Genomic DNA, 57,671 nt, shown 5'->3' on the forward strand with positions numbered 1-57,671 from the left:
TTCGTCGCACCGTAGGGGAATCGGTCGGATGCGGGCATAGCTCGCTAATCCGGCCGATGAGTTCACTGTGAAGAAGTTTAGCTGTTTTCAGCCAGCGATCCCAGCCATCAAGCGTTTTGGACGTTTGCTGTGCGTAACGGATTCCAAGAGGATGCAACGACAGAGTAAAGTTTCATTGATAACTGGGAACCTGCTCGGAAATGGCATAAATACCGTTAATTTTCCGAGTGATGAATATTCCATGCTGGCGTATCGTTGTCTTACTGGATGTGCCACACTTAGCGGATATGACAAGCCTGACGGCTGTTAGACAGGCTCATCGGTGCTGGGAGCATGGGCGCCTGCGGGCAGATAAACGATAACGAATGAGGTCAGCGTAGTATGTTCAAAGTGGTGTATTGGCGCTATGCCCTGGTGGCAGTTTCTCTGGCTGGAGTTTCGATTGCCGCGCAGGCTGATTCCCTTACCAGTCAACGTGAACGCTATCAGCAGGTGAAGGCTGCCTGGGATGCGAACCAGATGGATACCGTGGCGCAGTTAATGCCTACCCTGCGGGATTACCCGCTTTATCCTTATTTGGAATATCGTGCTCTGACGCAGGATTTGACGCAACTGACGAGCATTCAGGTGAAGCAGTTTATCGCGTCGCATCCCNCACTTCCCGTCACTCATAATTTGCAGACCAGCTTTATTAACGAGCTGGCACGGCGTGAGGACTGGCGGGGATTGNTGGCGTTCAGCCCGTCAATGCCCAAACCGATGGCCGCCCGCTGCAATTATCTTTATGCCAAATGGGTCACAGGGCAGCGTCAGGGCTTATGGGAGCAGAACCGAGATATCTGGTTGAATGGTCATTCGCTGCCGGCGAGCTGCGACAATTTGTTGACGTCCTGGCAGCAGTCGGGAATTTTGACGCCCTCGGTGGTTCTTGAACGTATCCTCCTGGCGATGGATTCGGGTAGTAGTAGTTTAGTGGCGCATCTGGTGCGGCAATTGCCGCCGGACTATCAAACCATCGCCGATGCGTTGAGCGCGCTGCAACGCGATCCGATGACGCTGGAACATTTCGCCCGTACCGTCGGGCCGACGGATTTCAGCCGTAAAGTCACGCTGACGGCGTTTAAACGCGTTGTCCGTCAGGATCCTGATGAGGCGCGTTCCATGTTGCCCATTATCGTGCGTTTACAGGGGTTGAGTAGTAGTGAGCGCAGCAAGATGGAAGAAGACGTGGTATGGCGTCTGATGGGGAAAGAGATCTCTGGCGAGCAGGCGGAATGGCGTGATGCGGTGATACAACGTAGTCAGTCAACCGCCTTGCTGGAACGTCGCGTGCGAATGGCGTTGGGAGAAGGCGACCGACGTGGACTGGCGGTGTGGTTGGCGCGCCTGCCCGCCGAGACATTGCAAAAGGACGAGTGGCGATACTGGCGAGCTCGGCTGGCAATCGAAAATGGGCAACGTGCAGAAGGCGAAGCGCAGCTGCGTGAATTGATGAAAGCCCGCGGTTTCTATCCCATGATCGCAGCGCAGCAGCTGAAAACCCAATATCCCTTAACGATCAAGGTGGCGGCCAAACCCGATCGAACGGTGGAGCAACTTGCTGAAGTCGCGCGTATTCGTGAGCTGATGTACTGGCATATGGATAATCTGGCGCGCACCGAGTGGTCAGGGCTGGTGGCGAGTCGTGAGCGGTTACAACAGGAGGCGCTGGCTCGTTTTTCATTCGATCAAGGCTGGTACGATCTTAGCGTTCAGGCCACGATTATCGCCAAGATGTGGGACAACCTGGAAGAACGTTTCCCGCTCGCCTGGAACGATGAATTCCGTCGTGCGACTCAGGGCAAAGACATATCTCAAAGCTATGCGATGGCGATAGCGCGACAGGAAAGCGCGTGGAATTCTCAGGCGAAGTCCGCCGTGGGCGCGTCAGGTCTGATGCAATTGATGCCGGCGACAGCGTTGCACACTGCCAAAAAATTTGATGTCGCGAGCTATTCCAATAGTGCACAGCTCATGGATCCGCAGACCAACATCGAGTTGGGTACGCTCTATTTGGAGTATGTTTACCAGTCGTTTGGTCAAAACCGCATTCTGGCGTCTGCCGCGTATAACGCTGGGCCGTCTCGGGTCAATACCTGGCTGGGAAACAGTAACGGGCGTATCGACGCCGTCGCGTTTGTGGAAAGTATCCCGTTTTCGGAAACACGGAATTACGTCAAAAATGTGCTGGCTTATGACGCGTATTATCGCTACTTCTTGAAACATAACTCGCCGGTGTTAACGGACAGCGAATGGCAGCACCGCTATTAGACTGGCTGCAGGTCAAGGTCGTCGGAAGTGGCTACTTTGGCCAGATAACGCATGCAAAGGTGTTTTACGATGTAAATTCGTTTCTTAAAACATGTTATGCTTGCGTACTAGTTTCTTGATATGGCAAAAGGCTATGACGACACCATCTCCTTACGATCCCGCACTGTCGGAAGAAGACAATGAAAACTGGTCTTATTTTCTGGATCTTTTAAGGCAATCAGTGAAGGACGACCTGGCGCTACCGCTGTTGCAGTTGCTGTTGACGGCGGATGAACGTACAGCGCTCGGAACTCGGGTGCGTATTATTCAGGAGTTGATGCGCGGTGACTTGAGTCAGCGCGAGCTGAAAAACGAATTAGGGGCCGGCATTGCAACCATCACGCGAGGGTCGAATAGTTTGAAAGCTGCACCGCCCGACTTGAAGAATTGGCTTGAAGCGCAGCTTCTGGAAAAAAAATAGGGGAGTTCGACGGGATACGGTTTACGCCTTGGAAACCGCCTGTTGAAACAACGTGTTGTGAAACGGCACCAAGGCCAGTAGTAAGGCCTGATGATAAACGCTGGCCCGTGTCAGCTTACCATTGGTGAACACGCCAATCGCGCCGCCTTTTTGATTCACGTTTTCAATACCGCTCAGGCGCGCCATTTCTTCGCCTAGCTCTCGGCCTTCGCGAACCCCCAGCAGGACCGCTTCTGGGAGCATCAAACTGGCGGAACGGGACTCTCCCCGAATCGTCGCGTTCTCGACAACCATCCAGGCGAAAGTCATGTTGTCTTCGATGCCGGCCTCGACCCCGACCCAGAAATCAGCCTCGGGACGAACCTGACGGGCCATCATGACGCGGTTTCTTGCCCCCGTACGTGTTTCCGAGGAACCCAAAGGCTGATGTGGAACGCCGCTGTCTACGTCGACTCCCTCAATGCGGCAATTTTCCGCACCAAAAACATCAGCAAATGCTAAAGTTACGGCGTTGATTTTTGCCGGGTTAGTCGTAGACGCTACAACGTAATACATAATGTTCTCTACTCTAGTCGTTAATTTGACGCAGTATAACGGAAAACAATCATGTTACAGGTATATCTTGTTCGCCACGGAGAAACCGAATGGAACGTGGCGCGGCGCATCCAGGGGCAATCAGATAGCAAACTGACGTCGGTGGGCGAGCAGCAGGCTCATCGCGTGGCGGAACGGGTAAAAAATCTGGGAATTACCCACATCATTGCCAGTGATCTGGGCCGAACGCGCCGTACGGCCGAAATCATTTCAGAGGGCTGCGGCGGTTGCCCCATTCTGCTCGAACCCAACCTGCGTGAGCTGAACATGGGGGTTCTGGAAGAGCGTCTGATCGACTCGCTTAATAGCGAGGAAGAAGGATGGCGCAAGCAAATTGTGGATGGCACACGAGATGGTCGTATTCCTAAAGGGGAGTCACTCTCCGAATTGGCCGAGCGGACGCACAAGGTGCTTGAGTTTTGCCTGACTCTGCCTCCCGGTAGCCGTCCTCTGCTGGTGAGCCACGGTATTGCACTGGGTTGTTTGCTCGGAACGCTACTGGGTTTACCTGCCTGGGCAGAGCGGCGACTTCGTTTGCGTAATTGTTCGCTGTCCCGTATTGACCACCAGCAGAGTCCGTGGCTGGCTTCTGGTTGGGTCGTTGAGACGGCCGGCGACGTTTCCCATCTGGATGCCCCGGCACTGGACGAACTACAGCGCTAGCGCCGCACCGGGATGAAGTATTCGCAGCAGATCACCGCAGGTGCTTCATCCGGTCTCACTCCGCCGGACAGCTTGAAACGCTCGATGTCGGACCCTTTGCGCCGGGTCAGCTTGAGGGTCGGCAGGCAGGTGTCATACAGGCTGACAATAAAGTTCTGAAGATCATCTTTCGGGCCTTCATAGTTGAACTTCACGTACTCGCCGCCCGGCAGGGTGATGGATTCGCCTGGGGCAGTGCCTTCCGGAACGTTATCTGGCTCCATCGCCGTGGTATAGAGCACTTCATGCTCGTCATCTTTGTCTTTGCTCGGACGAGAGTGAGCCAATCCATACAATCGGTCTGGAATTTGCTTGGCGTCACCGAGATACTGGCGCCAGTAATGAACCCTAAGCTCCATTCGGAAATGGCACAGCTGTTCCAACGTGCCGCTATAAATTTGCGTCAGGCCTACCAGTTTTATTTCTGGCAGTGTGATGAACTCAGGCTGAGGCATGGTAAAAGCGCCCAGTCGAATTGGAGCCTGAATGCCATGAGTATTCCAGTCATCCGAGCGTCGGTATGATGCCGGCGTTTGGGAAAATTGTTTCTTAAACGCGCGTGTGAAGGTTTGCTGAGAATCAAAACGATATTGCAGAGCGATATCCAGAATGGGCCGGCTCGTCAGGCATAGTGCCACGGCGGCTTTGGTCAGACGTCGGGCACGGATGTAAGAGCCGATGGCATGGCCCGTGACGTCCTTGAACATTCTCTGCAGATGCCATTTCGAATAACCCGCTTTTGCCGCGACTTTGTCCAGCGACAAAGGCTGGTCCAGGTGACCTTCCAGCCAGTTAAGCAGGTCATGTATGATACTGGCTTGATCCATAGCTCGTCCTCATAGAACACTCAGAGCGATAAAGGTTATAAGACGCTGCATGATAGCAACTTTTTTCATCTACGACTGCCAGGAATTTCAGGTAAAGGCTCAAGGGCGCACGTCGGCAGAGTGACTATTCGCAGCCGGTGAAGCAAAATAAGCTTTCTTAAAATACCTCTACACGCCATGAGTGATGGCTACATATCAGGAAAATTGCAAAATGTTCAAAAAGTCATTGTTGAGTCTTGGACTCTTTCTAAGCGTTGCGGTTTCAGCGAGTGCTGAAGAGGTGGGCTCTGTAGATACGGTATTCAAGCTGTTTGGTCCCGACCATAAAATTGTGGTGGAGGCTTTTGACGACCCGGATGTCACCAACGTTACCTGCTATCTGAGCCGGGCTAAAACGGGAGGGATCAAGGGGGGATTAGGGTTGGCCGAAGATACGGCTGACGCGGCAATCTCGTGTCAACAGGTGGGGCCGATCACGTTGAGCGAGAAAATCACGAAGAGTAAAGGGAAGGGCAACGTGGTTTTCCAACAGCGCACTTCGTTAATTTTCAAAAAATTACAGGTAGTGAGATTTTACGATGAGAAACGCAATGCGTTGATCTATCTAACTTACTCTGACCGTGTCATCGACGGTTCGCCCAAAAATGCGCTCAGCGCGGTGCCTATAATGGCGTGGGGAAAAACGCAGTAATGCCGTAGAGAGGGGCAAACCGGAGGCTTTCGTTCCGGTCTGCCCAACCCGTTACTCTTCCAGATCACCACAGAAACGGTAACCTTCGCCATGAATAGTGGCGATGATTTCCGGCGTATCGGCGGTGGATTCAAAGTGTTTACGGATGCGGCGGATAGTGACGTCGACCGTGCGGTCATGCGGCTTTAGCTCGCGGCCGGTCATTTTCTTCAACAGTTCCGCTCGGGACTGGATTTTTCCCGGGTTTTCGCAGAAGTGCAACATGGCGCGGAACTCGCTGCGCGGCAGTTTGTATTGTTCGCCATTCGGGCTGATCAGCGAGCGGCTGTTGATATCCAGCTCCCAGCCGTTAAAACGATAGCTTTCCACCAGACGGCGCTCTTCTGTGCCGCCGCCCAGATTCATGGTGCGAGACAGCAGGTTGCGTGCTCGGATGGTCAGTTCACGCGGGTTAAACGGCTTGGTGATGTAATCGTCAGCGCCAATTTCCAGGCCCAGAATCTTGTCGACTTCGTTATCACGGCCCGTGAGAAACATCAGCGCCACGCTGGCTTNTTCACGCAGTTCGCGCGCCAGCAGCAGGCCGTTTTTACCCGGCAGATTAATATCCATAATCACGAGGTTGATATCGTTCTCTGACAGGAGCTGATGCATTTCAGCACCATCGGTGGCTTCGTGAACGATGTATCCCTCGGCCTCGAAAATGCTTTTGAGGGTATTGCGAGTGACTAACTCGTCTTCGACAATAAGAATGTGGGGGGTCTGCATGTTTGCTACCTAAATTGCCAACTGATAATTTGAGAAGTACAAAAGTCTGGATTCTTCAGGCGCTCTAGAAATAATGTTCACCGTCTCACGCGCCAACTGACTCAAGTACGTAAATGCGTTTCGATGCACTTTTCCTCACCCGCAAAGTGTTTTAATGGCTGGTGAGTGGAGGCGCTAAACTCGGCCTCAAATTTTAAAAGTGGCGCACAGTTTAACCTTATTAACAGCAACATAACAGTAAGCACTGATTTCGCCAGCCAGCAAATTTACGGTTCTGTTGACATATATCAAATTTGATTGTAGCACGTTAAAATTTTTGTGAAAAACAGATATGAAAATGTCAATCGAAGTCACATTTTGGCGGCATGTTGAATCGTTTTGCCCAAAAAGTTGTGGAGTTTTTCACCCGAGCGAAGACAGAAAGTGTCCGTAATAGGGTGATACCCATGGTTTTTTATTTTGGATGCGCCATTTCAGTTAATTCATTACGTTGACTATGCAGTGGAAATAAACAAGCAAACTATTGTTGTTTTTGTGTTGCGGTAATGTTTAATTCCTAATTCCATCCCCCTCTTTATTCCTTCGCTTATTACGGCTTTCTTGTTGAAAGCACGAATTCTCCCACTTTTTACAGTGTTTGGCTGACGCCTTTCAGCGGCGCGCAAGTCATGCCTTTGTCATCTCCATTCTGCTATCCGTGATAAATTGTCTCTCACCCCCCGCGTTGCACGGTTTAGCGCGCAAGGGGAAGGTGTTTTGGCGATGCGGTATCTAAAGGGGCAGTCATGCAGTTTCATATTATTTTAGTAGCTCCGGCACGGGCTGAGAATGTGGGCGCAGCGGCGAGGGCAATGAAAACCATGGGGTTCACTCGGCTGCGCATTGTCGATAGCCGCGCGCATCTAGAGCCAGCCGCCCGTTGGGTCGCTCATGGCTCGGGAGATATTCTGGATGGTGTTGAGTCCTTCCCCTCGCTTTCGGCGGCATTGGCTGACGTTGATTTTACCGTCGCCACTACGGCGCGCAGCCGTGCGCGTTATCACTATTACTGCACGCCAGCTGAATTGCAGGGCGTGATGGAAGAAAAACGAAGCTGGGTTTCTTCCGCCGCGCTGGTGTTTGGGCGTGAAGACTCCGGGCTGACCAACGAGGAGCTGGCGCTGGCCGATGTCCTGACCGGCGTGCCGATGCAGGCGGACTATCCTTCATTGAACCTGGGCCAGGCGGTCATGGTGTACTGTCATCAGTTGTCGTCGCTGATGAATGTGCGGTCGGAGAAGGCGCCGATCGCGCAGGCGGGGCAGTTGAACGCGCTGCGTCAGCGTATGGATCGCTTGCTGGTGGATATCGGGGCGGAACAGGATGCCAAACTCAAAGATTGGTTGCATCAGCGCTTAGGCATGCTGGAACAGCGGGATACCGCGATGTTACACATGCTCCTTCACGACATCGAAAAAGCTCTCCCGAAAGAAAATCAGGGGAAATAAGTTTTTTGAAGTCAAATATAAGACTGAGTTATTTTTCATAAACCAATCTGTGGTGGTTGATTAATTTACTGGTTTATCTGTCTGTTTGGCGGTGCGCTGAATGTCGGCTAAAAAACAGAAATCCATTGACTTAGCGGTATGATTGCCCTAACTAATAGGGCCAGTAAAAGTTGATTACGAACGAGATACGACTATTCCATGCGCCCATTTAGCCTGATTACCACGATGATTATTACTATCACCGATACGATGTATTGCGGTGCGGGCTGACGCGTAAAGAAGAATCCAAAAAGGCCCGCACTTCACAGNGCGGGTTTTTTTTTATGGCAGGCGAAATCCTGCCTGCCACAAGCGGCAATCAAGAATGCAGTGGGCGTTTTTGTTGACGGAAATTCAGGAGAACAGAAAAAAATGCGAGTGTTGAAATTTGGCGGGACTTCGGTGGCTAATGCGGAACGATTTATTCGCGTTGCCGACATTATTGAAAGTAATGCTCGGCAGGGACAGGTTGCCACCGTCTTGTCCGCCCCGGCAAAAATTACCAACCATCTGGTTGCGATGATCGAAAAAACCGTTGCCGGACACGACACTGAGACGCATTTTACCGAAGTACAGACGATTTTCTCTTCGCTGTTGTCCGGGTTGGAAAAAACGCAGCCGGGTTTCCCTTACGCACGTCTCAACACGTTGCTCGATCAGGAATTGGCGCTGATCAAGCAGGTACTTCACGGAATCTCTCTGCTGGGCCAGTGTCCGGATAGCGTCAATGCCACCATGATTTGTCGCGGCGAAAAATTGTCCATCGCTATCATGGAAGGCATGTTCCAGGCGCGCGGCTACCAGGTTTCGGTCATTAATCCGGTCGAGAAACTGCTGGCGCAGGGGAATTATCTGGAGTCTACCGTCGATATCGCCGAGTCGACCCGTCGCATCAATGAACAGGCGATCCCCAAGAACGACGTGATCCTGATGGCGGGTTTTACCGCCGGTAACGAGAAAGTCGAACTGGTGGTGCTGGGCCGCAACGGTTCCGATTATTCAGCTGCGGTCCTCGCCGCCTGTTTGCGCGCAGAGTGTTGCGAAATCTGGACCGATGTCGACGGCGTCTATACCTGTGACCCTCGCCAGGTACCGGACGCGAGGTTACTGAAGTCCATGTCGTATCAGGAAGCCATGGAACTCTCCTACTTCGGCGCCAAAGTTCTCCACCCTCGCACCATCGCTCCCATCGCCCAGTTCCAGATACCTTGCCTCATCAAAAACACTGAAAATCCCAAGGCTCCCGGCACGTTGATCGGGCTAGACAGTTCCGACAAACAATATCCGGTGAAGGGCATCACCAACCTCAGCAATATGGCGATGATCAACGTCTCCGGCCCGGGGATGAAAGGCATGGTCGGCATGGCGGCGCGTGTATTCGCCGCCATGTCCCGTTCAGGGATTTCCGTCGTGCTGATTACGCAATCTTCTTCTGAGTACAGCATTAGCTTCTGCGTTTCGCAGAATGAACTGCGCCACGCATGCAAAACGCTGGAAAATGAATTCTATCTGGAGCTGAAAGAGGGCGTGCTCGACCCGCTCGACGTGATCCAGCGTCTGGCTATCATCTCCGTGGTCGGCGATGGCATGCGCACGCTGCGCGGCCTGTCGGCGCGTCTGTTCACCGCGCTGGCCAGCGCGAACATCAACATCGTTGCGATTGCCCAGGGGTCTTCCGAGCGCTCCATCTCCGCCGTAGTCAACAATGACGTCGCCACCATCGGCGTGCGCGTTGCCCATCAGATGTTGTTCAACACCGAGCAGGTGATTGATGTCTTCGTGATTGGCGTCGGCGGCGTCGGCGGGGCTCTTTTAGAACAGATTCATCGCCAACAGCCTTGGCTCAAACAGAAACACATCGACCTGCGCGTATGCGGCATCGCCAACTCGAAAGCACTGTTGACGAATATCAACGGCATCTCGATGGACCATTGGCGCGACGATCTGGCGAAAGCCCGCGAGCCGTTCAATCTGGAAACGCTGAGCCGCCTGGTGAAAGAGTATCACCTGCTGAATCCTGTCATTGTGGACTGCACCTCCAATCAGGCCGTGGCCGATCAGTATGTGGACTTCCTCAAAGACGGTTTCCACGTCGTCACGCCTAACAAGAAAGCCAACACCGGCAGCTTGAGCTATTACCATCAGCTGCGCGATGCGGCGGCTGCGTCTCGCCGCAAGTTCCTGTACGACACCAACGTGGGCGCCGGTCTTCCCGTCATTGAAAACATGCAGAACTTGCTCAACGCGGGCGACGAACTGGTCCAGTTCAACGGGATCCTTTCGGGGTCGCTATCCTTCATCTTCGGCAAGTTGGATGAAGGTATGACGCTGTCGCAGGCCACGCTGCTGGCGAAAGAAAAAGGGTATACCGAGCCGGACCCGCGTGACGATCTTTCCGGTATGGACGTTGCGCGCAAGTTATTGATTCTAGCGCGCGAAGCGGGGTACGAACTGGAGCTGGACGATATTCTGGTCGAATCCGTATTGCCGGACAGTTTTGATGCGTCTGGCGATGTCGCGACCTTTATGGCTCGCTTGCCGGAACTGGACGGCGAGTTCGAACGCCGAGTACTGAAGGCGCGCGATGAAGGGAAAGTGCTACGTTATATCGGTATGATTGAAGACGGGAAATGCAAAGTCGCCATCAGCGCGGTGGGCGGTAATGACCCGCTGTTCAAGGTGAAGGACGGTGAAAACGCCCTGGCCTTCTACAGCCGCTACTATCAACCTCTGCCGCTGGTGCTGCGCGGCTACGGAGCAGGAAATGACGTGACGGCGGCGGGCGTATTCGCCGACCTGTTACGTACCTTGTCATGGAAGGTGGGAGTCTAATCATGGTCAAAATTTATGCGCCGGCCTCCATCGGGAATGTGAGCGTTGGGTTTGATGTGTTGGGCGCCGCTGTTTCGCCGCTAGACGGCTCTTTGCTGGGAGACTGCGTCTCCGTCAGCGCGGCTGATGCGTTCAGCCTGAAGAATGAAGGGCGCTTCGTCAGCAAACTGCCGACAGAGGCTCGCGAAAACATCGTTTATCAGTGCTGGGAGCGTTTCTGTCAGGAAATTGGCGAAACGGTGCCGGTCGCGATGACGTTGGAAAAAAATATGCCGATCGGCTCCGGTCTGGGTTCAAGCGCCTGTTCCGTGGTCGCCGGGCTGATGGCGATGAATGAGTTTTGCGGTAAACCGCTGGATGACCATTGCCTGCTGACGCTGATGGGCGAGCTGGAAGGCCGCATTTCGGGCAGCGTCCATTACGACAACGTCGCGCCGTGTTTTCTGGGCGGCATTCAACTGATGGTGGAAGAGTGCGGGATTGTCAGTCAACCGGTACCGGGATTTGACGACTGGTTGTGGGTGATGGCTTACCCTGGCATTAAAGTATCGACCGCCGAAGCGCGGGCAATTCTGCCGGATAGCTACAGCCGTCAGGACTGTATTCGCCATGGTCGCTATCTGGCGGGCTTTATTCACGCGTGTCACACCGGCCAGGCTGAACTGGCGGCAACGCTGATACACGATGTGATTGCGGAACCTTACCGCACCCAGCTGCTGCCCGGTTTCGCCGCGGCACGGCAGGCGGCGCAGGACATCGGCGCGCTCGCGACCGGGATTTCCGGTTCCGGTCCGACGCTCTTTTCCATCTGCAACGACAGGGCGGTAGCGCAGCGTCTGGCGGACTGGCTGCGGGTAAACTATCTGCAAAATGACGAAGGTTTTGTTCATATTTGCCGTCTGGATACGTCCGGCGCGCGACAATTGGGATAACGCATGAAACTGTACAATCTGAAAGATCATAACGAACAGGTCAATTTTGCTCAGGCGATACGACAAGGCTTAGGAAGCCAGCAAGGTCTGTTTTTCCCGCTGGATCTGCCGGAGTTTGATCTGACGGCGATCGATGAGCTGCTGGAGCAGGACTTCGTGACCCGCAGCAGCCGTATTTTGTCGGCCTTCATCGGCGACGAGCTGCCGCCTGAAACGGTTTACCAGCGGGTCAAGGCGGCGTTCGCTTTTCCTGCGCCGGTGGTGCCGGTCAGCGAAGATATCGCGGCGCTGGAATTGTTCCACGGTCCGACGCTGGCCTTTAAGGACTTCGGCGGCCGCTTCATGGCGCAGATGCTGGCGGAAGTCGCCGGCGATCAGCAGATCACCATTCTGACCGCGACTTCCGGGGATACCGGCGCCGCGGTGGCGCATGCCTTCTACGGTTTGGAAAACGTGCGCGTCGTTATCTTGTATCCGCGCGGTAAGATCAGCCCGCTGCAGGAAAAACTGTTCTGTACGCTGGGCGGCAACATCCATACCGTTGCCATCGACAGTGACTTCGACGCCTGTCAGGCGTTGGTGAAACAGGCGTTCGACGATCAGGAACTGAAGGACACGATCGGTCTGAACTCGGCTAACTCCATCAACATCAGCCGCCTGTTGGCGCAGATTTGCTACTACTTCGAAGCCGTCGCGCAGCTGCCTCAGGAAGCGCGCAATCAGCTGGTGGTCTCTGTCCCGAGTGGAAACTTCGGCGATCTGACCGCCGGCCTGCTCGCCAAGTCTCTGGGCCTGCCGGTAAAACGTTTCATCGCCGCGACCAATGCGAACGACACCGTGCCCCGTTTCCTGCAGAACGGAACATGGCAGCCTAAACAGACGGTTGCCACGTTGTCGAATGCGATGGACGTCAGCCAGCCGAACAACTGGCCGCGCGTGGAAGAGCTATATCGCCGTAAAAACTGGCAGTTGAATACGCTGGGTTTCGGTGCGGTCAGCGACGACACCACCAAGGAGACGATGCACGAGCTGGAAGCGCTGGGCTACACCTCTGAGCCTCATGCGGCCATTGCCTATCGTTTGCTGCGCGATCAACTACAGCCTGGAGAGTTCGGTTTGTTCCTGGGAACGGCGCATCCGGCGAAGTTCAAAGAGAGCGTGGAAGAGATTCTGGGCAAAACTCTGGAACTGCCCGCCGCGCTGGCTGAGCGCGCCGATCTGGAACTGCTGTCCCACAACTTTGGTCCTGACTTTGCTCCGTTGCGTAAGTTCCTGATGGAACTGCCGCGTTAAAGCACATCGCAACCCATCGTGAGGCGATCCTTCTCCTTACGAGGGTTGCGAAAGTCCGGCGGCATTGCAGGCATCAGGCCAGCAGGCCCGCGCCGCCGGATGGCTGACTGATATACAGCGTGGGTTGCAGGCCGGTCAGGCGCGGGTACTCCCGCTCAATCACTAAGCTGATATCGCGCGTCATTTCTGAAGGCACCAGCGCGACGACACAACCCCCGAAGCCTCCTCCCGTCATCCTTGCGCCGCCCGTATCGCCGACCTCGTCCTGAATCAGTTTCGCCAACGTATCCACGGGCGGGACCGTGATGTCAAAATCATCGCGCATGGAAAGATGCGATTGTCTCATCAGCGTAGACAGTCTCGGCATGTCGCCTGCGGTCAGCGCCTCGGCGGCGGACAGCGTGCGGGCGTTTTCCGTGATGACGTGACGAGCGCGGCGCATGGCAAGATCGTCCAGCCCCGTTTTTTCCTGCTCGAACCGATCGAGAGAAACATCCCGCAGCGCGGCGACGCCGAAGTGACGCGCGGCCGCTTCGCACTGCTGCCTGCGCAGGTTGTACTCGCTGTCCACCAGACCACGATGGACGTTGGAGTGCACAATCATGACGGCGATCCCGGCGGGCATTTTCACCAGCGAGTGATCCAGCGAACGACAGTCGATCAGCAGGGCATGACCGGCGCGTCCCTGAGCCGAAATATACTGGTCCATAATGCCGCAGCTACAGCCGACGAACGCGTTCTCCGCCTGTTGCCCATTAAGCGCAAGCTCAAGCTGGCTGAGCGACAGTCCGTTCAACGCCTTAAAGGTCTGACCGATGGCGACTTCCAGCGACGCCGAGGAGCTTAATCCTGCGCCGGTGGGGACGTTGCCGACGATCGCCATATCCAACCCGGTCAGGTTGACGCCGCGCATCAACAGATATTTCACCGTCCCACGGACGTAGTTAGCCCAACCAAAGGTAGGATGCGGCACGATATCCTGAGCCAGTTCGAACTCATCCTGTTGTTGATCGTAATTGATGGCGACGACCCGGATACGGCTATCATAGCGTGGGCGGGCGGCGATCACGGTTTGATAATCAATCGCGCAGGGCAGGACAAAGCCCTCGTTATAGTCGGTGTGTTCGCCGATTAAATTGACGCGCCCCGGCGCCTGGACGAAGGCGGCCGGCGCAAACCCGAAGGTCTGCTGGAAAACCGCGTCTGCGGTCGTTTTCAAGTGGGTGATGTGGGTTGTCATCAGTCGGCCTCAGACGTGTTCGCGAAAGTGAATGTCGCTGACCGCGCGCAGGCGTTCCGCCGCCTGCTCTGCCGTCAGATCGCGCTGGGCTTCCGCCAGCATTTCATAGCCCACCATAAATTTTCGGATGCTGGCGGAACGCAGTAGCGGCGGATAGAAGTGCGCATGTAACTGCCAGTGGTCGTGGCTTTCCGCGGTGAAGGGGGCGCCGTGCCAGCCCATAGAATAGGGAAATGAGCACTGAAACAGATTGTCGTAGCGGCTGGTCAGTTTTTTCAGGGCGAGCGCCAGATCGTCGCGCTGTCGCTCGTTCAACTGCGGCAACCGCCGAACGGCGAACTTCGGCAGCAGCAGCGTCTCAAACGGCCACGACGCCCAGTATGGGACTACCGCCAGCCAGTACTCGGTTTCCACCACCGTGCGTGCGCCCGCCTGCTGTTCGCGTTGCATGTAGTCGAGCAACATCGGGGTGCCGTACCGCGTCAGATAGTCGCGTTGCTGCTGGTCTTCAATTAATGCCTCGTTAGGCAGAAAATCATTGGCCCAGACCTGCCCATGCGGATGCGGGTTGGAACAGCCCATCATCGCGCCTTTATTTTCGAACACCTGCACCCACGGATACCGCTCTCCCAGTTCCGCGGTCTGATCGCTCCAGGTATCAATCACGGCCCGCAACGCGGGAAGGGGGNGCAGGGGAAGTGTCTTGCTGTGGTCAGGGGAGAAGCAGATCACGCGGCTCAGTCCTCGGGCGTCACTCATCTGAAACAGGGGATCGTTGCCTGACGGGACATCCGGGGTATCCGCAAGCAGCGCCGAAAAATCATTGGCGAAGACAAACGTGCCGGTGTAGTTGGGGTTGGTTTCCCCTGAAATACGGGGGTTTCCGGCGCACAAATAGCAGCTCGGATCGTGGACGGGTGGCGTCGTCAGATCGGGACTATCCTGCTGTCCTTGCCAGGGCCGTTTGGCGCGATGCGGCGAGATCAGCACCCAGTCGCCTCTAAGAGGGTTGAAGCGTCTGTGTGGGTGTTCTGTAGGTTCAAACAACATCATGGACGACTCCTGTGTCATCACCGGGACCGACGTGCCGTAGCACCGTGCGTTGGTCCGCTTTTGGACTGGATAAACCCCTAAACTATGTAATCAGTTACACTTCATTTTAAATAGGAAGAATCGAGTAATTTCGGGATTTGTAGGAATGTATTTTTGTTGTCTTTTTACCTTTGGTGTAACCGGTTACCCTATTTAAGCAGCGACGGGGCATTTTGTGAAGTGCTGTGAGAGAGAAGGACCGTGACGGCGATCGCGTAAACGTAGCGCTGTTGGTTGAGGNTCCCTGGAAGGTCGCAGGCTTAGGGCGAAAGCGGTATATTGAGCGGCATGGCGAGCGCTGTGTGCCGCCCCGTAATAGGCAATGACGTCAATGAGTGTGCCGCAGCACGCCGTTACGTATACAGGAATGTGATATGGCTACCATAAAGGATGTTGCCCGTTTGGCGGGTGTCTCAGTTGCGACAGTTTCCCGTGTGATTAATGACTCCCCCAAGGCCAGCGTGGCGTCGCGTGAGGCCGTGACTCAGGCGATGGTGGCGCTGCGGTATCATCCTAACGCCAACGCGCGCGCGCTGGCGCAGCAGAGCGCCGAGACGATGGGACTGGTGGTGGCGGATGTCTCCGATCCCTTTTTCGGCACGATGGTAAAAGCGGTTGAACAGGTGGCTCAAAGCGCCAGAAAGTTTCTGCTCATCGGCAATGGTTATCACAATGCTGAGCAAGAAAAACAGGCGATCGAACAGCTCATTCGCCACCGTTGTAGCGGTTTGGTGGTCCATGCGAAAATGATCGCTGACGATGAGCTGGCGATATTGATGGACCATATTCCGCATATGGTGCTGATCAATCGGGTGCTTGAAGGTTATGAACATCGTTGCATCGCGTTGGACGATCGTCAGGGCGCCTTTTTATCCACGCAGCATTTGATTCAGTCAGGCCATCGGCGCATCGGTTTTCTGTGCTCGAACCATCCTATTTCCGATTCCATCGACCGTTTGAAAGGGTATAAAGAGGCGTTGGCTAAACATCAAATTACCTACGATGAACGGCTGGTGGCGCGTTCCACGCCGGACGAAGCGGGCGGCGAAATGGCGATGACGATCCTGCTGAGTCGCGGCGGCAATATGAGCGCGGTGGCCTGCTACAACGATTCGATGGCGGCTGGGGCGCTTTCGGTGCTGGACGATAACGGCATCGCGGTGCCGCAGGCGATGTCGCTGGTAGGATTCGACGACGTACTGATCGCCCGTTATTTGCGTCCGCGTCTGACGACGATCCACTACCCTGTATCGGCCATGGCGGTGCAGGCCGCGGAGCTGGCATTAGCGCTGTTTGAAGACAGAGAACCGGCGGAGTCAACGCATCTGTTTCACCCAACGCTGGTGAGGCGTCAGTCGGTCGCGGCGCCGTCCGAGCCATGTTGATGCCGTGGTCTAACGTGCTCGATAGGGGAGATAGTCCTCTATCCCCGGTTTGAGTATCGCGCCATGGCCACCGCTGCAACGCCTCTTTATCTTGATACGTCGCTCTGAACGCCTTATTGGAGGTGTGATCCAGAACCCCCTGGATGGCGGTAATACTCGCTAGTCCGGCGTTTCCAACGCAAAGTGGCGGTATGATAAAACCGGATGTCGGCATCCGGAATGGCGTCGGCGAGGCGTTTCAGGATTGCCTGACCGACGATGCCAGCGTCGTCTCCTGGTTCAAGGCTGTCAGACAACTCCCTGGCGATTTTTCGAATTTCCCTGCCAGCCTTGCTGCAAGGACTGGAGCGTTAAGAGCGACGACGGGTCGGATGACTGTGTTGGACGGGGGCGGAGGTGTACATCCCAAATGCTTCCACTCACGGCGGCAGAGGGCGGCGAACCGTGGTCCGCCGGCGGCTTCATCTTTGCCTATGCACGCTCTGCGCGTTTGAAGACCAGCTCGTCCGCTGACGACGCCTCGGCGGCAAAGCCGTATCCCTCAAGATCGAATTCTTTCAACTGTTCCGGTTTCGTGAGCTGGTTCTGGATGATGAAACGGCTCATCAACCCGCGAGCTTTTTTGGCATAGAAACTGATCACTTTATATTTGCCGTTTTTCTCATCCAGAAAGACCGGTTTGATAATGCGTGCATTGAGTTTCTTTGGCTTCACGGACTTGAAGTATTCGTCGGAGGCGAGGTTGATCAAAATGTCGTCGCCTTGCGCTTCCAGCGCCTGATTCAGCGTGCCGGTAATGGTATCGCCCCAGAACTGATACAGATTATCACCCGCCTGATTTTTGAGTTTGATGCCCATCTCCAGCCGGTAAGGCTGCATTAAATCCAGCGGCCGCAGTACGCCGTACAGTCCGGAAAGAATACGCATGTGTTGTTGAGCGAATGAAAAATCACGATCGCTGAAGTCTTCAGCCGCCAGGCCGGTATAAACGTCGCCTTTGAACGCGAGCAGCGCCTGGCGTGCATTATCCGGCGTAAAATGGGGCTGCCAGTCGTTGAAGCGCGCCGCGTTGAGTCCGGCCAGTTTGTCGCTGATGCCCATCAGAGAGGATATCTCCGCAGGAGTCAACGTCTTGCAGCGTTCGATGAGCTGGGACGAACGCTCCAGCAGTTCTGGCTGAGAATGACGCGTTGTCGGGAGGGGGCTGGTGTAGTCCAGCGTTTTAGCCGGAGAAATCGTGATAAGCATGAGCAGGTTCCCTGTGATTTCATTGCGCAATTTTAATAGCACTAATGTAGCAAAAAACGGGCTGACGCCGGGGAAGGAAAGGGCGATGGTTGCGACAGGGGAGGTTAATTAACGCGTCTAACTGGAGATTTTTCTCGTTTTTATATCCACAGAGACGAAAATGTTATTCGCGATTATTTTCATTTTTCTTATTGATTTACAAGGTTAAAATAATAAGAAAACCTAGAGGTAAGCCCATTGTCGGGCCGTCTTGCGTGGGGTTTCGCGCATGTTATCATCAATTTCTGGCGACGGCACCCTGCCACCAGTTCATGTACTAACAATGAGAAAGGCCAACATGACGGATAAACTGACTTCCCTACGCCAATACACTACGGTGGTGGCTGATACCGGTGATATCGCGGCAATGAAACTGTACAAGCCGCAGGATGCCACCACGAACCCTTCTTTGATTTTGAATGCGGCCCAGATCCCGGAATATCGCAAACTGATTGATGACGCCGTGAACTGGGCGCGTCAGCAGAGCAACGACCCGGCTCAGCAGGTAACCGACGCCTCCGACAAACTGGCTGTGAACATCGGGCTGGAAATTTTGAAGCTGGTTCCCGGCCGTGTTTCCACCGAAGTGGATGCTCGACTGTCCTATGACACCGAAGCCAGCGTGGCGAAAGCGAAACGTTTGATCAAACTCTACAACGATGCCGGGATCGACAACGAACGTATCCTGATCAAACTGGCTTCTACCTGGCAGGGCATCCGAGCGGCGGCGCAGTTGGAAAAGGAGGGCATCAACTGCAACCTAACGTTACTGTTCTCCTTCGCTCAGGCCCGCGCCTGTGCGGAAGCGGGCGTGTTCCTGATCTCACCGTTCGTGGGCCGTATTCTCGACTGGCACAAAGCCAACGGCGAACAGCAGACGTTTGAACCGCAGGAAGATCCGGGCGTTATCTCGGTGAGTGAAATTTATGATTACTACAAATCTCACGGCTACGAAACGGTGGTTATGGGGGCAAGCTTCCGTAACAGCGGTGAAATTCTGGCGTTGGCGGGCTGTGACCGTCTGACCATTGCGCCTGCTCTGCTGAAAGAGCTGGCGGAAGCGGAAGGTAGCGTCGAACGCAAACTGTCTTATAGCGGAGAGATTCAGGCGCGTCCGGCTCCGCTAACGGAATCCGAGTTCTATTGGGAGCATAACCAGGACCCGATGGCCGTGGATAAATTGGCGGAGGGGATCCGCAAGTTTGCCGTCGACCAGGGCAAGCTGGAAAAAATGATTGCCGATCTGCTGTAAGACGGCAAAGGCAGTAAACATTTCCTACGGCCAGCTATCGCTGGCCGTTTATTTTTCAACACGGTTACGGCTTTTCTTCGCAGCGTATAACTTGATGTCGGCCCGATTAATGACTTGTTCCAACGTTTCTTCGCCAGCCGCGTATTCCACTAAACCAATACTGACGGAGAGATGACGTTTGGATAATTTGTCGTATGTCATTTCGTGGATCGCAAGGCGAATCCGTTCCGAGACTCTGTAGGCGTTATCCAACGTCGTATTCGGTAATATCACCGCGAATTCGTCGCCGCCCAAACGCCCCAAAATATCGCCTCTGCGAAAATAGTTTCGGGTAACGTCAGCGACATCTTTCAAGGTTTCATCACCCGCGGCATGGCCTAGCGTATCATTAATTTTCTTGAAGTGATCCAGGTCGATCAGCAGGACGCACAGCGGTTGTCGTTGCTGGGTGGCATTGCGCATGACTTTATTAGCGGCATGGTAAAAGGCATCTCTGCGCAGGCAGCCGGTTAGATCGTCGTAACGCGCGATGGCCGGTAGTTCAATCAGGTACTTTTTTATCAACAGCGCCAGCATCGTCCCGAGAAAAGCGCCAAATAGGCTGATGCTAAGCAGCGCCACCAACGAACTGAGAGAGGAAAATACGGATCTGAATACAGGCGGTCCACTCAATGTGGCAAACCGGATACGGATACCCACCAGATCATCTGTGGACGACAGTAGAGGAAGTACGGACGTTAACTGATCTTCCTTGTTCAACTCCCCTACGGTAGGCAGTTTGCTCTGGCAGACGCGAGCGATCGACTTTTCACTCAACGTGATATCAAATGACGAGAGTCGGTGAATACACTCTTTGACGACATCGTTACTTCGGAAAGAAAGAATAATCACTCTGGAGAAGAGCGATTCACCATTTTTATAGCTATGGTCGCTTTCTACAAGTCCATTACCATTATTAAATGATTCATAGATCTGAATGATATTATCGAAATAGCGTTTTTCTTCCTGCCAATTCTTTCGCTGCGTGTTCAGCAGAATGCAGGCAGTAATGAGAAATGAGACTATACCAAACAGGATGAACGCGATCGGTGTATGGGATAGGGTTTTTAAAACATTGCGTTGGAATTTATTCATTCAGACATCTTATTCGAATTAAATCATTCACCTGGAATAGTTATGCAGGACAATCATAAGTAATATTGAAGAGAAACATTGTTCGCGATACCGCTCGCCAGCGCAGTATCGCGAGACCGCTATTTTGGCGGTTTTATTCTCAAGTGTCAGTAGTTGGCGATAATATATTATCGCATTCTCGAATTCATTTTTTGTCGCATGGAGTTGACCCAAACGCGCCCTCATTCGTCGACAGAAAAATGAAAAAGCAATGAAGTCGTGGTGGGTATTTCCTGATAGCCCACCAGGGCTATTTTAGAGGGTGCTATTGACGTTGGGCTGATAAAATGAGCTTTTCCGAGACAATAAAGGTAGGCACGAGGTCATTATGAACAGTTTGCGCATTGGGTTAGTGTCGATTTCTGACAGGGCATCCAGCGGCGTTTATCAGGATAAAGGGATCCCGGTACTGGAAACGTGGCTTTCACAAGCGCTGACGACGCCGTTTGAGATACAGTCGCGCCTGGTACCGGACGAGCAAGCCCTGATCGAACAGACGCTGTGCGAGCTGGTGGATGAATCCGGCTGTCACCTGGTGCTGACCACTGGCGGAACCGGCCCGGCCCGACGCGATGTGACCCCTGATGCCACGCTGGCGGTCGCCGACCGGGAGATGCCGGGATTCGGCGAACAGATGCGGCAGATCAGCCTGAAATTCGTTCCGACGGCAATACTGTCGCGTCAGGTGGGGGTAATTCGCAAACAGGCGTTGATTCTGAACCTGCCGGGCCAGCCCAAGTCGATTCAAGAGACGCTCGCAGGCCTGAAGGATGATGCGGGTCATGTCATCGTTCCGGGGATTTTCGCGAGCGTTCCCTACTGTATTCAACTGCTGGAAGGTCCCTATATTGAAACCGATCCTCAGGTCGTGGCCGCTTTCCGTCCTAAAAGCGCGCTTCGCGAGTGACCGCAATGCGTTCGGCGCTCGCTCGTCATAAGAATTAGATGGGGCTGGCTGACGTGAATTTGTCGGTATAGTCATGGTTTAGTAAGGAAACGACAGCGCCTTGATTCAATGGCGCACAGCGCGGTCATTATGGATAATGCATCTCATCGGCAGTTGAATCGACAAGATTACAAAACCCTTTCTCTGGCGGCGCTGGGTGGCGCTTTGGAGTTCTACGATTTTATCGTGTTCGTCTTCTTCGCGCCGGTGATCAGCCAGCTTTTCTTCCCGGCCGATATCCCCGAGTGGCTTCGCCAGCTGCAAACGTTCGGCATTTTCGCCGCGGGCTATCTGGCCCGGCCGCTGGGCGGGGTCGTCATGGCTCACTTTGGCGATCTGGTTGGGCGTAAAAAGATGTTCAACCTGAGCATCCTCCTGATGGCGTTGCCGACGCTGGGCATGGGCTTGTTGCCGACCTACGCAACGATAGGCATTGCCGCTCCGGCGTTGCTGTTGCTGCTACGTTTATTGCAGGGGGCTGCTATCGGCGGCGAGGTGCCTGGCGCCTGGGTCTTTGTTGCAGAGCACGTGCCGCCCAAACGCATTNGCATCGCCTGCGGAATTCTGACGTCGGGCCTTACGCTGGGCATTTTAGTGGGGTCGCTGCTGGCGTCAGTGCTGAATACGTTGATGTCTCCGGAGCAAATTCTGTCCGCCGGTTGGCGCATTCCGTTCTTTATCGGCGGCCTTTTCGGTTTTATTGCGATGTATCTGCGGCGTTGGCTCAAAGAAACCCCCGTGTTTGTCGCAATGCAGACACGCAAACAGCTGGCGAAAGAGCTGCCGCTCAAATCGATCATGCAGGCGCACAAAAAGTCGGTGGTGTTATCGATGATGCTGACCTGGCTGTTGTCGGCGGGGGTGCTGGTCGTGGTGCTGATGTCGCCCACCTATTTGCAGCAGGTTTACGGGATTGCCCCCGCGCTGACCCTACAGGCAAACAGTCTTGCGACCGTGATGCTGATGTTAGGCTGCATTGTCGCAGGCGGTATTGCAGACCGGCTGGGACTGGGCGTGACTTTCATCGGCGGCAGTCTGCTGCTGGCCGCCTGCAGCGGGGTATTTTATACCCATGCGGCGGATAGCACGGAAATCCTGTTCGTCAGCTATGCGCTGGCCGGATTCAGCGTCGGCGTGACGGGGGTGGTGCCGTGCGTGATGGTGCGTGCTTTTCCCCCTGCCGTGCGATTTTCCGGCATTTCATTGTCTTACAATATCGCCTACGCGATTTTTGGCGGACTGACGCCGATTTTGGTGACGTCCTTGATGAAACTGACGCCGCTGGCGCCCGCACTGTACGTCCTGTTCCTGTCGATGGGCGGGGTGCTGATAGGCGGCTATCTGCTGCGTTGTATGCGCGGAAAAGAACAGAGCGAAGATTTCTTTGCAAGCGAAGCGCCATCTTATTTCTCCGAACGCGAATAAATCGTCTCGCACGTCGTCACTCAACGTATCGGCGTTCACTGGTCCTATCTCTGACGGAGAAATTGTTCTCCTTCGGCGACAAAACCGCGGGAAAAGCGCGCTCAAGCGCGGCGCCAGAAGGCGGCTTGGCGCCTTTCTTCTGTACACAGAAAAAGCAAAATAGCAAAAGAATGGTTTTTTTTACCAACTAGCCCTTGATGCTGGCATTGTCGTCCCCATCTATGAGTCATCGAGAACAGTTTGACCGAATACGGCATGGTATTGCGGGGAGTTGAAAACTCATCCGCGGCCCACATAGTAGGTTGAACTACCACAACCGAATATGACTTTTAGTGGAGATGTTTAGATGGGTAAGATCATTGGTATCGACTTGGGAACAACCAACTCTTGTGTTGCGATTATGGATGGTACGAAGGTTAAGGTACTGGAAAACAGCGAGGGCGATCGCACCACGCCTTCCATCATTGCTTATACGCAAGACGGTGAAACTCTGGTTGGCCAACCGGCTAAACGTCAGGCGGTGACCAACCCTAAAAACACGCTGTTTGCTATCAAGCGTCTGATTGGTCGTCGTTTCCAGGACGAAGAAGTCCAGCGTGACACCAACATCATGCCGTACAAAATCATCGGCGCCGATAACGGCGACGCTTGGCTGGAAGTGAAAGACCAGAAATTGGCTCCGCCGCAGATTTCCGCCGAAGTTCTGAAGAAAATGAAGAAAACGGCTGAAGATTATCTGGGCGAGGCCGTCACTGAAGCGGTGATTACCGTACCGGCTTACTTCAACGATGCTCAGCGTCAGGCGACTAAAGACGCCGGCCGTATCGCAGGTCTGGAAGTCAAACGTATCATTAACGAACCGACCGCTGCCGCTCTGGCCTACGGTTTGGATAAAGAAGTCGGCAACCGTACTATTGCGGTTTATGACTTGGGTGGCGGTACGTTTGATATCTCCATCATCGAAATCGATGAAGTAGAAGGCGAAAAAACCTTCGAAGTACTGGCGACCAACGGNGACACCCACCTGGGTGGCGAAGACTTCGACAGCCGCCTGATCAACTACCTGGTTGACGAGTTCAAAAAAGAGCAGAACTTCGATCTGCGCAATGACCCGCTGGCCATGCAGCGTCTGAAAGAAGCGGCAGAAAAAGCGAAAATCGAGCTGTCTTCCGCACAGCAGACCGACGTTAACCTGCCGTACATCACGGCTGACGCTTCTGGCCCGAAACACCTGAACATCAAAGTGACTCGCGCCAAACTGGAATCGCTGGTAGAAGATCTGGTCACGCGTTCTTTAGAGCCGCTGAAAGTGGCGCTGCAGGATGCCAAACTGTCTGTTTCTGACATCAACGACGTGATCCTGGTTGGTGGTCAGACCCGTATGCCGATGGTGCAGAAAAAAGTGGCTGACTTCTTCGGCAAAGAACCGCGCAAAGACGTTAACCCGGATGAAGCTGTGGCTATCGGTGCTGCCGTACAGGGCGGCGTGTTGTCTGGTGATGTGAAAGACGTACTGCTGCTGGACGTTACCCCGCTGTCTCTGGGTATCGAAACCATGGGCGGCGTAATGACTTCGCTGATTGCCAAGAACACCACGATCCCGACCAAACACAGCCAGGTGTTCTCTACGGCGGAAGACAACCAGTCTGCTGTGACGATCCACGTACTGCAGGGTGAACGTAAACGTGCTCAGGACAACAAATCCCTGGGCCAGTTCAATCTGGACGGCATTCAGCCGGCGCAGCGCGGCGTACCGCAGATCGAAGTTACCTTCGACATCGATGCCGATGGTATCCTGCACGTGTCCGCGAAAGACAAAAACAGCGGTCGCGAACAGAACATCACCATCAAAGCGTCTTCCGGTCTGAACGAAGACGAAATCCAGAAGATGGTGCGTGAAGCTGAAGCCAACGCGGAATCTGACCGTAAGTTCGAAGAACTGGTTCAGACCCGCAACCAAGGCGACCACCTGCTGCACAGCACGCGTAAGCAGCTGGAAGAACTGGGCGACAAACTGGCTGCCAGCGACAAAACGGCTATCGAAGACGCGCTGAAAGCGCTGGAATCTTCGCTGAAGTCTGAAGATAAAGCAGACATCGAAGCGAAAATCCAGGCGCTGGCTGAAGCCTCCACCAAACTGCTGGAAGCATCTCAGCAGCAGGCTCAGCCGGAAGCCGGTGCCGCTGGCGGTGAAAGCGCGGACCGTAAAGACGACGATGTCGTTGATGCGGAATTCGAAGAAGTCAAAGACAAAAAATAATCGCCCTTGAGCGGGCGCGGCAGCGGTAAATGTTACCGCTGTCGGCAAGGNAATCAGCACGGGCGTCGGGGAAACTCTGCGCCCGTGCACGCATGTTGAGGGCAGATAACAAGCATGGCTAAGCAAGACTACTATGAAACGTTAGGCGTTGCGAAAGGCGCGGATGAACGTGAAATCAAGAAGGCGTATAAGCGCCTGGCGATGAAGTTTCACCCGGACCGTAACCCCGGTGACAGCAGTGCTGAAGCCAAATTTAAAGAAGTCAAAGAAGCCTACGAAGTGCTGAGCGATTCGCAGAAACGCGCTGCATACGATCAGTATGGTCATGCTGCGTTTGAACAAGGCGGCATGGGCGGCGGCGGTGGTTTCGGCGGCGGCGCAGACTTCAGCGATATCTTTGGCGACGTTTTCGGCGACATATTCGGTGGCGGACGCCGTCAACGTGCGAGCCGTGGCTCCGATCTCCGTTACAACATGGATCTGACTCTGGAAGAAGCCGTGCGTGGCGTCACCAAAGAGATCCATATTCCTACGCTGGAAGAGTGTGATGTTTGTCATGGCAACGGCTCCCGTCCGGGCAGCTCGCCGGCGACCTGTCCAACCTGCCACGGTAACGGCCAGGTGCAAATGCGTCAGGGATTCTTCACCGTGCAGCAGGCGTGCCCGCACTGTCACGGTCGCGGCAAGATCATCAAAGATCCGTGCGTGAAATGTCACGGGCATGGCCGTATGGAAAAAAGCAAAACGCTGTCGGTTAAAATTCCGGCGGGCGTGGACACGGGGGACCGCATTCGTCTTTCCGGCGAAGGCGAAGCCGGTGAAATGGGCGCGCCAGCGGGCGATCTGTACGTCCAGGTCCAGGTGAAGCAGCACCCAATTTTCCAGCGCGAAGAGAACAACCTGTACTGCGAAGTGCCTATTAACTTTGCGATGGCGGCATTGGGCGGCGAAATCGAAGTGCCGACGCTGGATGGCCGCGTGAAGCTGAAAGTCCCGGCGGAAACGCAGACTGGCAAACTGTTCCGAATGCGTGGTAGAGGCGTGAAGTCCGTTCGCGGCGGCGCCCAGGGCGACCTGCTGTGTCGCGTTGTGGTGGAAACCCCGGTCAGCCTGAATGAGCGTCAGAAAGAGCTGCTGCAGGAGCTGGAGCAGAGCTTCGGCGGACCTTCCGGCGAGCGCAACAGTCCGCGTTCGAAAAGCTTCTTCGACGGCGTGAAAAAGTTCTTTGACGACTTGACCCGTTAAGTCCGTTCTCGCGTCGATTCCATCAACGGCCCGCTTGCGGGNCGTTTTTTATGGCGCGACGCTGCGCCGTTTTCTTTCCCCTCGTGGACAGTTCGCGTGATGGCGGCCTTCTTGAACGCCTTGGCGCGTTGTGACAAAAACGTCATATCGCGACGATATGCTTAGGCACTTCCTCTCTAGCTTAAACGGATGCCTATCATGCAACGATTTTCCCACCGCTTCTGTGCGTTTCTGTGTTTGGCGATGGTGTCTGCCGCGGCCTATTCCGCCACCGCGCCTCAGGTGATCGCTCATCGGGGTGGGACCAGCGACGCGCCGGAAAATACGAGGGTTGCGGTTGAATCCGCGCTTAAGAACGGCGCGGATGCAATCTGGGTTACGCTGCAGGAGACGAAAGATGGCGTGATTGTGCTTTATCGCCCGACGGATCTTAAGGCGCTGACCGATAAACAGGGCCCGGTTTCTGCGTATACCAGCGCTGAATTGGCAAATGTGGATGCGGGATGGGCTTTCGGCGATATCCCGCATCACCCCTTCCGAGGCAAAGGTATTGGCATCCCCCGACTGGATGCGATTTTGCGTGCTTATCCTCAGGTGCCGTTCTATCTGGATATCAAATCGCCCGACGCTGATCCGGTGCGTTTCGGCCAGGCGCTGTTGAAAACGCTGCTGGAAACCAGAAGTTTGGCGCGCACGCGCGTTTATTCCACGGATGCTCGTTATCTTGAGGCGTTGCCGCCGCAAATTTCTCGTTTCGAAACCCGAGACCGTACCAGAACCTTGCTGGCGAATGTTTCCATGGCACATCTATGTGACCCGCTTCCGGCCGCGCGCGTACCGCATTGGTATGGGTTGGAGTTGCGTCGCGAGGTCGAGGNCGTCGAGCGCTTCACCTTGGGAGAAGGGCGTTCCAAAGCCGTACTGACCTGGGATAAAGAAGCGATGGACTGCTTCCGGTCGGCCGGGGCGGCGCAGGTGATTCTGTTCGGCGTCAATACGCCAGCCGACTACCAGCGTGCGCGGGAGTTAGGGGCGGATGGCGTGCTGGTGGATTCTCCGCGCGGCGCATGGTTTTTTCGTCAGGGAAACGTGAAATAGCGCTGCACACCGCCATCAAGAATGGCGGTTGGTGCGGAGATGACACGATTTTTCAGCCCCAAAGGCGCTCAACATTTTGGTGTGATTCGTTTCTGCCGAAGGTTATCCGGTTTTTGTTGAATATTGAGGCATTTTCAACGAGTGTATGGGCTGATTCCCGACTTCCTGACATCACAAGAAGACGGTGTACCGATTTCGCTTAAAGAGAGAATGTCCTGATGATGAGGCTATTGCGCCGGTTAGCCCGGCTGGATGCGGCGGCGGGAATGACGCTGATTGCAGCAACGCTGCTGGCGTTGCTGATGGCGAATATTCCGCTGACGGCAATGGGATATGACAAGGTGCTGACTACGCCGCTCGACGTCACGGTGGGTGGGATAAACTTTCACGCCACGCTGCTGCACGCAATCAACGATGGCCTGATGACGCTGTTTTTTTTGATGGNGGGGCTTGAGGTAAAACGCGAGCTGATGGTTGGCGCATTGGCCAGCCGTCGTCAGGCGCTATTACCCGTAGCGGCCGCTCTCGGAGGCATGGTGGTCCCCGCGCTGATCTATCTGGCGATCAACGCCGCAGATGTGCACACTCGAGTGGGTTGGGCCATTCCGACGGCGACGGACATCGCCTTCGCCGTGGGTATTCTGGCGTTGCTGGGCAAACGGGTGCCGCTGGGACTGAAGGTTTTCCTGCTGGCGCTGGCGATCATCGACGATCTCGGGGCTATTCTGGTGATCGCGTTCTTTTACACGCAGCAACTGAATGGGCTGGCTCTGCTGGGGGCGGCGTTGTCGGCGCTGGTTCTGGCATATTTGAACTGGCGACAGGTAATGAACTCACCCGCGTATTTATCAGTGGGCGCCGTTCTGTGGCTTTGTGTTCTGCTATCGGGCGTGCATGCCACGCTGGCGGGAGTGGTGGTTGGATTCCTGATCCCGCTGCGCGCGCCGGCCGGGCAGCCGTCGCTCGCGACCGCGTTGGAGCACCGGCTGAGCGGCTGGGTCGCATTTCTGATTATCCCGCTATTCGCATTCGCCAACGCGGGTATCGCGCTACAAGGTGTTGATGCGGGACAGATGCTTTCTCCGCTCACGGTGGGAATCGCCGCCGGTCTGCTGATAGGAAAACCGCTGGGGATTATGGTGTTCAGCGGGGGAGTAATCGCTCTTGGGCTGGCGAAGTTACCGGCAGGCGTGAACTTTCGTCAGCTCAGCGCGGTATCGGTGCTGTGCGGCATCGGCTTCACGATGTCCATTTTCATCACGCTGCTCTCTTTCGGTGGCGAAGCGGATGCGGCGACGGTTCTGTATGCCAAGCTGGCGATCCTGACGAGTTCACTAGCGGCCGGCGTGTTTGGTTTTATCGCCTTGCGTATTGCGCTGCCTGCCATATCGGCTCATACGCCGGCGCCCAGAGAGTGACGGGGCGCCAGGNGCTGTAGCCATCGNATGAGGGAAGACGATCGCCGCAATTAACGGCGCTGGCGATCCCTCAGGGGTTTTAAGTTAACAGACTGTAATATAAGATAAAATCTAAGTTTTCAGGATTTCAGACATAAAAAAACCGGCCTAGGCCGGTTTTTTCTAGCAATGTTCGCGAGAACGCGATTATTGCAAAGCGTTGATCTGTGCGATCAGGTTTGACTTATGACGTGCAGCCTTGTTCTTGTGAATCAGGCCTTTGCTAGCCTGACGATCCACGATCGGTTGCATTTCATTAAACGCTTTCAGTGCTGCTTCTTTATCGCCAGTGGCGATCGCCGCGTATACTTTCTTGATGAAAGTGCGCATCATGGAGCGACGGCTTGCGTTATGCTTGCGACGCTTTTCAGACTGTACGGCGCGTTTCTTAGCTGATTTGATATTAGCCAAGGTCCAACTCCCAAATATATTCTATCGAGGACAATTCAAAGGCCGAGGAATATGCCCGGTTAGCCTTCTTTTGTCAATGGATTTGTGCAAATAAGCGCCGTTTGTACGTCAGCGCTTGTTACGTTGTGATGGCGCAGGATTTTAACAGCTTCACGTCGGGGAATATAGTCTTTCGCGCCATAAATCGGTATTAAAACGCGCAACGCGTATTAACGGACTGTTCTTGGCAACCACATGCCTTATCGGCCGTGAGATGCCGTCACTCCAGGCGGCGTTTTTGCGCTTTTTAAACTCTCCGCCAGTGCTGAAATCAGAAGAGCTGGCGACAAAAGGCACGCATCCCGGGTTAACCTTACCCGTTGTACAAGGTATAATCCGCCGATTTCCACTGTTTTGAGCCAGTTATGCAGCTAATACGCGGTATACACAATCTTCAGGCACACCATCATGGCTGTGTGCTTACTATTGGTAACTTTGACGGTGTCCACCGCGGGCATCATGTGCTGCTCGAACGCCTGAAACAGGAAGGGCAGAAGCGCGGACTGCCTGTGATGGTCATGATTTTTGAACCCCAGCCGCAGGAGCTGTTCGGCGGCGAAAACGCGCCCGCCCGACTGACCCGGTTGCGCGATAAGGTGAAATATCTGTCGCAGGCCGGCGNCGATTACCTGCTGTGCGTGAAGTTCGACGCGGCCTTCGCCGCCCACGATGCCCATGCCTTTATTTCCGATCTGCTGGTGAACAAGCTGGGCGTGAAATTCCTGGTGGTGGGGGATGACTTCCGCTTTGGCGCTGGTCGCAAAGGGGATTTCCTGTTATTACAGAAAGCGGGCGTTGAGCTGGACTTTGAGGTCATCAGCACCGATTCGTTCTGCAACGGTGGAAAGCGAGTGAGCAGCACCGCGGTGCGGGAAGCGCTCAGCCAAGACGATTTGGCTCAGGCCGAAGCGCTATTAGGGCACCCGTTCAGTATTTCTGGGCGCGTGGTGCATGGCAATGCGCTCGGTCGCACGATAGGTTTTCCGACGGCGAATGTGCCGTTGAAACGCCAGGTATCGCCGGTCAGTGGCGTGTACGCCGTAAGCGTCTATGGGCTGGGGGATGAGCCAATTCCCGGCGTGGCCAACATCGGAACGCGCCCGACAATCACCGGCGACAAACGTCAGCAGTTGGAAGTGCATTTGTTTGACGTCACGCTGGATCTGTATGGCCGCCACATAGAAGTGGTCATGCGCAAAAAACTACGTAATGAACAGCGGTTTGCTTCGCTTGATGCGCTGAAGCAGCAGATCGCTAATGATGAGGTGGCGGCCCGTGAATTCTTTGGGCTAAAGGCACCGGTTTAATTTTTCTAGCCGAAAACGAAATCGAGAATCTAATGAGTGACTATAAAACTACCCTGAATTTGCCGGAAACAGGGTTCCCGATGCGTGGCGATCTCGCCAAGCGCGAACCCGATATGCTGAAACGTTGGTACGATCAGGATCTATACGGGATTATTCGTAGCGCCAAGCAAGGTAAGAAAACCTTTATCCTGCACGATGGCCCCCCGTACGCCAACGGCAACATTCACATTGGTCACTCGGTTAACAAGATTCTTAAAGACATCATTATCAAGTCCAAAGGGCTTTCCGGCTATGACTCGCCCTATGTTCCGGGCTGGGATTGCCACGGCCTGCCCATCGAGCTGAAAGTTGAGCAATTGGTCGGCAAGCCGGGCGAAAAAGTCAGCGCGGCAGAGTTCCGTCAGGAGTGTCGTAAGTACGCGGCAGAGCAGGTCGCCGGCCAGAAAAAAGACTTCATTCGACTGGGCGTGCTGGGCGAGTGGGATCATCCCTATCTGACGATGGACTTCGACACCGAAGCCAACATCATCCGCGCGCTGGGCAAAATCATCGCCAACGGTCACTTGCACAAGGGCGCCAAGCCGGTTCACTGGTGCGCCGACTGCGGTTCCGCACTGGCGGAAGCGGAAGTCGAATACTATGACAAAACCTCTCCTTCTATCGATGTCGCTTTTAGCGCGGTCGACCGTTCCGCCGTGGCGGCGAAGTTCGGCGTGTCTGCCGATGCGGTAGAGGGCGCCATTTCCCTGGTGATTTGGACTACGNCCCCGTGGACCCTGCCGGCTAACCGCGCTATCTCTCTGAATGCGGAATTTATTTNCCAACTGGTGCAGGTGGACGGTCAGGCGCTGATTCTGGCGGCGGATTTGGTCGAAAGCGTCATGCAGCGTCTGGGTGTTGCCGAATGGAAAGTGCTGGGCGAATGCCAGGGTAACGCGCTGGAACTGCTGCGCTTCAATCACCCGTTCATGGGCTTCGATGTCCCGGCTATTCTGGGCGAACACGTCACGCTGGATGCCGGTACGGGCGCCGTCCATACTGCGGGCGGACACGGTCCGGACGACTATGTCATCAGTCAGAAATATCAGTTGGAAATCGCCAACCCCGTGGGGCCGGACGGCTGCTATCTGCCGGGCACGTTCCCGGGGCTGGACGGCCTGTTCGTCTTCAAAGCTAACGACATCGTCGTTGAGATGCTGCGCGAGCGCGGCGTGCTGCTGCATGTTGAAAAACTGCTGCACAGCTATCCTTGCTGCTGGCGTCACAAAACGCCGATTATCTTCCGCGCGACCCCGCAGTGGTTTATCAGCATGGATCAGAAAGGGCTGCGTCAGCAGTCGCTGTCGGAAATCAAAGGCGTGCAGTGGATCCCTGACTGGGGGCAGGCGCGAATCGAAACCATGGTCGCGAATCGCCCAGACTGGTGTATTTCCCGTCAGCGCACCTGGGGCGTGCCGATGTCTTTGTTCGTGCACAAAGAGACCGAAGAGCTGCACCCGCGTACCGTGGAACTGATGGAAGCCGTCGCTAAACGCGTTGAGCAGGATGGCATTCAGGCATGGTGGGATCTGGACCCGGCGGAGCTGCTGGGCGAAGACGCCGCCAACTACGTCAAAGTGCCTGATACGCTGGACGTGTGGTTTGATTCCGGTTCCACCCATGCGTCAGTCGTCGACGTGCGCCCGGAATTTGGCGGCCACGCGGCGGACATGTATCTGGAAGGCTCCGACCAGCATCGCGGCTGGTTTATGTCTTCTCTGATGATCTCGACCGCCATCAAGGGTAAAGCGCCGTACCGTCAGGTACTGACGCACGGCTTCACCGTGGATGGGCAGGGTCGCAAAATGTCCAAGTCCATCGGCAACACGGTCAGCCCGCAGGACGTGATGGATAAACTCGGCGCCGACATTCTGCGCCTGTGGATCGGCTCTACCGACTATTCCGGTGAGATCGCAGTGTCCGATGAAATCCTGAAACGTTCCGCCGACGCCTATCGCCGTATTCGTAACACCGCGCGCTTCCTGCTGGCCAACCTGAACGGTTTCGATCCGGCGCAGCACAGCGTGGCGCCTCAGGATATGGTCGTGCTCGATCGCTGGGCGGTTGGTTGCGCGAAAGCCGCACAGGAAGAGATTCTGGACGCGTACGAAAACTACGACTTCCACCGCGTAGTTCAGCGTCTGATGCAGTTCTGCTCGATCGAGATGGGATCGTTCTATCTCGATATCATCAAAGATCGTCAGTACACCGCNAAGAGCGACAGCGTCGCGCGCCGCAGCTGTCAGACGGCCCTGTTCCACATCGCCGAAGCGCTGGTGCGCTGGATGGCGCCGATCCTCTCCTTTACGGCGGATGAGATCTGGGCTTACCTGCCGGGCGAACGCGCGCAGTACGTCTTTACCGAAGAGTGGTATGACGGCCTGTTCGGGCTTGATGGTGCAGAAAGCATGAATGAGGCTTTCTGGGCCGACATGCTGCAAATCCGCAGCGAAGTGAACAAGGTGATCGAGCAGGCGCGTAACGATAAACACATCCGTGGTTCTCTGGAAGCCGCCGTCACGCTGTATGCGGATAGCGCACTGACTGAGAAGCTGAATCAGCTGCAGCCGGAACTGCATTTCGCGCTGCTGACCTCTAAAGCGACCATCGCGTCTTACGACGATGCGCCTGCGGATGCGCAGCAGACGGAATTATCAGGGCTGAAAATTGTCCTTGATAAGGCTGACGGCGAGAAATGCCCGCGTTGCTGGCATTTTGAAACGAATATCGGCACGGACTCCGAGCATCCTGAAGTGTGCGGTCGCTGTGCTACCAATGTCGGTGGCGCGGGCGAAGTGCGTAAATTCGTCTAATGAGACACTCTATGAAATCAACGGGACTGCGCTGGCTTTGGCTGGCGCTGGTAGTGCTGGTAGTGGATCTGGGCAGTAAGCAGTGGGTCATGACCCACTTTCAGTTGGGAGAGTCGCTGCCGCTGATCCCATTCTTTAATCTGACCTATGCCCATAATCCGGGCGCGGCGTTCAGCTTCCTGGCCGATAAAGATGGCTGGCAACGCTGGTTCTTTGCGGTGATCGCGCTGGCGATTACGGCGGCGTTGCTGGTACTGATGTACCGCTCCAGCGCCAGCCAGAAGTTGAACAACATTGCTTACGCCATGATTATCGGCGGCGCGGTGGGTAACCTGACCGATCGGTTGGTTCATGGCTATGTGATTGACTTTGTTGATTTCTATATCAATGACTGGCATTACCCCATCTTCAATATTGCCGATGCGGGCATCTGTATCGGCGCATTGCTGATTGTGTTGGAAGGTTTTTTCGTGTCCTCTGAGAAGAAAAAAGCCGAAGGTAAATAGCGCATGTCTGAGCGTGTTCAGAATCATAGCGCCGTGCTGGTGCATTTCACGTTGACGCTGGAAGACGGCTCTGTGGCGGAAAGCACTCAGCGCAGCGGAAAGCCGGCGCTGTTCCGTCTGGGGGACGGAAGTCTGTCCCCCGAGTTGGAGCAGCAGCTGCTGGGGCTACAGGCGGGCGATAAACGTCGCTTTAGCTTACCGCCCGAGTCCGCTTTCGGCGACGCCAATCCCGATTTGATTCAGTTTTTCCTGCGACGCGACTTCGCCGAAACCGGCGTGCCCGACGTAGGGACGATCATGTTGTTCAGCGGCATTGGCGGTCAGGATATGCCGGGCATTATTCAGGAAGTGGCGGAAGAGTCCGTCACCGTCGATTTCAACCATCCGCTGGCCGGACATACCATCACGTTTGACATCGACGTGCAGGCTATCGATCCCCCGTTACAGGAGGAGAAGCATGAAAATCTTGCTGGCTAACCCCCGCGGGTTTTGCGCGGGCGTCGACCGCGCCATCAGCATCGTGGAGCGCGCGCTGGAGATCTACGGCGCGCCGATTTACGTTCGTCACGAGGTGGTGCATAACCGCTTCGTGGTTAACGGCCTGCGTGAGCGCGGCGCTATTTTTATCGAACAGATCGATGAAGTTCCGGATGGCGCGATCCTGATTTTCTCGGCGCACGGCGTCTCACAGGCGGTGCGGGCAGAAGCCAAAAGTCGCGATTTGAGCGTATTCGACGCCACCTGTCCGTTGGTCACCAAAGTGCATATGGAAGTCGCGCGCGCCAGCCGGAAAGGGATGGAAGCCATTTTAATCGGCCACGCGGGTCATCCCGAAGTGGAAGGCACCATGGGGCAGTACAACAACCCTGAGGGGGGGATGTATCTGGTCGAAAGCCCGGAAGACGTGTTCGCGCTGCAGGTTAAACACGAAGACAAGCTGTGTTTCATGACGCAAACCACCTTGTCTGTGGACGACACCTATGCGGTGATTGATGCCCTGAGGGCGCGTTTTCCGAAGATCATCGGGCCGCGTAAGGACGACATTTGCTATGCGACGACTAACCGGCAGGAAGCCGTACGTCATTTGTCCGGCGAAGCGGACGTCGTGCTGGTGGTCGGCTCTAAAAACTCCTCTAACTCAAACCGTCTGGCGGAGCTGGCGCAGCGCGTCGGCAAACGCTCTTATCTTATTGACTCGGCTGACGATATTCAGGAAGCCTGGTTCAATAATACGGCGTGCGTAGGCGTCACAGCCGGTGCATCGGCGCCCGACGTGCTGGTGCAGGAAGTCGTACAGCGTCTCCGGTCGCTGGGTGGCGAAGTCGCGCACGAGATGGTCGGACGCGAGGAAACCATCGTTTTCGAAGTGCCGAAAGAGCTGCGCGTTGACGTTAAGCAGGTCGACTAACGATCTGACAGAACGACAGCCCGTTCGGCGCTGTCGTTTCCTCCTTCCAGAAAATATTTCCCTGCGTTGAAACTGCATGTTTATGCGTTATAGTGATGAACCTGCATGACGCCTTTATCACCGCGAAAATGGCATCCCAGTCCCCTTAGCGAGCGGTGGCGCGGGTCACAGAGACGGGATGCGCGCTTAATTTTACCGGTCGGCAAATCTATTCACTTTCTTCCGTCCGGTTTCGTTACCCTGAATGCATTTTTTATGCATGACATGAAATAAGAGAGAAGACATGAAGGATTCATCAATCCGTATTGCAGTTGCCGGTGCTGGCGGACGCATGGGGCGTCAGCTGATACAGGCGGTTGATCACATCGACGGCGCAGTACTGGGTGCCGCGTTGGAGCGAGCAGGGTCTACGCTGGTCGGCAGCGATGCCGGCGAACTGGCCGGGCTGGGAAAACGGAATGTGGTTGTTTCTGACTCCCTCGATGCTGTGAAGGACGACTTCGACGTTTTGATCGATTTTACGCGTCCCGAAGGCACATTGGCGCATCTGGCGTTCTGTCGCCAGCACGCTAAATCCATGATTATCGGCACGACGGGCTTTGATGATGCGGGNAAAGCCGCAATATCCGAGGCGTCCGCTGAGATAGGGATCGTTTTCGCCGCCAACTTCAGCGTGGGCGTGAACGTGATGCTGAAGCTGCTGGAGAAGGCGGCGAAGGTCATGGGCGATTACACGGACATTGAAATTATCGAAGCGCATCACCGCCATAAAGTGGACGCGCCTTCGGGTACGGCGCTGGCTATGGGCGAGTCTATCGCTGGCGCTTTGGGGCGCGATCTCAAAAGCTGTGCGGTCTATGCGCGTGAAGGCTACACCGGCGAGCGAGACCCGAAAAGCATCGGTTTCGCGACCGTTCGCGCGGGCGATATCGTCGGTGAGCACACCGCCATGTTTGCAGATATCGGCGAGCGTGTAGAGATAACCCACAAGGCTTCAAGTCGGATGACCTTTGCAAATGGCGCAGTGAGGGCGGCAATATGGATAAGTGCTCATAAATCCGGCCTTTTCGATATGAAAGATGTGCTTGGACTCGATGATTTATGATTTTTGAAATTATGTTATATTTATAACATCATGATTTTAATGACACCTTTTGGTGTCATTTTTGTTTTTATGTAAAAATATAGTCTTTTTATATTTTTTGCTTTATATCGTTTTAATTTCTATTTTTTAATCCCCTTAAAGGCCCTTTTTTTACTTCGTATTGCTCTGTTTTCGGCGAACGATGCTATCTCAATCATCTTTTTGGTTATTTCGGTTAGCAACCGTTTTCTTACGCCATTTTATGTGTGTTTTTATGGCTGTCGACCAGGATTATTGACTGGATACGTATAAATACAAGAAAAAATCCTGTTTTGGATGGACAATTGACCGGGTCGTCATTAAAATGCGCCCAATTTGCCGAAAATTTACCTTACAGGTGGTTTTTGCATTGATTTAGATCGGTGAATCTGAATTAATATGCAAATAACGTGATTGTTTATTCCTTGGAGGGTGTTTTGATTAAGTCAGCGCTATTGGTTCTGGAAGACGGAACCCAATTCCACGGTCGGGCCATTGGGGCAGAGGGATCGGCCGTGGGGGAAGTGGTCTTCAATACGTCGATGACCGGTTATCAAGAAATCCTCACTGATCCTTCCTATTCCCGCCAGATTGTCACTCTTACGTATCCCCACATTGGTAATGTCGGCGTCAACGCCAGCGACGAAGAATCCTCATCCATTCAGGCACAAGGCCTGATTATTCGCGACCTCCCCCTCATTGCCAGTAATTACCGCAGCCAGGAAACCCTTTCCAACTACCTCCAGCGCAACAATATTGTGGCGATTGCGGATATCGATACCCGCAAGTTGACGCGTTTGCTGAGGGAGAAAGGCGCGCAAAACGGCTGCATTATTGTGGGCGACGCGCCGGATGCGGCGCTGGCGTTGGAAAAAGCGCAGTCATTCCCGGGCCTGAAAGGCATGGATCTGGCGAAAGAGGTGACGACAACCGCCAGCTACGAATGGCGTCAGGGGAGCTGGACGCTGCAGGGCGATCTGCCGACGGTGAAAGACGAAAGCGAGCTGCCTTACCACGTGGTGGCCTACGACTACGGCGCCAAGCGAAACATCCTGCGCATGCTGGTCGATCGCGGCTGCCGTCTGACCGTCGTGCCAGCTCAGACTTCGGCTGAAGACGTGTTGAAACTTCGTCCGGACGGCGTGTTTCTGTCCAACGGTCCCGGCGACCCGGCGCCCTGCGATTATGCCATCGACGCCATCAAAACCCTGCTGGACACCGAGATCCCGATCTTCGGCATTTGCTTAGGCCACCAGCTGCTGGCCCTGGCCAGCGGCGCCGACACCATCAAAATGAAATTCGGCCACCACGGCGGCAACCATCCGGTGAAAGATCTGGATGCGGGCCGCGTGATGATCACCGCTCAGAACCACGGCTTTGCGGTAGACGAAGCCACGCTGCCGGCGAATTTGCGCGTCACGCACAAATCGTTGTTCGACGGCTCATTGCAAGGCATTCACCGCACCGATAAACCGGCTTTCAGCTTCCAGGGNCATCCAGAAGCCAGTCCGGGTCCGCACGACGCCGCGCCGCTGTTTGACCACTTTATCGAGCTGATTGAGTCTTACCGTAATACCCAATAATCAGAAGACGCTTAGTCGCGCCGCGCCGAGTCATCTTCCTTGGACGGCGGCGAGTAAGCGGGTTCTCAGGAGCGAGAAATGCCAAAACGTACCGACATAAAAAGTATCCTCATTCTGGGCGCCGGCCCGATCGTCATCGGTCAGGCGTGCGAGTTCGACTACTCTGGCGCGCAGGCATGCAAGGCGCTGCGCGAAGAGGGCTACCGCGTCATTCTGGTGAACTCCAACCCGGCAACGATCATGACCGACCCGGAGATGGCGGACGCCACCTACATTGAGCCGATTCACTGGGAGGTCGTGCGCAAAATCATCGATAAGGAGCGGCCGGATGCGGTGCTGCCGACGATGGGCGGCCAGACGGCGCTGAACTGTGCGCTGGAGCTGGAGCGCCATGGCGTGCTGGAAGAATTCGGCGTCACGATGATCGGCGCGACCGCCGATGCCATCGACAAAGCCGAAGACCGCCGTCGCTTCGATATCGCCATGAAAAAAATCGGGCTGGATACCGCCCGTTCCGGCATTGCGCACTCGATGGAAGAAGCGCTGGCCGTTGCCGCCGACGTCGGCTTTCCCTGCATTATCCGCCCCTCCTTTACAATGGGCGGCACCGGCGGCGGCATTGCCTACAACCGTGAAGAGTTCGAAGAGATCTGTACCCGCGGTCTGGACCTCTCTCCAACCAACGAGCTGCTAATCGATGAGTCGCTGATCGGCTGGAAAGAGTATGAGATGGAAGTGGTGCGGGACAAAAACGATAACTGCATCATCGTCTGCTCTATCGAAAACCTGGACGCAATGGGGATCCATACCGGCGACTCCATCACCGTTGCCCCGGCGCAAACGCTGACGGACAAGGAGTACCAAATCATGCGTAACGCCTCGATGGCGGTACTGCGTGAAATCGGCGTTGAGACCGGCGGTTCCAACGTCCAGTTCTCGGTAAACCCGAAAAACGGTCGTCTCATCGTCATCGAGATGAACCCGCGCGTCTCTCGTTCCTCGGCGCTGGCCTCCAAGGCAACCGGCTTCCCGATTGCGAAGATCGCCGCGAAGCTGGCGGTGGGCTACACGCTGGACGAACTGATGAACGATATCACCGGCGGACGTACGCCGGCGTCCTTCGAACCCTCTATCGACTACGTCGTTACCAAGATCCCGCGCTTTAACTTTGAAAAATTCGCAGGCTCCAACGACCGCCTGACGACGCAGATGAAGTCGGTGGGCGAAGTGATGGCGATCGGCCGCACACAGCAGGAGTCGTTGCAGAAAGCGCTGCGCGGACTCGAAGTGGGCGCGACCGGGTTTGATCCGAAAGTGGATCTGGACGACCCCGAGGCGCTGACCNCCATTCGCCGGGAGCTGAAAGACGCGGGCGGCGATCGCATCTGGTATCTGGCCGATGCTTTCCGCGCCGGAATGTCGATAGACGGCGTTTTCAACCTGACGAATATCGACCGCTGGTTCCTGGTGCAGATTGAAGAGCTGGTGCGTCTGGAAGAGCAGGTGGCGGAAGGGGGCGCAAACAGCCTGACGCCGGACTTCCTGCGGATGCTGAAGCGCAAAGGGTTTGCCGATGCGCGTCTGGCGACCTTGGCGGGCGTTTCCGAAGGGGAAATCCGTAAGCTGCGCGACAAATACAACCTGCACCCGGTCTACAAACGCGTGGATACCTGCGCCGCCGAATTCTCGACCGATACCGCCTACCTCTACTCCACGTATGAAGACGAGTGCGAAGCGAATCCGAATGTCGACCGCGATAAAATCATGGTGCTGGGCGGCGGGCCAAACCGTATCGGTCAGGGTATCGAGTTCGACTACTGTTGCGTACATGCATCGCTGGCGCTGCGGGAAGACGGCTATGAAACCATCATGGTCAACTGCAACCCGGAAACCGTTTCTACGGACTATGACACGTCCGATCGCCTCTACTTCGAGCCGGTCACGCTGGAAGACGTGCTGGAAATCGTCCGTATCGAAAAACCGAAGGGCGTGATCGTCCAGTACGGCGGCCAGACGCCGCTGAAGCTGGCGCGTGAGCTGGAAGCGGCCGGCGTACCGGTGATTGGCACCAGCCCGGATGCCATTGACCGCGCGGAAGACCGCGAACGTTTCCAGCAGGCGGTTGACCGCCTGGGCCTGAAACAGCCGGCGAACGCCACGGTCGTCGCCATCGAACAGGCGGTGGAAAAAGCCGCAGGCCTCGGTTATCCGCTGGTGGTGCGCCCTTCTTATGTTCTGGGCGGCCGCGCGATGGAAATCGTCTACGACGAAACGGACCTGCGTCGTTACTTTCAGACGGCAGTCAGCGTCTCCAACGACGCGCCGGTGCTGCTGGACCGCTTCCTGGACGACGCGGTGGAAGTGGACGTGGACGCCATCTGTGACGGTGAACAGGTACTAATCGGCGGCATCATGGAACATATCGAACAGGCTGGCGTGCATTCCGGCGACTCCGCGTGTTCGCTGCCGGCTTACACCCTGAGCCAAGACATTCAGAATGTGATGCGTCAGCAGGTGGAAAAACTGGCGTTCGAACTGTCCGTGCGAGGGTTGATGAACGTGCAGTTCGCGGTGAAGAACAACGAAGTGTACCTGATTGAGGTAAACCCGCGTGCGGCGCGGACCGTGCCGTTCGTCTCCAAGGCCACCGGCGTGCCGCTGGCAAAAGNGGCGGCGCGCGTGATGGTAGGCAAAACGCTGGCCGAACAGGGCGTAACCCAAGAAGTGATTCCGCCTTATTACTCGGTGAAAGAAGTGGTGCTGCCGTTCAATAAATTCCCGGGCGTCGNCCCCATTTTGGGGCCGGAAATGCGCTCGACCGGCGAAGTCATGGGCGTGGGCCGCACGTTTGCAGAAGCGTTCGCCAAAGCCATGCTGGGCAGCAGCTCCGCGATGAAGAAAAACGGCCGCGCGCTGCTGTCGGTCCGCGAGGGCGACAAAGGCCGCGTCGTGGATCTGGCGGCCAAGCTGCTCAAACACGGGTTTGAGCTGGATGCGACTCACGGCACCGCGGTGGTGCTGGGCGAGGCGGGCATCAATCCGCGTCTGGTCAATAAGGTGCACGAAGGGCGTCCGCACATTCAGGATCGCATCAAGAACGGCGAATATGCCTATATCGTGAATACCACGGCTGGTCGTCAGGCGATTGAGGACTCTAAGCTAATTCGTCGCAGCGCGTTGCAGTACAAAGTGCACTACGACACCACCATGAACGGAGGGTTTGCCACCGCGATGTCGCTGAATGCCGACCCGACCGAGCAGGTGACCTCGGTGCAGGAAATGCACGCTAAAATCAGCCGATAACTCCCTTTCATAGAGTGGGTCGATAAACGGGCCGATCGGTTATGCCGATTGGCCCGTTTTTTATCGATATTTCATTATGTTGAATCTTTATTCGGTAGCATAAAAGACTACCTTTCCTGAAAAAGACGCATTTAGCGTCTACGCTTAAAGGGTGACTCCAACCTGTGCGGGTGAGTGTTTTTTATCCGTCTGAACATCCTTTATCAGGAGATAAGTATGGCTTCGCATGAGAAAGAAGGTCAGTCTTCACGTCCCGCTTTAACCGGCAAAAATCCGGTCGACGCCTACCCCCAGCCCCCGTTTCCCAGCCAGCCGCAAACCCCGCCGGGGCTGGCGAGCAAGATGCAGCCGCAGCCGGATCACGGCGAGGAAAGTTATCGCGGTACGGGCCGACTTGAGGGACGAAAAGCGCTGGTGACCGGCGGAGATTCCGGTATTGGCCGCGCGGTGGCGATCGCCTATGCGCGTGAAGGGGCGGATGTCGCGATCAACTATCTGCCGGAAGAAGAGTCTGACGCTAAAGAGGTCATCGACCTTATTCGCGCCGAAGGCCGTACGGCTGTGGCGATACCGGGCGATATTCGCGACGAAGCGTTCTGCCACAAACTGGTGGACGAAGCGGTGCATAAGCTGGGCGGGCTGGATATCCTGGTGAATAACGCCGGACGCCAGCAGTATGTGGAGTCGATTGCGCAACTGACGACCGAAGCGTTCGACGCCACGTTCAAAACCAATGTTTACGCGCCGTTCTGGATCAGCAAAGCCGCGTTGCAGCATATGAAACCCGGCTCGGCGATTATTAATACGACCTCGGTCCAGGCCTTTAACCCGAGCGCGATTCTGCTGGATTATGCGCAGACCAAGGCTTGTAATGTGGCGTTCACCAAGGCGCTGGCGAAACAGATCACCGGCAAAGGGATCCGTGTCAATGCGGTCGCGCCGGGACCCTATTGGACGGCGCTACAGCCGAGCGGCGGCCAGCCGATGGAGATGGTGCAGCAGTTTGCCGCGAGTTCGCCGATGGGACGTCCGGGGCAGCCGGTGGAAATCGCGCCGCTGTATGTCACGCTGGCCTCGGCCGAAGCCAGTTACACATCTGGTCAGGTGTGGTGTGCGGATGGCGGCACCGGCACAGTGTAGTCATCATCGTCTCTGGCGTGGAGCGGCGATGGCCGTTCCTCGTCATTATACGACCACGTCGATGCCCTGTTGGTTTCACTACGTTGAAGCCCATCCTGCTGTACTCTTGCTCTGGTTCCTCTCCCTGGCTAGCTGCCGTAATTCCTATCGTCATCAAATTCATCGCGAAAAATTCGTGCATAATGTTTCCGATCACGCTGTGGCCGGCCTGTTCGAACCATCCGCCATGAGCGACGGCGCGGCGGAGCCGCCGCTGTCTGCGACAGCGTGAATTCTCGGGACTTTTGAGTCGGATCGGAGCATCAACATGATCAGTTCAGGTATCGCTCAACGGGACATCACCCGGTTGTGTATTCAATGTGCGCTGATGCTGCTACAGCACGGCGCGGAAAGTACGGTAGTGGAGCAATTATCCTCCCGTCTGGGGAAGGCGCTGGGCGCCGACAGCGTGGAGAGTTCAATTTCCGCGAATGCCGTGGTGCTGAGCACGATCGTCAATGGACACTGTTTGACCACCACACGCAGAAATGAGGACCGCGGTATCAATATGCACGTGGTGACGGAGGTGCAGCATGTCGTGATTTTGGCCGAGCATCGCCTGCTGGGCGTTCAGGAGGTCGCGAAGCGGTTCGACCACATCAAACCGCTGCGTTACCCGCGCTGGATTGTCGTGAGCATCGTCGCGCTCTCTTGCGGCTGTTTCAGCCGGTTGAACGGCGGCGGCTGGGATGCGTTTCTCATCGCGCTGCTCGCCAGCGGGCTGGCGATGTATGTGCGCCAACTGCTGACGGTCCGCAGCTTTAATCCGCTGATCAACTTCTGCATTACCGCCTTCGTCGCTACTTCGGCCTCCGGACTGCTGATGCGGGTGCCGGGGCTGGAGAATTCCGCCACGGTGGCGATGGCGGCCAGCGTGCTGCTGCTGGTTCCGGGCTTTCCCTTGATTAACGCGGTGGCAGATATGTTCAAAGGGCACGTCAACACTGGGCTGGCGCGCTGGGCGATCGCCAGTCTGTTGACGCTCTCCACCTGTATCGGCGTGGTATCGGCAATGGCGATATGGGGGCTGCGTGGATGGGCTTAGAACTTCTCTGGATGTTATTGCAGGACATGGCGCTGGCCGCCGTACCGGCGCTCGGTTTCGCTATCGTGTTCAATGTGCCGGTAAGGGCGTTGCATTATTGCGCCGTGCTCGGCGCGCTGGGGCATGGCTCCCGCTTTCTGTTGATCCATTTCGGCCTGCATATTGAATGGGCTTCCATGCTGGCTGCTATCCTGATCGGCGCGCTGGGCATTCACTGGTCGCGCTGGCTGCTGGCGCACCCCAAGGTATTCACCGTTGCGGCGGTGATCCCGATGTTCCCCGGCATTTCCGCCTATACGGCGATGATCTCAGTGGTGGAGCTGTCGCACCAGGGCTATAGCGAGGCGTTAATGCAGCAGTTGATCACTCAATTTCTCAAGGCCAGCTTCATCGTCGGGGCGCTCTCCATCGGACTGTCGCTGCCCGGATTGTGGGTTTATCACCGGCGTCCGGGAGTATGACAAATCAGAGACCTCAGAGAACAAATTTGGATACGGTTCATTTATCGACGCCCGAACCGGCTTTCCGTATAGTGGCAACAATTTTTTTTGCCTACAGGGTTCTACCATGGTTATTAGTTTGATTGCTGCGATGGCGGTGGACCGGGTTATTGGGATGGAAAACGCCATGCCCTGGCATCTCCCAGCTGACCTGGCGTGGTTCAAGCGTAATACGCTCGATAAGCCCATTGTGATGGGGCGCAGCACGTTCCGCTCTATCGGTCAGCCGCTGCCGGGACGGCGCAATATCGTGATCAGCAGTCAGCCGGGCGACGATGACCGCGTGATTTGGGTGACGTCACCGGAGGCGGCGCTGGCGGAGGCGGGCGATGTCGAAGAGGTCATGGTCATCGGCGGCGGCAGTATTTATCGGCAGATGTTGCCTCTGGCACAACGGCTTTATTTGACGCACATTGACGCCGAAGTCGAAGGCGACACTCACTTCCCGGACTATGAGCCGGATGAGTGGCGCTCTACGTTCAGCGAGTTTCACGAAGCGGATGAACGCAATTCTCACCACTACTGCTTCGAAATATTGGAACGCCGCTAACCCTCTCTTCTCAAACCCGCTTACCGGCGGGNTTTCTTTATCCCGCTCTAATGTAAAAGCGGGCGCTCAGGTCGATGCCAGCCGTCGCTCAAGCGTTCGTGTGGGACAGGTATGTGCTGTGCGGATATCCGGAAGGCGTCAACCGTGGTGCGCCCAACATCACGGCGGATAATACGTTTAACAGCCTGGATGGTTTGAGATGCAACCGGGAAGGGCGGTGGATCCTGACGGACGGTAATTACAGCAACACCGGTGACTTCGCCGGACAGGGTATCACCCTATGTTGGCAGGCGATCCCGTCTGCGGCGAGATCGAACGTTTTATGATAGGGCTGAAGTCCTGTGAATTGATCTAAACCTCCTTCACACAGGACTACCGTACGATGTTCGTTAACGTGCCGCATCCGGGTGAAGAGGACGATTCGCNCTTCCCTCACAACGGTGTACGCCCTCGTTCATCGATGCGTAGGTCAGTCATTCGAACGTCGGGGTAAACGTCATTACGCCGAGTCACTTGACGCTGTCTGCGGGAAGCGCTCAGGCACGAATAAAAAAGAGATGCCTCTCGGCATCTCTTTTTCACGCTCATGTCTTTTCGCTTTCTTGCGAACGGGGAGGCTATGCCCCTCCGATTCCGATGCGTTTACCCGGCGTTTTGCGCGTTGTCATCCTGCCGCATAAACTGGGACGGCTGGTGGTAATAGCGCTGCGTTTCCCAGTGAAGCAAGGTCAGCGAGCCTCCCCAGCAGCAGCCGGTATCCAGCGCATAGATGCCTTCCGGTGTGCCTTTGCCTTCCAGCGATGCCCAATGCCCGAAGGCGATGGCGTATTCGCTTGGCACCGGTCCGGGTAAATTGAACCAGGGCTTAAGCATGGACGGCGCCTGCGCGGGCGGTGTTTTACACATCATATCCAACTGTCCGCCGCTGAAGCAGTAGCGCATGCGGGTGAAGACGTTGGTGCTGAAGCGCAGTCGCGGCAGGCCGCTCAGTTCCGGCAACCAGTTGTTCGGCATGTCGCCGTACATCGCATCCAGAAATAACGGATAGCTGTCGCTGCTCAAGATGGATTCGACTTCGCGGGCGCACATCTGCGCGGTGTCCAGATCCCATTGCGGCGTAATCCCCGCATGAGCCATCACCAGCTTAAGATCCTCATCGACCTGCAGCACCGGTTGGCGACGCAGCCAGTTGATGAGATCGTCGATATCCGGCGCGGCGAGCAGCGCGTCCAGCCGGTCTTTGCTTTTCTGACGGCTGATGCCGGCGTAGACCGCCAGCAGATGCAGGTCGTGGTTGCCGAGCACCATGCGTACCGACGAACCCAGCGAGCGCACGAAGCGCAGTACCTGCAATGAATCGGGGCCGCGGGCGACGAGGTCGCCGGTTAGCCATAGCGTATCCCGCGCGGGATCGAAAGAAACTTGCGCCAATAGCGCTTCCAGTTCAACGAAACAACCGTGAACATCGCCAACAAGATAGGTAGCCATAATTAGTGTATCAATGAAGGGATTGCCAGGCGGAATACCGGGATAGATTCCTGGAAAGTCTCACCCTGATGGTCGAGCATCTGGTAATGGCCTTCCATCGTTCCCAACGGCGTTTCAAGAATGGCGCCGCTGGTATATTGGAATTCACTGCCGGGATGTATGACGGGCTGAACGCCGATGACGCCTTCGCCCTGAACTTCAGTCTGACGCCCGTTGCTGTTGGTGATGAGCCAGTAACGGCTCATCAATTTGACGTCGTGGCGCCCCAGATTGCGGATAGTGATGGTGTACGCAAAGACGTAGCGATCTTCTTCCGGCGCAGACTGTGCTTCTACATAGAAACTCTGAACCTGTATGCAAACTCGGGGCGCGTTGATCATGACGACAACTCCAGTTTATTCCTGCGTCGTAGGCTGACTGCTGAGCCAGTTAGCGAGCTTGCAATACTGCTCTACAGTCACGTTTTCTGCGCGATCGTTGGCATTGATGCCCTGTTCCGCCAACTGCTCTTGCGTAAACAGGTTGCCCAGACTGTTGCGCAGCGTTTTACGGCGCTGATTGAAAGCTTCCGTAGTAATTCTGCTCAGCACTCGGGTATCGACCTGAGGATAAGGCGACGNCGTGTGAGGCACCAGCCGCACGACCGCAGAGTCGACTTTTGGCGCCGGTCTGAATGCGGTGGGCGGAACTTCGAGTACCGGGATAACCTGGCAGTAATACTGCGCCATGACGCTCAAACGGCCGTAGGCTTTACTGTTAGGACCCGCGACCAGCCGATTGACCACCTCTTTCTGCAACATAAAGTGCATGTCGCGAATAGCTTGAGTATAGCTGAACAGATGGAACATCAGCGGTGTGGAAATATTATAGGGCAGGTTGCCGAAAACCCGCAGCGGCTGGCCGATTTGCTGCGCCAACTCGGCGAAGTCCACTTTCATGGCATCCTGCTGAATGATGGTGAGCTTATCTTTCAACGCGGGATGGACTTCCAGCCGTGCGGCCAGATCGCGGTCCAGCTCGACGACGGTAAAGTGGTTCAGTCGTTCTCCCACAGGCGCGGTCAGAGCACCCAGGCCGGGGCCGATTTCCACCAGCGCCTGATCCGGCTGCGGGTGAATGGCGGAGACAATGCTGTCGATCACAAAATGATCGTGTAAAAAGTTTTGCCCGAAACGTTTACGGGCGAAGTGGCCTTGGTGTACTCGATTATTCATTACGATTAGCAATCATTTTAATAGCAAGATTTAGGGCGGTACTGAAGCTGCCGGGATCGGCCTGGCCGGTGGCGGCCAGCTCCAGCGCCGTGCCGTGGTCGACCGATGTACGGATAAACGGCAGACCCAGCGTGATGTTGACTGCCCGGCCGAAGCCCTGATACTTCAGAACCGGCAATCCCTGGTCGTGATACATCGCCAGCACGGCATCCGCCGGCTGCAAATATTTAGGTTGGAACAAGGTGTCTGCCGGCAGCGGGCCGACCAGCTGAATGCCTTTCTCCCGCAGCTCATCGAGCGCCGGAATGATGACGTCCAGCTCTTCCCGTCCCATATGACCGCCTTCGCCCGCATGGGGATTCAGGCCGCAAACATAGATCGACGGGTTTGCAATACCGAATTGGGTCCGCAAATCGTGATCGAGAATGGTGACGACTTCGTGCAAACACTGGCGGTCGACCGCATCCGCCACGTCTCTCAGCGGCAGATGCGTCGTTGCCAGCGCGACGCGCAGTTTCTCGGTCGCCAGCATCATGACGACCCGCTCGCAATGGCTGCGTTCGGCAAAGAATTCGGTGTGCCCGGTAAACGGCACGCCAGCCTCGTTGATGATGCCTTTATGCACCGGACCGGTAACCAGGGCGGCAAATTCGCCACGCAGACAGCCGTCGCAGGCCTGAGCCAGCGTCTCGACGACGTAACGGCTGTTCTCCACGTTCAACTGGCCGGGAACGACGGTCCCGGCCAGTTCGACCGGCAGAACGGTCAGCGTACCGGATTGCTGAGGATGCGCGGGTTGAGCGGGAAGATACTCCCGCACCGACAGCGGGACATTCAGCGCCTGTGCCCGGTTCAACAGCAGCGCGGGATCGGCGCAGACCACCAGCTCGACCGGCCATGTCTGTAGGGCCAGCGAGACGATCAGATCAGGACCAATCCCGGCGGGGTCGCCGGGGGTGATCACGATGCGTGGCGTGCTGCGTTCAGTCGACATTAGTTGCTTTGTCCATCCAGCACTTTGACATAGGCGGCAGCGCGTTTTTCCTGCATCCAGGTCTGGGCTTCTTCCGCAAACTTGCGGTTGAACAGCATGCGGTAGGCGCGCTCTTTTTGCGCCGCGTCGGTCTTATCGACCTGACGGGTGTCCATCAACTGAATGAGGTGCCAGCCAAAGGAGGAGTGAACCGGCGGGCTGATTTCGCCTTTGTGCAGTTTCAGCAGCGCGTCGCGGAATACCGGATCGTAGACGTCAGGTGAAGACCAGCCCAGATCGCCGCCCTGATTGGCGGAACCCGGATCCTGCGATAGCTGGCGCGCCTGAGCGGCGAAGGTGGTGCCGCCGCTCTTGATCTGCTGCGCGACGTCCAGCAGTTTGGCGCGGGCCTGATCGTCCGTCATGACGACAGAGGGCCTGAGCAGAATGTGGCGGGNGTGCATTTCCGTGACGGAGACGGTTTTGTCTTCGCCGCGGATGTCGTTGACGCGCAGAATGTGGAAGCCGACGCCGGAACGGATTGGGCCGACTATCTNGCCTTTCTGCGCCTGCACCAGGCTTTCTGCGAACAGCGTCGGCAGCTCCTGCAGTTTACCCCAGCCCATCTGTCCCCCTTTCAGCGCTTGCTGATCGGCGGAGTAGGTGATGGCGAGCTTGCCAAAGTCGGCGCCTTCGTTCGCTTCTTTCACCAGACGCTTAGCCAGATCTTCGGCCTGATCGACTTCCTGCTGCGTCGGGTTTTCCGACAGCGGCAGCAGGATATGGCTCAGATTGNCCTCGGTATCGCCGGTGTTCTGATTGGAGACCTGCTTGGCCAGCGCATCGACTTCCTGCGGGAGGATGGTGATGCGGCGGCGCACTTCATTATTGCGCACTTCGGCGATGGTCATGTCTTTGCGGATCTGGCTGCGGTAGGTATCGTAGCTGATGCCTTCCTGCGCCAGGCGGTCGCGCATCTGAGCGACCGTCATGCGATTCTGCGCCGCGATGCCGCTGATGGCGCTATCCAACTGCTCGTCCGTGATCTGAACGCCCATCTTCTGGGCCATTTGCAGCACGATGCTATCAACAATCAGGCGATCGAGGATCTGATGGCGCAGCGTGGCGTCATCGGGCAACTGCTGGCCGGCGCCCTGTGCGTTCAGCTTGACCGACTGCAGTAAGCCATTGACATCACTTTCCAGCACGACGCCGTTATCCACCACCGCGGCAACGCGATCAACGACCTGCGGCGCGGCAAACGCTGTCGAGACGCTCAGCGTCAGTCCCAGAATCAGTGCTTTCCAGTTGTTCATACCTTTCCCATTAAATGTCATCCGCCTGGAGGCGGGTTAAATGTTGAATTGCTACCGGTATTAGACGCTTATTGCGGCCAGAGTTCCCGGCGGTACACCATTAGAAAGAGCGTTGGTACGGCAAAATGCCATTCGCCAGCATTTTGTCTGTGCCCAAACTGTAGTTGCTGCTTAGACCGCGTAGTTCAAACGACACGCCCACTTTGTTGTCGTAGACGCTGCTGTTGGAGGCGGTGTTCCAGGTGGTGATCTTCCTTTCGTAACCGACATTGACCGCCCAGCAACAGGTGGAATATTGCAGACCAATCAGCTGATCGGCCGGCTGGTTCATCTTGGTGTCGTAGTAATACGCGCCGACGACGGCCCAGCGCTCGGACAGCGGCCAGCTGCCGGTCATCCCCNCCTGAGAAATGCCCTGCTGATAGGCCGGAAGAGTACTGTCGTTCAGCATGGATTGAATATATTCCGCGCTGGCGTAGCGGTAGTTCAACTGCAGCATGCGTTCGCCGCCACCGCGGTATTCCACCACGGCGTCGCCGACCGTGAAGTTATCCNCGCGGGCGTCGTACTGCGCGCCGCCGCGGATTGCCCAGTTATCGGCGATCTTCCAATAGGTATCGCCCGCCCAGGTCAGGCTGCCGTTGTGGTAGTTGTTGTCGAGCGACGAGTTGGTGTTGCCGGTGCGCGGACGTTCGAAGTAGTAGATCTGACCGAGCGAGGCGTTGAAACGTTCCACCAGCGCGTCGTCGTACAGGCGGGTGGTGACCCCGCTCGCGACCTGGTTGGCCGAAGCAATCCGGTCGAGGCCGCTGTAGGTTCGGTCGCGGAACAAGCCCGCGTAGTCGCTTTGCAGCAGGGTGGAGTCATAGGTACGAATGTTGGTCTGGTCGCGGTACGGTACGTAGAGGTACATGGCGCGCGGTTCCAGCGTCTGGGTATACCCCTTCGCCCAGTCCATATCCCGTTCAAAGACCAGTTTGCCGTCGACTTTGTACTGCGGCATCACCCGGTTGACCGACTCATCCAGTGGGGTGTTGTTGGTATCGCTATTGTAATGAGTCAGATTGCTCTGCTGATAGTGGGTCGCCATCAGCTTGGCTTCGGTATTCAGACTTGCCCAACCGTTGGACAGCGGCAGGTTGAAGGTCGGCTCGGCGTGCAGTCGAGTCGCCGTCGGCATATCCGGGTTCACGTTGGTAAATTTCACCGCCTGCCCGTAAAGGTGCATGTCGACAGGACCCAGATCGTTAAGGTAGTAGTTCATGTCGAGCTGCGGCTGTGCGCGATAGACATCCGAGGTATTGCTGAATATCTGATAGCTGCGCGTCGACAGCGTGGCGTCGAAGTTGCGGTCGGCGTAAGCGGCGCTGAACTTCTGGGTGGCATAGCCGTCGGTGGNGGAGCCGTATTTGGACTCCAGATCGGTGAAGTAGTACGGGTCGCTGACCTTGGTGTAGTCGACGTTAAAACGCCAGACCTGGTTCAGCACGCCGCTGTGCTGCCAGTACGTCAGCCAGCGAGTGGTATTGCTGTCGGCCTCATAGGTGCCAGCTTTGATCTCTTTGTCGTACTGCTTATCGTTAGGCAGCCAGTCCAGCTCGAACACGCCGGCGCCCGCACGGGTCAGGTAGCGGAATTCGTTCTCCCACTGCAATCCACGTTTGGTCTGTACGTGCGGCGTAATGGTGGCGTCGAAATTCGGGGCGATGTTCCAGTAGTACGGCGTCATCAGCTCGAAGCCGTTGTTTTTGCCATACTTGGCGTTCGGGATCAGGAAACCGGAACGTCGGCGATCGCCCACGGGGAGCTGAAGATACGGGCTGTAGAAAATCGGGACGCCGGCGATGCGGAATCGCGCGTTCCAGATTTCAGCCACTTCTTCTTCCCGGTCGTGGATGACTTCCGAACCCACGACGCTCCAGCTATCGTCACCCGGCAGGCAGGACGTAAAGGTGCCGTTTTCCAGAATGGTGTATCGGTTGTCGTCGCGCAGCTTCATCTTGTTGGCATCGCCGCGGCCCTGACGTCCGACCATCTGGTAGTCGCCTTGGTACACGTCAGTGTCTTTGGTATTCAGGTTCGACCAGGCTTTCGGCCCTTTCAGGATCACCTGATTGTCATCGTAATGCACATCGCCGGTGGCGGTGACCGTGCGGGTCGGGTCGGTTTTNCCCGTCTGCTGAATCTGATTCAGCTCGACCTCCTTGGCGGTCATCACCCGGTTGCCTTGCTCAATATTCACATTGCCGGTAAATACGGCGTTGTCGGGATAGTTCGCCTGGGAGTGATCTGCCTGGATGTGGACGGGCAGCTGACCGGTGTCGCCGGTCACCAGCGGACGGTTATACGTCGGTACGCCGAGCATACACTGAGAGGCGAGGTCCGCCATGGCTTGCTGGCTGTAGAGCGCTGACCACACTAACGAGGCCAGCAGAGTTGGGAAACTTTTTTTCATACGCGGTATCAGGTGTTCCGTCATCAGGGGCATCATGCCGGCAAACCGTCAGAGACTATATCACGCGCTGGCGCAGCGCCAGTGCTAAATCCCCGCCGTTTTCTACGCGCTGCCGTTAGGAGCAAAGATAAATGACGGGTATGATAAAGCAATTTTTAGCCGACGGCATGAGGATTTGAGGAGTATATGCGCTATTGGGGAAAGTTGCTGGGGCTGGCGATGGGCGCAGCGTCCAGCGGTGGCGTCAGCGCGGTGATAATCGGGCTGCTGGTGGGTCATTTATTTGACAAAGCCCGCTTGTCGCGTCGGCGTACCGCTTTTTCCGCACACTCCTCTCGTCAGGCGCTGTTCTACATCACCACGTTTCAGGCGATGGGGCATCTCACCAAGTCGAAAGGGCGGGTGACCGAGGCGGATATTCTCGCCGCGACCCATGTCATGGATCGGCTGGAGCTGCGTGGAGCAGCGCGCAATGCGGCCCAACAGGCGTTTCGTGAAGGCAAGTCTCGTCAATTCCCAGTTCGGGGCAAGCTGCGTCAACTGCGCGATGTCTGCATCGGTCGTTTCGATATGGTTCGCCTGTTTCTGGAAATTCAGTTACAGGTCGCTTTCATCGACGGCGCGCTGCATCCCAACGAACGCCGGTTGCTGTATGTCTTTGCCGACGAACTGGGGGTGACGCGGGCGCAGTTCGAGCTATTTCTGCGCACCATGGAACGCGCGACGCAACAATCACATGCTCAGTCTCGACACGGCAATGGTGGGTGGTCCCAGCAGGGCGGTAATGCGCATCAGCGTCGGGGGCAATCNCATAACGGACGCTCTCAGCATCAGCGGCCGCCAATACCTCCGCGGGGGCCGACCGTGGAAAGCGCCTGCCGGACGTTGGGCGTACGTTCCAACGATGATGCGGTGACGGTGAAGCGAGCTTATCGCAAGCTGATGAGCGAACACCATCCGGACAAGATGGTGGGGAAGGGGCTGTCGCCGCGCATGATCGAACTCTCCAAGCGCAAAGCGCAGGATATTCAGGTGGCCTACGAATTTCTCAAGGTTCACAAGTTCTCGCGTTAACGTCTCCTCGCGCCCCCCTTCTCCATCATTGACTCTTATTTTATTGTTACTTGGCGATCCGTCAAAAATCAGGTTCACAGCGAAAATGCATCGGCTCATGCGTGGCCGGATGGGTGATAAACAGCGCCTGCGCGTGCAACTGCAAACGAGACGCCATTGCCCGTGCGGCGGGCGGCGCGTAGAAGCCATCTCCCAAAATCGGATGTTCAATAGCCAGCATGTGCACCCTCAGCTGATGGGAGCGGCCGGTGATCGGCATCAGTTTTACCCGGGTTGTTCCGTCATCGTCGCGAGACAGCACTTCCCACAACGTTTGCGCGGATTTGCCCTCGGTGAAACAGACTTTCTGTTTAGGACGGTTGGGCCAGTCGCAAATCAGCGGTAAATCGACCAGCCCCTTGTCCTGCGCCATATGCCCCCAAACGCGGGCGATATAGGTCTTTTTCGGCTCGCGTTCGCGGAACTGGCGCTTAAGCTCACGTTCAGCCGCTTTGGTCAGCGCGACGGCAATGACGCCGCTGGTCGCCATATCCAACCGATGAACGGACTCGGCGGACGGGTGTTCCGCCTGAATCCGGCTCATGATGCTATCGCGGTTTTCCGGCGCGCGGCCGGGAACGGACAACAGGCCGCTAGGTTTGTTGACCACCATGAGATGCTCATCCTGATAGAGCACCTGTAGCCAGGGGTCTTGCGGCGGGTTATAGGGGTCCATGACCGACTCCGAGCTGGCGGCAAGGTGCTCTCCTCGCCGCGTGAGTGATAAGCGCCATCATGGCGCGGTTACTGGTGAGAAACCACGACCAGACGGATGGCGTCCAGACGCCAGTTTGCCTGCTCGAGATTCAGCAGCACCTGTTCCCGCTGTGTTTCCAGTGCCTTTAACTCATCTTCGCGGATGTTCGGGTTCACCGCTTTGAGCGCTGTGAGGCGTTCCAGTTCGTGTCGCAGCGCTTTGTCGGCAAACTGAGTGGCCGTTGCAATCACCTTCTGCGCTTGTTCTGCGATCAGCGGCTCCGCTTTTTGCAGCATGTCATGCACATCGGGCTGCACAGCGTTCACGAGTTTGCTGGCGGTATGGCGGTTGACCGCGGCCAGCTGGCGGTTGAAGCTCTCGAACTCCNCCTGCGCGGCGAGGTCGGTCCCCTTGCGATCCAGTAGAATGCGCACCGGCGTCGGCGGCAAGAAACGGGTGAGCTGCAGTTTTTTCGGCGCCTGCGCTTCGACCACATACACCAGCTCCGCCAGCAGCGTGCCGACCGGCAGCGCTTTGTTTTTCAGCAGCGATACGGCGCAGCTGCCGGTATCCCCGGACAGGATCAGATCCAGTCCGTTGCGGATCAGCGGGTGCTCCCAACTGATGAACTGGGCGTCTTCGCGGGACAACGCCTGCTCGCGATCAAAGGTGATCGTACAGCCGTCCTGGGACAGACCGGGGAAGTCAGGCACCAGCATGTGTTCGGACGGACGCAGCACGATCAGGTTGTCGCTGCGATCTTCCTGATGGATGCCGATGATATCGAACAGATTAAGCGCGAAGTTGACCAGCGTGACATCGTCGTCCTGCGCGGCAATATCGGCGGACAGTTTTTTCGCCTGTTCGCCGCCGTTGGAGTGCATTTCCAGCAGGCGGTCGCGACCCTGCTCCAACTGAGCTTTCAGCGCATCGTGCTGCGCGCGGCACTCACGAATAAAGTCGTCGACGCCGTCTTGCTCTTCCGGATGGGCAAGCAGGCCGATCAGGCGATCGTAGTGGCTGTCGTAGATGGAACGACCGGTCGGGCAGGTATGTTCGAATGCGTCCAGGCCTTCGTGATACCAGCGGACCAGCAGCGCCTGCGCGGTATTTTCCAGATAAGGCACCAGAATCTGGATGTCATTTTCCTGACCGATGCGGTCCAGACGACCGATGCGCTGCTCCAGCAGGTCGGGGTTGAACGGCAGGTCGAACATCACCAAATGGCTGGCGAACTGGAAGTTGCGCCCTTCAGAGCCGATCTCGGAGCAGATTAACACCTGAGCGCCTTCCTCTTCCGAGGCAAAGTAGGCGGCGGCGCGGTCGCGTTCCAGAATCGACAGACCCTCGTGGAATACCGCGGCGCGGATGGCTTCACGCGTGCGCAGCGCCTGTTCCAACTGCAGCGCGGAGGCGGCTTTGGCGCAGATCACCAGCACTTTCTCGTCGCGATGGCTGGTCAGGTAGTCGAGCAGCCACTCTACTCGCGGGTCGAAGCTCCACCAGGTGGCGTTTTCATCTTCGAACTGCTGATAGATTTGCTCTGGATACAGCATATCCTGAGCACGCTTCTCGGAGGTCTTGGAGCCGGACATGATGCCGGACACCTTGATCGCGGTCTGATACTGGGAAGGCAGCGGCAGCGGGATCGTCTGTAGCTGACGTTCCGGGAAGCCCTGTACGCCCTGACGGGTGTTGCGGAACAGCACGCGGCTGGTGCCGTGGCGGTCCATCAGCATAGCGATCAGCTCTTCTCGCGCTGAATGCGCTGCGTTCTCGTCCTTGGCGTTGATGGCTTTCAGCAGCTCGCTGATATCCTGTCCGCCCAGCAGCGACGTCAGCGCCTGGAGATCGTCCGGGNTGGCCTCGTCGCCGGTCAGTAACTGCGTCACCGCATCGGCCACCGGCTGATAGCGTTGCTGTTCGGCCACAAATTCGGCGTAGTCGTGGAAGCGATTCGGGTCCAGCAGGCGCAGACGGGCGAAGTGGCTTTCCTGCCCCAGTTGCTCCGGGGTCGCGGTCAACAACAGCACCGCCGGGGTGACGCTCGCCAGTCGTTCAATAGCCTGATACTGCGGGCTTGGTTCGGCTTCACTCCACGTCAGGTGATGCGCTTCGTCCACCACCAGCAGGTCCCAGTCGGCGTTGGCCAGCTGTTCAAAACGTTTCGGGTTGCGCTGAACAAAGCTCAGCGAACAGATGATCAGCTGCTCGGTTTCAAACGGGTTGCTGCTATCCAGCAACGCCTCAGCGTAGCGTTCGTCGTCGAACAGAGAGAACAGCAGGTTGAAGCGGCGCAGCATTTCCACCAGCCACTGGTGCTGCAGGGTTTCCGGCACTACGATCAACACGCGTTCGGCGCGGCCTGACAGCAGCTGTTGATGGATGATCATCCCGGCTTCGATGGTTTTCCCCAGACCGACCTCGTCCGCCAGCAGAACGCGCGGCGCATGGCGCTGGCCGACTTCGTGTGCGACATAGAGCTGATGAGGGATCAGGCTGGCGCGCATGCCGCGCAGACCGCTCCACGGTTGCTGGGCCTGAGCATGCAGGTGCTGGCGGGNGCGATAGCGCAGGGCAAAGCGATCCATCCGGTCGAGCTGGCCGGCGAACAGGCGATCCTGCGGTTTGTTGAAGGTCAGCTTGCTGTCGAGGAAGACTTCTCGCAGCAGGGCGGGCGTCTCATCGTCGAGCCGCTGGCCGATATAGGTACGCAGACCGTTTTCGTCGCTAACCTCGTCGACCTGCATCTGCCAGCCTTCGTGGCTGGTGACGGTATCGCCTGGGTTAAACATGACTCGGGTGATGGGGGCATCATTGCGTGAATAGAGGCGATTCTCGCCGCTGGCGGGGAACAGCAGGGTTACCATTCTGGCATCAACCGCCACTACTGTTCCTAATCCCAATTCGCTTTCTGTGTCGCTGATCCAGCGTTGACCAAGTGTAAAAGGCATATGTGCTTAGCTCGATACTCGTCGTTGTCGAAAATTGTCTGAATGACAGTCATTGTCGGCCAACCTGCCGGGAAAAAGGCGTAAATGCTGCATTGCCCGTCGTGGCATGGCAGGCGCCTGGTCGGCATGACCCGTGTTGTTATGTGTGAGTTAGCGATGTCCTGCCGTCATTTGCGAGCGCGCTGACGGCCTGTCGGCGCGATAGGCGAATGCCGCCCCGCTACGTGTGCGCCGTTCGCGCATACAAAGACGATGGCCTGAAAGACCTGCGCTATGCGCCGTCCTGCGCGGATGCGGCCCGAATCTGAATGCATGGGCTGACGACAGCGCAAGGTCTTATCGAAAATACCGCCGGATTCGGAAAGGGCGTTATGGTACTGGATGGACGCGCGTTCGTCACCTGCCAAACCGCCGTCGATGGATCAAAACAGCCCCATTTGTCCGGTAACCAGCATCGTGAAATCGTCTTGCAGGAAAGGCAGAATCGCATCCGCCACCGGCTGCAGCTGTTTTTCGACGTAGTGTTGATAATCCAGCGGCGAATGGCGCGTTTCCAGCGGTTCAGGGCCGTTGACGGTCATAACGTAGCTGATCCAGCCGCCGTTTTGATACTGGAGTGGACGCCCGTGCTCCCGGTTGTATTCGTCGGCCATTCTGGCGGCCCGCACCTGTGGCGGGACATTGCGCTGGTATTCACTCAGCTTGTGGCGCAGCCGCTTACGGTAGACCAACTGGTCGTCCCACTCGCCGTTCTGGGTTTTGCGCACATAGTCGCGCACCCAATCCTGATAGGCCTCTCGCCGGAAAATTCGCGCGTAGAGCTGTTGCTGAAACCGTTGCGCCAAGGGCGTCCAGTCGCT

48 protein-coding genes, 1 pseudogene and 1 other annotated feature (1 of these 50 only partly in view) are annotated in these 57,671 nt (G+C 56.2%); of the genes and pseudogenes, 32 read left to right on the forward strand and 17 right to left on the reverse strand.

Going from position 1 to position 57,671, the window contains the following annotated elements; genetic code table 11:
- The first annotated feature begins 381 nt into the window (after positions 1-381).
- Both sltY and trpR read left to right on the forward strand, forming a co-directional pair.
- Positions 382-2,310, forward strand: a complete 1,929-nt coding sequence (gene sltY / locus RZ35_RS01040) for a murein transglycosylase (protein ID WP_026741634.1) — start codon at positions 382-384, stop codon at positions 2,308-2,310.
- A gap of 133 nt (positions 2,311-2,443) precedes the next feature.
- A complete protein-coding gene (gene trpR / locus RZ35_RS01045; RefSeq protein WP_026741635.1) occupies positions 2,444-2,770 on the forward strand; it encodes a trp operon repressor in 327 nt (108 codons plus the stop codon).
- Between the two features lie 21 nt (positions 2,771-2,791).
- Here trpR and yjjX read toward each other — a convergent pair whose 3' ends face one another.
- Positions 2,792-3,325, reverse strand: a complete 534-nt coding sequence (gene yjjX, locus RZ35_RS01050) for an inosine/xanthosine triphosphatase (protein WP_026741636.1) — start codon at positions 3,323-3,325, stop codon at positions 2,792-2,794.
- A 51-nt stretch (positions 3,326-3,376) separates the two neighbouring features.
- Between yjjX and gpmB the strand changes: the two genes are divergently transcribed.
- Positions 3,377-4,027 (forward strand): 2,3-diphosphoglycerate-dependent phosphoglycerate mutase GpmB, encoded by a 651-nt coding sequence (gene gpmB, locus RZ35_RS01055; protein ID WP_026741637.1) that lies wholly within the window; start codon positions 3,377-3,379, stop codon positions 4,025-4,027.
- On the opposite strand, the gene robA is transcribed toward gpmB, so the two are convergent.
- Entirely contained in the window at positions 4,024-4,893 is an 870-nt protein-coding gene (robA, locus tag RZ35_RS01060; protein WP_026741638.1) for an MDR efflux pump AcrAB transcriptional activator RobA, read from the reverse strand. The two genes, gpmB and robA, sit on opposite strands and share 4 nt — an antisense overlap.
- Positions 4,894-5,104: 211 nt before the next feature.
- Here robA and creA point away from each other — a divergent pair, with 211 nt between their 5' ends.
- Entirely contained in the window at positions 5,105-5,584 is a 480-nt protein-coding gene (creA, locus tag RZ35_RS01065) for a protein CreA (protein WP_026739040.1), read from the forward strand.
- Positions 5,585-5,635: 51 nt separating this feature from the next.
- On the opposite strand, the gene arcA is transcribed toward creA, so the two are convergent.
- A complete protein-coding gene (arcA, locus tag RZ35_RS01070; RefSeq protein ID WP_026741639.1) occupies positions 5,636-6,352 on the reverse strand; it encodes a two-component system response regulator ArcA in 717 nt (238 codons plus the stop codon).
- Between the two features lie 785 nt (positions 6,353-7,137).
- On the opposite strand from arcA, the gene RZ35_RS01075 reads away from it, so the two are divergent.
- The 5 genes from RZ35_RS01075 (at position 7,138) to thrC (ending at position 12,935) form a co-directional block, all read left to right on the forward strand.
- A complete protein-coding gene (locus RZ35_RS01075) occupies positions 7,138-7,839 on the forward strand; it encodes a tRNA/rRNA methyltransferase (protein ID WP_026741640.1) in 702 nt (233 codons plus the stop codon).
- Positions 7,840-8,037: 198 nt separating this feature from the next.
- The gene (gene thrL, locus RZ35_RS18550) at positions 8,038-8,109 is read left to right on the forward strand and encodes a thr operon leader peptide (RefSeq protein ID WP_139171492.1); all 72 of its coding nucleotides are present in this window, start codon (positions 8,038-8,040) and stop codon (positions 8,107-8,109) included.
- Positions 8,045-8,163: a sequence feature (Thr leader region), on the forward strand. It overlaps the preceding gene by 65 nt.
- Before the next feature lie 87 nt (positions 8,164-8,250).
- Positions 8,251-10,710 (forward strand): bifunctional aspartate kinase/homoserine dehydrogenase I, encoded by a 2,460-nt coding sequence (gene thrA / locus RZ35_RS01080; RefSeq protein ID WP_026741641.1) that lies wholly within the window; start codon positions 8,251-8,253, stop codon positions 10,708-10,710.
- Positions 10,711-10,712: 2 nt separating this feature from the next.
- Entirely contained in the window at positions 10,713-11,642 is a 930-nt protein-coding gene (thrB, locus tag RZ35_RS01085) for a homoserine kinase (RefSeq protein ID WP_026741642.1), read from the forward strand.
- Positions 11,643-11,645: 3 nt separating this feature from the next.
- Positions 11,646-12,935, forward strand: a complete 1,290-nt coding sequence (gene thrC, locus RZ35_RS01090) for a threonine synthase (protein WP_026741643.1) — start codon at positions 11,646-11,648, stop codon at positions 12,933-12,935.
- A 73-nt stretch (positions 12,936-13,008) separates the two neighbouring features.
- Here the strand turns inward: thrC and galK are convergent, their stop codons facing one another.
- Entirely contained in the window at positions 13,009-14,175 is a 1,167-nt protein-coding gene (gene galK, locus RZ35_RS01095) for a galactokinase (RefSeq protein WP_036152353.1), read from the reverse strand.
- Between the two features lie 9 nt (positions 14,176-14,184).
- Positions 14,185-15,228 (reverse strand): UDP-glucose--hexose-1-phosphate uridylyltransferase, encoded by a 1,044-nt coding sequence (locus RZ35_RS01100; protein WP_026741645.1) that lies wholly within the window; start codon positions 15,226-15,228, stop codon positions 14,185-14,187.
- Positions 15,229-15,641: 413 nt separating this feature from the next.
- Here RZ35_RS01100 and galR point away from each other — a divergent pair, with 413 nt between their 5' ends.
- The gene (galR, locus tag RZ35_RS01105; RefSeq protein ID WP_026741646.1) at positions 15,642-16,652 is read left to right on the forward strand and encodes an HTH-type transcriptional regulator GalR; all 1,011 of its coding nucleotides are present in this window, start codon (positions 15,642-15,644) and stop codon (positions 16,650-16,652) included.
- A gap of 471 nt (positions 16,653-17,123) precedes the next feature.
- Here the strand turns inward: galR and yaaA are convergent, their stop codons facing one another.
- Complete coding sequence (gene yaaA / locus RZ35_RS01115) at positions 17,124-17,900, reverse strand: peroxide stress protein YaaA (RefSeq protein ID WP_026741648.1); 777 nt, start codon at positions 17,898-17,900, stop codon at positions 17,124-17,126.
- A gap of 337 nt (positions 17,901-18,237) precedes the next feature.
- On the opposite strand from yaaA, the gene tal reads away from it, so the two are divergent.
- Complete coding sequence (gene tal, locus RZ35_RS01120; RefSeq protein ID WP_026741649.1) at positions 18,238-19,191, forward strand: transaldolase; 954 nt, start codon at positions 18,238-18,240, stop codon at positions 19,189-19,191.
- A gap of 48 nt (positions 19,192-19,239) precedes the next feature.
- Here the strand turns inward: tal and RZ35_RS01125 are convergent, their stop codons facing one another.
- Complete coding sequence (locus RZ35_RS01125) at positions 19,240-20,325, reverse strand: GGDEF domain-containing protein (RefSeq protein ID WP_026741650.1); 1,086 nt, start codon at positions 20,323-20,325, stop codon at positions 19,240-19,242.
- A 367-nt stretch (positions 20,326-20,692) separates the two neighbouring features.
- On the opposite strand from RZ35_RS01125, the gene mog reads away from it, so the two are divergent.
- From mog to nhaA, 6 genes are all read left to right on the forward strand, one after another.
- A complete protein-coding gene (mog, locus tag RZ35_RS01130; protein ID WP_026741651.1) occupies positions 20,693-21,271 on the forward strand; it encodes a molybdopterin adenylyltransferase in 579 nt (192 codons plus the stop codon).
- A gap of 129 nt (positions 21,272-21,400) precedes the next feature.
- The gene (locus RZ35_RS01135; RefSeq protein WP_051625435.1) at positions 21,401-22,735 is read left to right on the forward strand and encodes an MFS transporter; all 1,335 of its coding nucleotides are present in this window, start codon (positions 21,401-21,403) and stop codon (positions 22,733-22,735) included.
- A 346-nt stretch (positions 22,736-23,081) separates the two neighbouring features.
- On the forward strand, positions 23,082-24,995 hold the full coding sequence (gene dnaK / locus RZ35_RS01140) for a molecular chaperone DnaK (protein ID WP_026741652.1): 1,914 nt from the start codon (positions 23,082-23,084) through the stop codon (positions 24,993-24,995).
- A gap of 114 nt (positions 24,996-25,109) precedes the next feature.
- Positions 25,110-26,240: a molecular chaperone DnaJ gene (dnaJ, locus tag RZ35_RS01145; protein ID WP_026741653.1), complete on the forward strand. Its 1,131-nt coding sequence runs from the start codon at positions 25,110-25,112 to the stop codon at positions 26,238-26,240.
- A 198-nt stretch (positions 26,241-26,438) separates the two neighbouring features.
- Positions 26,439-27,338 (forward strand): glycerophosphodiester phosphodiesterase family protein, encoded by a 900-nt coding sequence (locus RZ35_RS01150; RefSeq protein ID WP_026741654.1) that lies wholly within the window; start codon positions 26,439-26,441, stop codon positions 27,336-27,338.
- A 218-nt stretch (positions 27,339-27,556) separates the two neighbouring features.
- Entirely contained in the window at positions 27,557-28,756 is a 1,200-nt protein-coding gene (gene nhaA, locus RZ35_RS01155) for a Na+/H+ antiporter NhaA (RefSeq protein ID WP_026741655.1), read from the forward strand.
- A gap of 186 nt (positions 28,757-28,942) precedes the next feature.
- Here the strand turns inward: nhaA and rpsT are convergent, their stop codons facing one another.
- A complete protein-coding gene (rpsT, locus tag RZ35_RS01160) occupies positions 28,943-29,206 on the reverse strand; it encodes a 30S ribosomal protein S20 (protein WP_026739060.1) in 264 nt (87 codons plus the stop codon).
- A gap of 404 nt (positions 29,207-29,610) precedes the next feature.
- On the opposite strand from rpsT, the gene ribF reads away from it, so the two are divergent.
- The 14 genes and pseudogenes from ribF to RZ35_RS18210 all read left to right on the forward strand — a co-directional run.
- Positions 29,611-30,552, forward strand: a complete 942-nt coding sequence (gene ribF / locus RZ35_RS01165; RefSeq protein WP_026741656.1) for a bifunctional riboflavin kinase/FAD synthetase — start codon at positions 29,611-29,613, stop codon at positions 30,550-30,552.
- Between the two features lie 32 nt (positions 30,553-30,584).
- Entirely contained in the window at positions 30,585-33,404 is a 2,820-nt protein-coding gene (gene ileS / locus RZ35_RS01170) for an isoleucine--tRNA ligase (RefSeq protein WP_026741657.1), read from the forward strand.
- Entirely contained in the window at positions 33,404-33,910 is a 507-nt protein-coding gene (lspA, locus tag RZ35_RS01175) for a signal peptidase II (protein ID WP_026741658.1), read from the forward strand. Before ileS ends, lspA begins: the two co-directional genes overlap by 1 nt.
- A 3-nt stretch (positions 33,911-33,913) precedes the next feature.
- Positions 33,914-34,387 (forward strand): FKBP-type peptidyl-prolyl cis-trans isomerase, encoded by a 474-nt coding sequence (gene fkpB, locus RZ35_RS01180; RefSeq protein ID WP_026741659.1) that lies wholly within the window; start codon positions 33,914-33,916, stop codon positions 34,385-34,387.
- Positions 34,368-35,318 (forward strand): 4-hydroxy-3-methylbut-2-enyl diphosphate reductase, encoded by a 951-nt coding sequence (ispH, locus tag RZ35_RS01185; RefSeq protein ID WP_026741660.1) that lies wholly within the window; start codon positions 34,368-34,370, stop codon positions 35,316-35,318. The genes fkpB and ispH overlap by 20 nt, the downstream gene beginning before the upstream one ends.
- A gap of 283 nt (positions 35,319-35,601) precedes the next feature.
- Positions 35,602-36,423, forward strand: coding sequence for a 4-hydroxy-tetrahydrodipicolinate reductase (gene dapB / locus RZ35_RS01190; RefSeq protein WP_026741661.1), 822 nt, complete (start codon positions 35,602-35,604; stop codon positions 36,421-36,423).
- 455 nt (positions 36,424-36,878) lie between these two features.
- Complete coding sequence (gene carA, locus RZ35_RS01195) at positions 36,879-38,024, forward strand: glutamine-hydrolyzing carbamoyl-phosphate synthase small subunit (RefSeq protein WP_026741662.1); 1,146 nt, start codon at positions 36,879-36,881, stop codon at positions 38,022-38,024.
- Positions 38,025-38,102: 78 nt separating this feature from the next.
- Positions 38,103-41,327 (forward strand): carbamoyl-phosphate synthase large subunit, encoded by a 3,225-nt coding sequence (gene carB / locus RZ35_RS01200; protein ID WP_026741663.1) that lies wholly within the window; start codon positions 38,103-38,105, stop codon positions 41,325-41,327.
- A 216-nt stretch (positions 41,328-41,543) separates the two neighbouring features.
- Positions 41,544-42,467 carry an SDR family oxidoreductase gene (locus RZ35_RS01205; RefSeq protein ID WP_026741664.1) on the forward strand — a complete coding sequence of 308 codons (924 nt, stop codon included), beginning with the start codon at positions 41,544-41,546 and terminating at the stop codon, positions 42,465-42,467.
- Between the two features lie 28 nt (positions 42,468-42,495).
- Positions 42,496-42,738, forward strand: coding sequence for a hypothetical protein (locus RZ35_RS01210; protein WP_026741665.1), 243 nt, complete (start codon positions 42,496-42,498; stop codon positions 42,736-42,738).
- Positions 42,739-42,774: 36 nt separating this feature from the next.
- Positions 42,775-43,551: a threonine/serine exporter family protein gene (locus RZ35_RS01215; protein ID WP_026741666.1), complete on the forward strand. Its 777-nt coding sequence runs from the start codon at positions 42,775-42,777 to the stop codon at positions 43,549-43,551.
- On the forward strand, positions 43,542-44,012 hold the full coding sequence (locus RZ35_RS01220; RefSeq protein WP_026741667.1) for a threonine/serine exporter: 471 nt from the start codon (positions 43,542-43,544) through the stop codon (positions 44,010-44,012). The genes RZ35_RS01215 and RZ35_RS01220 overlap by 10 nt, the downstream gene beginning before the upstream one ends.
- A 106-nt stretch (positions 44,013-44,118) precedes the next feature.
- Positions 44,119-44,601 (forward strand): type 3 dihydrofolate reductase, encoded by a 483-nt coding sequence (gene folA / locus RZ35_RS01225; protein WP_026741668.1) that lies wholly within the window; start codon positions 44,119-44,121, stop codon positions 44,599-44,601.
- Positions 44,602-44,681: 80 nt separating this feature from the next.
- Positions 44,682-45,094, forward strand: a pseudogene (locus RZ35_RS18210) (alkaline phosphatase PhoX); the annotation flags it as partial.
- Between the two features lie 149 nt (positions 45,095-45,243).
- Here the strand turns inward: RZ35_RS18210 and apaH are convergent.
- From apaH to lptD, 6 genes are all read right to left on the reverse strand, one after another.
- Positions 45,244-46,089: a bis(5'-nucleosyl)-tetraphosphatase (symmetrical) ApaH gene (gene apaH, locus RZ35_RS01235; RefSeq protein WP_051625430.1), complete on the reverse strand. Its 846-nt coding sequence runs from the start codon at positions 46,087-46,089 to the stop codon at positions 45,244-45,246.
- A gap of 2 nt (positions 46,090-46,091) precedes the next feature.
- Complete coding sequence (gene apaG / locus RZ35_RS01240) at positions 46,092-46,469, reverse strand: Co2+/Mg2+ efflux protein ApaG (RefSeq protein WP_026739075.1); 378 nt, start codon at positions 46,467-46,469, stop codon at positions 46,092-46,094.
- 15 nt (positions 46,470-46,484) lie between these two features.
- On the reverse strand, positions 46,485-47,303 hold the full coding sequence (gene rsmA / locus RZ35_RS01245; RefSeq protein ID WP_026741670.1) for a 16S rRNA (adenine(1518)-N(6)/adenine(1519)-N(6))-dimethyltransferase RsmA: 819 nt from the start codon (positions 47,301-47,303) through the stop codon (positions 46,485-46,487).
- Entirely contained in the window at positions 47,296-48,297 is a 1,002-nt protein-coding gene (gene pdxA / locus RZ35_RS01250) for a 4-hydroxythreonine-4-phosphate dehydrogenase PdxA (RefSeq protein WP_026741671.1), read from the reverse strand. Before pdxA ends, rsmA begins: the two co-directional genes overlap by 8 nt.
- Complete coding sequence (surA, locus tag RZ35_RS01255) at positions 48,297-49,592, reverse strand: peptidylprolyl isomerase SurA (protein WP_026741672.1); 1,296 nt, start codon at positions 49,590-49,592, stop codon at positions 48,297-48,299. The genes pdxA and surA overlap by 1 nt, the downstream gene beginning before the upstream one ends.
- Positions 49,593-49,692: 100 nt before the next feature.
- Positions 49,693-52,083, reverse strand: coding sequence for an LPS assembly protein LptD (gene lptD, locus RZ35_RS01260; protein WP_200873738.1), 2,391 nt, complete (start codon positions 52,081-52,083; stop codon positions 49,693-49,695).
- Between the two features lie 150 nt (positions 52,084-52,233).
- Here lptD and djlA point away from each other — a divergent pair, with 150 nt between their 5' ends.
- Positions 52,234-53,121: a co-chaperone DjlA gene (gene djlA, locus RZ35_RS01265; protein WP_026741674.1), complete on the forward strand. Its 888-nt coding sequence runs from the start codon at positions 52,234-52,236 to the stop codon at positions 53,119-53,121.
- 61 nt (positions 53,122-53,182) lie between these two features.
- On the opposite strand, the gene rluA is transcribed toward djlA, so the two are convergent.
- The 3 genes from rluA to RZ35_RS01285 all read right to left on the reverse strand — a co-directional run.
- Positions 53,183-53,836: a bifunctional tRNA pseudouridine(32) synthase/23S rRNA pseudouridine(746) synthase RluA gene (gene rluA, locus RZ35_RS01270; protein WP_026741675.1), complete on the reverse strand. Its 654-nt coding sequence runs from the start codon at positions 53,834-53,836 to the stop codon at positions 53,183-53,185.
- A gap of 68 nt (positions 53,837-53,904) precedes the next feature.
- Positions 53,905-56,811, reverse strand: a complete 2,907-nt coding sequence (rapA, locus tag RZ35_RS01275; protein WP_026741676.1) for an RNA polymerase-associated protein RapA — start codon at positions 56,809-56,811, stop codon at positions 53,905-53,907.
- 422 nt (positions 56,812-57,233) lie between these two features.
- On the reverse strand, positions 57,234-57,671 hold the 3' portion of the coding sequence (locus RZ35_RS01285) for a DNA polymerase II (RefSeq protein WP_026741677.1). 1,938 nt of this gene lie beyond the right edge of the window; only the last 438 of its 2,376 coding nucleotides appear in the window; its start codon lies beyond the right edge, outside the window; the stop codon is at positions 57,234-57,236.

It is taken from the genome of Lonsdalea quercina subsp. quercina, assembly GCF_000688655.1.
GTDB lineage: Bacteria > Pseudomonadota > Gammaproteobacteria > Enterobacterales > Enterobacteriaceae > Lonsdalea > Lonsdalea quercina.

Excerpts from the sequence above, each read along its gene's own strand:
- RZ35_RS01220 (WP_026741667.1), top strand. The coding sequence starts at position 43,542 with ATGGGCTTAGAACTTCTCTGGATGTTATTGCAGGACATGGCGCTGGCC.
- gpmB (WP_026741637.1), top strand. The coding sequence starts at position 3,377 with ATGTTACAGGTATATCTTGTTCGCCACGGAGAAACCGAATGGAACGTG.
- apaH (WP_051625430.1), bottom strand. The coding sequence starts at position 46,089 with ATGGCTACCTATCTTGTTGGCGATGTTCACGGTTGTTTCGTTGAACTG.
- rluA (WP_026741675.1), bottom strand. The coding sequence starts at position 53,836 with ATGGACCCCTATAACCCGCCGCAAGACCCCTGGCTACAGGTGCTCTAT.
- tal (WP_026741649.1), top strand. The coding sequence starts at position 18,238 with ATGACGGATAAACTGACTTCCCTACGCCAATACACTACGGTGGTGGCT.
- creA (WP_026739040.1), top strand. The coding sequence starts at position 5,105 with ATGTTCAAAAAGTCATTGTTGAGTCTTGGACTCTTTCTAAGCGTTGCG.
- pdxA (WP_026741671.1), bottom strand. The coding sequence starts at position 48,297 with ATGTCGACTGAACGCAGCACGCCACGCATCGTGATCACCCCCGGCGAC.
- RZ35_RS01125 (WP_026741650.1), bottom strand. The coding sequence starts at position 20,325 with ATGAATAAATTCCAACGCAATGTTTTAAAAACCCTATCCCATACACCG.
- apaG (WP_026739075.1), bottom strand. The coding sequence starts at position 46,469 with ATGATCAACGCGCCCCGAGTTTGCATACAGGTTCAGAGTTTCTATGTA.
- trpR (WP_026741635.1), top strand. The coding sequence starts at position 2,444 with ATGACGACACCATCTCCTTACGATCCCGCACTGTCGGAAGAAGACAAT.
- RZ35_RS01075 (WP_026741640.1), top strand. The coding sequence starts at position 7,138 with ATGCAGTTTCATATTATTTTAGTAGCTCCGGCACGGGCTGAGAATGTG.
- yjjX (WP_026741636.1), bottom strand. The coding sequence starts at position 3,325 with ATGTATTACGTTGTAGCGTCTACGACTAACCCGGCAAAAATCAACGCC.
- lspA (WP_026741658.1), top strand. The coding sequence starts at position 33,404 with ATGAGACACTCTATGAAATCAACGGGACTGCGCTGGCTTTGGCTGGCG.
- galK (WP_036152353.1), bottom strand. The coding sequence starts at position 14,175 with ATGACAACCCACATCACCCACTTGAAAACGACCGCAGACGCGGTTTTC.
- dnaJ (WP_026741653.1), top strand. The coding sequence starts at position 25,110 with ATGGCTAAGCAAGACTACTATGAAACGTTAGGCGTTGCGAAAGGCGCG.
- galR (WP_026741646.1), top strand. The coding sequence starts at position 15,642 with ATGGCTACCATAAAGGATGTTGCCCGTTTGGCGGGTGTCTCAGTTGCG.
- fkpB (WP_026741659.1), top strand. The coding sequence starts at position 33,914 with ATGTCTGAGCGTGTTCAGAATCATAGCGCCGTGCTGGTGCATTTCACG.
- RZ35_RS01205 (WP_026741664.1), top strand. The coding sequence starts at position 41,544 with ATGGCTTCGCATGAGAAAGAAGGTCAGTCTTCACGTCCCGCTTTAACC.
- thrB (WP_026741642.1), top strand. The coding sequence starts at position 10,713 with ATGGTCAAAATTTATGCGCCGGCCTCCATCGGGAATGTGAGCGTTGGG.
- mog (WP_026741651.1), top strand. The coding sequence starts at position 20,693 with ATGAACAGTTTGCGCATTGGGTTAGTGTCGATTTCTGACAGGGCATCC.
- robA (WP_026741638.1), bottom strand. The coding sequence starts at position 4,893 with ATGGATCAAGCCAGTATCATACATGACCTGCTTAACTGGCTGGAAGGT.
- thrC (WP_026741643.1), top strand. The coding sequence starts at position 11,646 with ATGAAACTGTACAATCTGAAAGATCATAACGAACAGGTCAATTTTGCT.
- ispH (WP_026741660.1), top strand. The coding sequence starts at position 34,368 with ATGAAAATCTTGCTGGCTAACCCCCGCGGGTTTTGCGCGGGCGTCGAC.
- yaaA (WP_026741648.1), bottom strand. The coding sequence starts at position 17,900 with ATGCTTATCACGATTTCTCCGGCTAAAACGCTGGACTACACCAGCCCC.
- RZ35_RS01215 (WP_026741666.1), top strand. The coding sequence starts at position 42,775 with ATGATCAGTTCAGGTATCGCTCAACGGGACATCACCCGGTTGTGTATT.
- RZ35_RS01210 (WP_026741665.1), top strand. The coding sequence starts at position 42,496 with ATGGCCGTTCCTCGTCATTATACGACCACGTCGATGCCCTGTTGGTTT.
- folA (WP_026741668.1), top strand. The coding sequence starts at position 44,119 with ATGGTTATTAGTTTGATTGCTGCGATGGCGGTGGACCGGGTTATTGGG.
- thrA (WP_026741641.1), top strand. The coding sequence starts at position 8,251 with ATGCGAGTGTTGAAATTTGGCGGGACTTCGGTGGCTAATGCGGAACGA.